Below are 57671 nucleotides of genomic sequence, written 5' to 3'. Positions count from 1 at the left end.
TTTCATAATTTTATTTATCTAACCCAATATTGAGTAGCGGACACCCAAAGTGATCTAGAGTGTGGTTTATAAAATTTGTTAATTGTATTATTCCATCCATTAACAATTCTTATATAATTACCAGCATTAGCATATTCTCTATATCCTACTCCTAAAACCCAATGCCAGTCAACTATACCATTTGCTAATAATATCCCTGTAACTCTGTCATTTGTTACAGCATTTTTTATGGTAGCAAAATTCCCCACATTACTATAACTTAAATTATACCCTCTATTTGGAAAATATGTTTTTGTATCTCCTGCAATAGTCATTACTGGACCATTTCCAACTATCGCATGTACTTTTTTAAACGTTTCACGTTTATCTCCATTAATTTTTAATTTACTATAACCTCTATTATTAAAGTATAAAGCTATATTAGTTACAGCTGTTGCGCCACCATGATTTTTAGCTAAATCACTTATTTCTCCAGTTGTAATCCAATCTGTGGAACTTCAAATTATTTTTCTCAAAATTATTATTTTGATTAAAATATTTATCAACAGAATCATTATTTAATACTTCTTCTATATCTTCATTTTTCCAATATCCAAATTCAATCTATCATCTTTCTAGCATTCAGATTATATATAAAAATTAAATCTATTTTTTTATACATCACTCATTCACAAATAACAATGCTGAAACATAATTTGAAGTCCCAATACTTAATTCATGTTCTTTAATTAACTTAAAATCAGGAATAGAAAATATTTTTATTGATTTATTATTTGCTGCTACAAACTTATCGTTAACAACACCTGTGACAGTTAATGGCGTTTTCAAATCGAAAATTTGTTCGTTTCCGTTTTCAGTCCACACAGATACTTCTGTTCCTTCATTTGTAACAGGATCATAATAAGCTAAAATAAATTTATCTTCAAATTTAAATATCCTATATGGGATATCTTTTTTTGTTATAAATTCACTTATTTCAAAAGTTGATTTATTTATTTTAAGGATTTTTCCTACAGGCTTAATATTAGCATTTCTATTTACAGTTACATATAAATTATCTTCATCTTCAAGATACATACTCGTCGGATTACCATATTCAGTGAGGTCAATTTCTGCTTCCAAATCTAAACTTGGCGTATAAACATTTAACATGGTTTTCGCTTCTTCTGAATCACTATAATTTAATTTTCTAACAAAACAAAATAATTTATCTGAAGAAGCTATTACTGTTTCCAAATAAACTTTTTTCAAAATTACAGAATTTCTCTTCTTAGACACTACATCATATGACTCCAGACAGCTGTCACCATTTAATGTGTTAATTGCATAGACATTGTTTCCAATACTGGCCATATGGTTTAATGCAATGTTGGTAAAAGGGTATTCTTCAACATCCAGTGACTGCTTGTTAATGCTTATAACTTTTCTGGTATCTTTTTTATTTCCAAGTCCTTCAGGAATCATATAAATTTTATCAGCATCTGCGACCGGAGAGTAAAAGGGTGTACCAAGCATAGCATAAGGAAGTTTTTGTTTTTGAATAGAATCAAAATTTAAATCAAACCAAAGAATTTCTGATTTATAGGCTTGAGATGTTGTGATAACAAGACCAAAATCAATTTTCTTTCTATCAACAGAATTTTTAAGTTTGCTACACCCATTTATAAAAAATAAACTTACTATAAGCAAAAAACATAATAAAATTTTTGCTTTATTTTTGATATCAGTTTTTACCCTCCAAAATTTTTCAATCAAATTTAAATATTTACTTTTCATATATTAAATTTGTCTCATCAGTCCAAACTAATTCCATAGGATGAACAGGGTTGGAAAGCATAGCAGCATTGGCAAATGCCGGAGTGTTTAAATCTATATTATAATTATCTAAAAATGCCGCCCACACAAGTTGTGAACAATAAAATTTTGCTCTAGTTGACATATTATAGTAATTCAAATTATAAGGTTTTGAAATCTGTTTATAACACCAGTCTGCAGCATTACTATCTTGTGTTACCGTAGTATTTTTCACAGTTACACCATAACATGTGGTTTTTGTTGAATGCCAATCATTTCTCCCAGTAGTAACTCCTTGTGATAATGATTCAACGACAACATTTTGTCCATATATTATAGCGGCATGTCCTGTTGGAATTAGTCCTTTGTATTTATCCTTTGTAACTAAAATCACACCTTTTCTTGTAGGATATTGTCCAAAAGATGCTCTTAACATTCCATCAGAAGCAGTAAAATCTGTTTTATCAGGCATGAGTTTTTTTGTTTCAACTTGTTCAATAAGTTCTTCTACTTCTTCTTTTCTAAAAACTTCAGACGCACTCTGATACTTTTCGCCAGTTTGATCAAATTCTTCCGCTTTCCCTTGATATTCATTAGCTTTAACAAACGTAGGGTTTAAAAGAATGCAAAACATTAGTACACTAACAAGTATAGAAAATCTTTTTTTCATAACAAACCTCCTAATTATCTTAATTATATATTTGCATGTCTGCAAAAAAATCTTTCAATCATTATATCAGTTTTAAAACAACTAAATAATCTCCATTCTTATACCTTTGAGGGTTCTTATAATTGCTCACAACACCACCTCCATTTGTCTATGTGTATGCTCCTTTACTGGTTACCATCACAATTACAACTTGAACACCTATACATACCTGTATCATCTAAATCAAACACTTAAATATACAAACGCCAAGCACATTTGAAATCTCGTTAGCCGTTTTTGGACTTGGAATTGTTTTCCCTGTATCTATTTTATTCATGATTTGTTACATTATCCGTATTTTTCAACATCATTCAGTCTAGTTTTTTAAATGAAGCTTCAAGAATATACGCTTTCTATACTTATCAGTCTTTGCTTACTCATCCACATCTTCATCACTCATCAATAGGAGGATACTTACACTTACCATCCCAAGGATATTCTAATGTAAGAGAATTTTTTTCATCGATAATAGTTAATGTCATTCTATTAAATTTCAATGATTCGCCTTTTTTATGCGTCCACACATCATAATGATAATAATATTTATTGTTTATATCATCATTAAAAGTTACAACTACCAAGTATCCTCCTTGTTTCCAGTCTTTAAAAAATCTTTTACTACTGATTTTTTCAGAAACTATTCCTTGTTTAGTTATATAATTTTCGAAGCTTCTTTGTGCTAATTTTTTTTGCAATGGATATTGGTATATAGCTGTACCAAGTATGATTACACCTACTGCTAGTAATATCATCTTTTTTTCTTTATCATAATACTAAGTCCTAGTAAGTGTGCTTGTAGCTTAAACTGTGTATTGTATCTGGTAAATCATATGGTAATCTGTATCCTATTGTTGGACCGTTAGCTTGATGGGATGATGGACCATAATAATATGCTTGCCATACCAATTTAGAACAATAAGTGACGTCTGTACTAGCTAAATTACCAGTTATCTTATATTCTGCATTAGAACCCGAATAAGTATTAACTGCCCAATTTGCAGCCGCATTAGCTACCGTACTGCTATTATGTCTATATACTTTCATTCATAGTTCTGGTTACTTTGTTTATTTCTGGGATATATTGTCAGGACTTGTTGCAGTTGCTGTCTATACCTTTATATTCAATAGAATTTATTCATTATTTCCGCTGCTAGGTAGTATTCTAAATTTTATCATCTCTTATTTAGGAGTAATGACTGTATATTGTCTTTTGATTGTTGCTATACGAGGTGGAGATAAATATTTTATTCCACTCTTGAATAATGAAACACTTAATAGCATTGTTAATTATCTTTTGATTGGTGTTCCTGCAATATTCCCCTGGAGAAAAAGAGAAGAGTATTTAGAATAGTTATCTCGCAATAATCACCAATTTACCAAGTATGATTCGAAGTGTTTCATCAATCTTGCTTTTATTTTTTATCATTATATATTATACAGTAAGTTTCTTATATGCAGAAGTATCTTTTATATCTTCATATAGCCCTTGATTCACTATTCTTCCTTTTTCCATAAAGACATACCATGGATCATATTTTTTTATGTTTTCAACCCTGTGAGTAACTAATATCAATATTTTATCTTTAGCTATATCATTAATCAAAGAAAAAATTTCTTTTTCAATTATTGGATCAAGTGCTGAGGTTGGTTCATCTAATATTACAATGTCCGCATCTCTGAATAATACTCTTGCTAGTGCTATTCTTTGCCATTGGCCCTTTGACAATTCTCTACCTCCAAACCAGCATCCCATTTGTGTGTCTAGTCTATGTTCAAAACTATCCACTACATCACTCAACCCTACTTTGTTTATAGCTCTACTGATTTTTTTACTATTATTTATATGACTTATCTTTGAAAAAGCAATATTTTCCCTTAGAGAAAGCTCGTATTGGTTGAAATCTTGAAATATTACAGTAATTTTTTCTCTATAATTGTTTTTATTAATTTTTCTTAACGACATACCATTAACAAAAATCTCTCCTTCAAAATCATCATATAAACCAGCTAATATTTTGATTAATGTGCTTTTGCCAGAACCATTTGTTCCTAAAATTACAATTGGTCTGTCCTTTTTTATATTTAAATCTATATTTGATAAATCTTTTTTTAACCCATTATATCCAAATGATAAGTTTTTAATTTCTATGCTAGCTATTTTTTTGTAAACTAGATTCTTTCCTTTGCAAACATTGCCAACATTTGTGTCTAGAAATTCATAATAATTGTCCACATATAATTTGCTCTTATATATTTCTGTGATGCTAGAAAGTAGATTGTTGAGTTTGTTCTCAATTAAATCTAATGAATAAATATATCCCATTATGTTACCAATTTTTCCATTATTATTGATAGATTTGATAATAACTGTAACTATCAAAAATACTTTGATTGTAATTTCTAAAATCGAAACTAATATATTTTTTGTAATGTGCAATTTTAATATAGATTTATTGGTGTTCTTTACAATGTCTTTGTGCCTTTTAAACTTTTCTATTAAATAGTTAGCAATATTAAAGCTGATGATTTCTTTGATAGCAATATTATTTGTCAATAAATAGCTAAAATAATCACTCTTCCTTTGATGCTTAATATTTTCTTTTTCTTTATCATAAGCATATTTTCCAATCTTAATACTTGAAATAGTAGAAAATATTGGAATTATAATGATAACCCCTAAAAGATAACTATCTATAGACCTAACAGCAAAAATAACTGAAATCATTGAGATTATACTTTCAACCAGCTGCAAAAAATTAAAATAGATATCTTGAACTTTTAATTTTCCTAAGCTATAGGCCTTTGTTATGGTAGTATATACATCTTCATTTTCAAAATCTTTAAGGTCTAAAGTTGAACATTTTATTAAGTATTCATTATCCAAGTTATAATCGAGATTAATAGCAATCATTTGATTAGTGTAAGATCTAATATTTTGCACAATAATAATTATCAGATTAACGCTGATAAACAACATTATGTTTTTACTTATACTCGTCCCTTTAATTATCGCATCTTGTATTCCATTTACTAATTGTTGGATTGAATAGACATTAATTCCAGAAATTATTCCAGAAATAATTATAATAATAAAGTTTAAAATAAATAAAAGTTTAGAGTTGCTAAATACTGTTGCTAGTGACCTACAAAATGTCTTTATCATATCATTTACACATCATTATCTATTTAATTTGACCGTTAAATAGTCATATATAATTAATTGTACTAATCCAAATATTAACATGACATAAGGCAACCACATTACCAACCCTAAATGGATATAGTTAGGAAATGGTAGTTGGAAAAACACTTGGCTTATACCACAGGGACTTAGGTTCATAATATATTGAATTAATTTTGATTCTGGCCTTATGAAAATAGCTAGTAATCCATAAATTGCAAAACTTGATATCATAATCGTTAAAGCTATTTTTGATTTCTTTGATTTTGAAGAGACCAGCATGGCTAAAGATCCCAAGGCTAAACTACCAATAAATCCCCCAATTATTTGAATTAGAATAACCTTTTTATAAGTTAAATTTCCTGGAGAAAAAGCCATGTCAATTTGGAAGCTTGTCTTTAATCCATCTCCACCTAATGCTAGATATACTATAGCTAAATATGAAAGCATCATTAAAAGATAGATTAGTGCATTGAAAATAGTGCCTGCTATTAGTTTAGAAGAGTGAAACTTCTTTTGTCCTAAAGCTGTCCTTGCCACAATCTCATACAATCCATTTTCCTTCGCCTCTGTAAAAATTGTGGCAAAAACAAAGATAATAAGAATGAGACAGATAATGATCAGCATGGAAAGCCATTCAATGCTGTCTCCCCAAACATTGTGATTAATCCCCATAACAAAGGGTTTGTCTACTTTCTCCTCCATCTTCCAAATTTTCTCAACTATTTTTTGATCCTTTATATCATCCGTATATTTCTTAAGCATATCTTGACGAAGGCTATAGTAGTCTCTGGCATATTCAATGGGTATGTCTACATCATCCCATTTTACGATGGTCATTTTATCTTTAATGGGAAAGCGTAAAGAGTCCATAGGACCTATTAAACTTTCTATTTCTAGAAGTTCTTTTGTTATGTTTCTTTTTTCTTTCTCTGAGTCCCAAGTGCTGTTAAAGATATCCCTAGCCATCATAAGCTTATCTTCTGTTATCTCTCCTGCAATCTCTTTATCATATTCATTAATAAGTTCAATGGCTTCTTTGCCTTTTACAATTTGTATGCTTCCATCTTCTAAAACTTTATCTGCACTGACTCCCTTTAAAAAGAAGAAAGCCGTTACTATGCCTATTCCTAGTACAAATACTAAAAAGAGCAGATTGATCTTTTTACAAAATATGTTTTTTAATTCCAATTTTAAAGTTTTCATTATCTGCCCCCTTCTATTGTCCATAGATAAAAATCATTCAGTTCAGGCTCTTTATAAACGGAATTGTTCGTTAATTTTTCTTTTCCAACATATCGAATGTGATTTCGACTATTATCTTCTCTATCAAGATTTGTAGTAACACCACCCATGGATTGAATTAATTTTTCTCCATGTGTTATCTGTTCATTATTTAAATAATCTTCCCATACACATCCATCTAAAGACTTAATAGCTTCCTTATAGCTAATATCTTGTAAAATTCTTCCTGCTTTAATAATTAAAAGATGATCTACAATGTACTCAATATCCGATATTATATGAGTTGAAATAATAATGGATTTATCTCTAGATTTTCTCGAAATAAACTCTTTAAGATTTCTTCTCTCGCTTATATCTAAGCCACTTGATGGTTCATCTAGGATAATAAAACTTGGGTTTCCCAAGAAAGCTTGAGCTATACCCACTCTTTGCAAAGTTCCCCCTGAAAGGTCTCCAATCCTATTTTGAATGTATTCGCTTAGGTTTAAATCTTGACAAAGCTCTTGAATGTTTGCTTTTATCTTTTCATCCTTAATCCCTTTATATACAGCTATATATCGTAAATAATCAAATACTTTCATTTCTTTTGGTGCTCTGAAATTTTGAGGAAGATAGCCTAAAGTAGAGAAAAAGCTCTCCTGGCTATTATTTTCATTTTCATAAATAATTTTTCCTGAACTTTCTTTTACCTCCCCAATCATAATTTTCATTAAGGTGCTTTTACCTGCCCCATTAGCTCCTAACAAACCATAGATTCCATGTCCTATTTCCGTATTTATCTCTTTTAAGACTGTCTTTTTACCGTATTGTTTTGATATTTTTTTTAAATTCATATTTTCACCTAAAAATATCAGCAAGCAATAGCAAAAAATTTTGATAATGGCTTGCTGATATCTGTTTTTTTCCTATTAAGTTACAACTACTCTATATCTCCAGATCCTCTTATAGTCCAAAATGATTTTTTTGAATTATTAGCACTATATTTAGTAGAAGAACAAGAACATCCGCACTTGAAACACTTGTCTGTACCTCTTGCTGTAGCGTACGCTTTTTCTCCTGAACACATACAAGCCATTGGAGTTGCACCGCCATTGTCAAAAACTTCGCTAGGTTTTCTTCCTAATGGATTTACTAGTTTCATTGTCTCACCTCCTCATATTTTAGTTTTTCCAATTACAATTTATGATTATTGACTTAACTAAAGTCATAATCATCCAATATTGATAAAGCTTCTGAATTTAATTCTAAGATTTTATGATATAATTCAAGATTTTTTTCTATATATATCCTATTCATTATGCACTTACTGTGCCTTAATTTTAGATTTATACCTTCATGATCATAACAATTCATATAGCACATCCCACATAAATGCACCGCCCAACAATCATTGCAATATGGAATAGTTTGCTCACAATAATCTGTTACATAATGTTTTTTTATTTTGCCTAAATCTAAACCTTCATAAACATTTCCTATGTCTGGTGCTTCTCCAAGTTTCTCGCATATTAAATATTCTCCTTTTGTTGTAACATACACCCTTCTTGCTCCTGGTACACAACATCCGCACATATAATAAGACTCCATAGGACTATCAAATAACAACCTTCGATGTATCATTGCTAGCTCTTTAATAACATTATCCTTGGCTATTATTTTTGATGTAATATTCTCATTTTCACTAGGACTTGCCCAGTCAAATAACGGATCAAAGTATCCTTTGATTTTTTTACTGTTGCAAATTATTTCTTCTTCAATAGGACTATCGATACCTAAATAATCCATTTCTTTATCCTTGGTTGCAACAAAAGAAGATGTGAAGACTACATCACTTGGTAACCATTCTTGACTTTCAAAATAATGCTCTATACTGTTCAAGTCATGTTCATGATATTCTGGTAAAACTGAATTTATTCCTAAAGATAATTTACTTCCATTTTTGCTAAATTCATTTATAATCAGTTTTGCTCCCCTTACAGCATCATCAAATGTTCCCTTGCCATCACCATAAACTCTGTATTTATCATTCATATATTTAGGACCATCCAAACTTATGGTAATATGTATTCTTTCTCCTAACCTTGAAAAATAGTTAGCCATATCTCTATCCACTAGTGTTCCGTTAGTGGTCAAAGCGTAAGATATATTTTTCCCCTTAATTGTTTCACAATAATCTATACATTGTTTCAATAAATCAAACTTTAAAAGTGGCTCGCCGCCATAAAAGCTTACAAAAATCACCTTTTCATCTTGACTGTGTTCGATTAAATCATCTATTGCTAATTTTGCGACTTCAAAAGTCATATCATGATTTCCAAATTCTCTATATCCACCCTGCCCTTCCTGATAAATGCAATACTTACATCTCATATTACACTTTTCAGTTAATTCAAGAGTGATTTGAGCCCTGTTTCTAAGTAGTTGATTTTCCAAATCGCTAATCTGAACTCCTATATAAGAATTTAATTCTGGAGCTAGTAATATATTTTCGTTAATAATAGATTCGTAAACGTCTGATTTCGACTGACTACTGATTTTTACAGCTTCATCCCATTTATTATCAAGAATTAAATTTAATAAATCAAATACTTCAGGCTCGACTAGAAATATTTTCCCAGTACCTAAGTCATAAAAATATTTTTTATTATTGCTTTCAAAGCAGCGGCCTAATCGTTTATAGTTCCTACATTGAATTTTACTTTTAATTTTATTCAATATGTCTTCCTTTATCATTGCTGCCTCCTAATATAAAAAATCTCCATGCTTGTTATAAATTATTATATAACTTTGCATGAAGACGTTTGTTCATAAATCCGCAAGAAAAAATGAATATTTTATGAAGTTTTAGTAGTCGCAAGATATTAAATTTGGTAGGAAAATTTTTATTATAAAGTTTCCACCTTGATATTCTGCTTTAATTGTACCACCCATATTTTCAATTATAGCTTTACTAATAGCTAAACCAAGACCACTTCCGCCCATATTGGGATTTCTAGATTGGTCTACTCTATAAAATCTATTAAACACTCTACTTAAATCTTTTTCAGAAATATATTCAGATTTATTTGATATCTCTATATTCAGTAATCCATCAGTAATTTTTGCTTTAATTTTAATAGTCGAAAATTCTTTTGTATACTTCACTGCATTAGTAATAATATTTACTAATGCTTTCGCCAGTTCTTCTAGATTTGCTATTATTCTAATACTATCATCCACATTTATATCAATAATTAGACCTTTGTTTGAGTACTCTGGATATAATTCGTCTGAAATTTGATCTAAGAATAATTTTAAATTCTCTTCTTTTTTAGATTTGTTTTTATGTTCAAAATTATATTTTGAGATATAAAATAAATCTTCTAGTTGTGATTGTACTTCGTAAGATTTTTCTAACAAAGTGTTTATATATTTATCACGTGATTTTTCAGACATATCATTATCATTTTTTATAAGAGTCAAGAATCCTATGATTGATGATAAGGGTGTTCTAATATCGTGTGCAAAATCAGCAATCATTTCATCTTTAATTAAGTAATTGTTACTATATCTATTTACTATTAAGTATTTTGTGCTCAATTCAGTAAGAGCTTCATAGAACTCCTCTCTTTTATCTTCTTCTGACAAATCTATATGATTAATATAACATTTCATAATCCTTATACAATTTTTTTCAATATTTAATTTTGTGTTCTTTTCTATAAAATAGCCTGTTATTATATATGTTAAAACTAATATAATAAGAATTAGGCAAATAAAAATTAAAATATCAGATTTTAGCTTACCCCATAAAAGAATTCCACTAATTCCTTCAATATTATCACTAACATAAGAATCCTTCATATATATGCTTATAAATTTATTTCCTAATTCAAATGATGCTGTATAATTAATCGCTTTCAAAATAATAATTATTATTGACATTACAAAGAAAATTATTGCTAATTTTTTTAACCATTTTTTCTTATTCAATTTTATACCCTACTCCCCATATAGTTTTTAAAAAACTACAATCCTCTCCTAATTGTTTTATTTTTGTTCTTATGTTTCTAATATGCACACTCACAGTATTTGAGTCTTTTTCAAGATACTCTTCCCCCCATACACTTTCAAAAATATTTTCAGAGGAAATAACTTGGTTTGTTTTCTCCATCAATGTCTTCATGATTTTAAACTCTACAGGAGTAAGACAAAGACAATGATTATTGATTGAAAATTCATGAGTGGATTCATTTATGTTTAAATTTCTATAAGTGATTGATTGTAGCACATTTTCGTGAACTTCTTTATTCATCAAATGAATTTTTAACCTTTGTACCAATTCGGCTATGTCAAAAGGTTTTTTTACATAATCACTTGCTCCAGAATATAATCCTGTCAAAACGTCATTTTGTTCTGTTTTAGCTGTAAGTAAGATAATAGGATAGTCATATTTTTCTTTTAAAATTTTTAGAATAGATAGTCCATCTACTTGTGGCATCATGATGTCCAAAATAAGGCCATCTACAGGATTTCTTAATAGATATTCCAATCCTTTTTTCGAATCTACAAAAGATACAACTTCATAATCTTCACGTACTAAACAGGCTGTTAGAAGTTCAACGATTGAAATATCATCATCTATAATCGCTATTTTACTCATTGTTAATCACCGTCAAAATTTTTTCTTGCTTATTCTTAGTTACAATTATACTATTTTTCAATTTGTTTTTAAACATGATTTGTTAACTGGTAATATAAAAGAAAAGATATTATAATCTAATATAGCTGAGGATTGAAAAAAACAGTCACATTTAAAAGCAGAGCAGCCAAATCTATGGTTGCTCTGCTTTCTTTTACTATAGAAATTTAAGAATTAAAAAAACAACTAATTTATAAGGAGATGATTATATGACAAATCGAGAAAGACCTAATGGTATTTATATCATGCTATCAGATGAAGAAAAAGAAATTTTGAATGAAAAATATAAGTTGTCAGAATGTAAATCCCTAAGACAATTTATTTTAAAATGTATCCTAGAAAAAGAGATATTTGTTTTGGATATGAATCCTTTTAGAGAAATGTCTTCCTCTATAGGCAGGACTACAGGATCAATTAATCAAATTGCTAAGCGCACAAATCAAACGAGCATGATTTATAAAGAAGACATAGATGACTTAAAGAAATTACTTAAAGAGCAAAATAAAATGATTGTAGAGATGAGGAAGAAACTTTTTAATATCTCTTTTCCTTCTACGAAAACTATGGAGAAAAAATAATGGCTGTAACAAAAATTCATCCTATTAAATCCACTCTCAATTTAGCCTTGGGTTACATAATGGATAGAGATAAAACAGATGAACAAATTCTAATATCTTCATTCTTATGTAATCCTAATACTGCTCATTTAGAATTTGAACAGACAGGAGCCGAATGCAATTCAAAAACTAATGTCTTAGCAAGACATTTAATACAAGCTTTTCTTCCAGGTGAAGTTACGCCAGACCTTGCTCATGAAATCGGAATACAACTTTGTGAAGAAATTCTAAAAGGAGAATATGAATATATCCTAACCACTCATATAGATAAGGAGCATATTCATAATCATATTCTTTTTAACAATATCAATTTTAAAACAGGCAAAGCTTACCAAAGTAATAAGAAGTCTTATCATCAAATTAGAAATATAAGTGATGAGCTATGTAAAAAATATCATCTCAGTGTGATTGATGAAGAGTATAGACAGTTTAAGAAACTTTACTCTACCAAAGGCAAATCCTACAAGGAATATATGGAGTTTAAGAAAGGCACTTCCTGGAAATATAAATTGCAAGTAGCTATAGATAAGGCTATTTTAAAGTCGAACTCTTATGAGGATTTTTTAAAGATCATGGAGTCATATAACTACGAAATTAAGTTTGGCAAGTATCTCTCTTTTAAGCATAAATGCCAAACTAGATTTACTAGAGCAAAAACTATTGGCATTAATTATTCAGAAGAAAAAATTAGAGAGCGTATTAAGAGTCCTGATAAATATATAATTCATAACTCAACTTACAATCTTGAAAAGAAATCTTTAAAACATAGAAGCCTAGTAAGCATAAATAAAAATCCCAAAGTTAAAAAGTCTGTAGGCTATGAAGTATGGGCTAATAGATTTAATATGAAACTTACTGCGGAAACATTAAATGAGCTTAGAAAATATAATATTAAGGACTATTCAGAATTAGAGAGTCTTATCCAAAATCAAGCGACTGAGAGACAGAATATTCTAACTGAAATAAAAAATGTTGAAATTGAAATGGATGAAATTAAAGAAGTGGTAGAAGACCTCCATATCTTAAAAATATACAAAAAAACTTATGATGCCTACCATTCTGACCCCAACGATAAAGATTTTTATGAAACCTATAAATATCAGATTACCTTATATGAAAAAGCTTATAAAAATTTATTAGAAAATGATCTAATTAATTATAATATATATTCTCTTTCAGAAAAGTTTAAAAAATTATCTTTGGACAAGTATAAAAAGATGGAGGATTATGAAAGGCTAACCGATAAGATAAACAAATGTTATTCTTTAAAGAAGACTATTGAGCAATATCAGGAAATAAATAAGGAAAGGTTCTAAAACACCTTAGACTTGTCTTTCATTTGTAACAAACACAATAAGTGCATATGTTCTTGCGTAAAAAATAAACTTGGCGATAGTAATTGCCAAGTTTTACTAATATTGAAGATTCTACCAAATCCTATTTATGAATTTTCCACAAATATTTACTATTAAATCTTTATTCCCATAATCTCATAATACAGTTATCTAATAATTTTGAACTTAATAAGTGTATATTTCATACATTAGTTCGTACAGTTCAATTTATACAAAGATTCCCAATCCTTATATGAAAAATTTTCAAATTCATCAGAATCAAGACTGTATAAATCATGAACTCCAGTTAAAATATAGTTAATCTGCTTTGCTATAAGTTGTGGCCTATTTAAATTTTTATTTATCCAAGTATTTGTTTTTTTAATAGTGCATAAAAGTTCGCAGAACTCTTCATTTCTCAAGTTTATCTGATTTTCTATTAAGGTACGAAAATCTAAACAATTAATAGAATTATCTTGTGCTCTAATTATAATCTTATTGAAATAAGGGCTAATTGATAAATATTGATATGATATATCCCTTAAATTTTTTTCTAATAATTTTTCGCTGATTAAATGAGCTAACAATAAATTGAAAATAGCATGATTTTTATTTTTGCCATCGACATTATCTATTGTCAAAATATTCCAATTATTGCTCTTCATATTCATTAATTTTCTTTTAGACTCATTTATAAAGGATTCATTATATAAGTTATCTGTACTAAAAATTAGAGTTAATAATTTTGATTCATCTACTAAAAACCCTTTAGATATTTCAATTCCATAGAAAAACTTATTTATATCTTCTATGTTGATACGTCTAATACTATCAAAAGTACCTATTGGAGAATTCACTTCAAATACATCTTCTATAAAACTGGTTATTTTAATATTTTTGATCTCAACTAATATTTCTTTTTTTGAACAATCTAAATATTTTATACAATCAGAAAGCTTTAATTCTAGCAATAAGTCTTTGAATAGTTTTATACTATTAATAGCTTCTATTAAATTATTTTTATACCAGTAAAACGCCATATAATAATAGCTTGTATAACCATGAACTTTGGGAAAATTCTTATGTGATTCTCCCTCTAAATAGTTAATAAAAACATGCTCAAATAAGTGGGCTGTTCCACTTAACTGTTCTTCATCACTGTTACTACCTCTATTTAATATTACTTGACACATATATACTTCTGAGTCAGGGTCATAAATTGTATATTCTATCATGAGATAATACCTATAACTTTTAAACTGTAATTGAGTTATTTAAAACGCTTAATTTTTCTGGATTTTTTTCTAAAACAGAATAATAAAGAGAAAATTGATTTCTTATATTGTTTCGCATAGACTCGCAATTATCATGAGCTTTTTCAGAAATTCCTTCCTCATTCATTCTATCAGCATAACATACAGGACACATTTTTGCCGCCCAACAATTTGCACAATGTTCAATTGACTTATCACTATAATCCTTATAATATTTCTCAGTGATAATATCAATATTTATTCCTGTATCTATATTTCCAATTGCTGGAGATTTATTGATTCTTTCGCAAACGTAATATTCTCCATCTGTATTTACATACAATCTTCTAGCCCCAGGTGTACAGCAACCATTCATTGGCAACACAGGGGATGCAATTTGAGTAATGACTCTTTCATGTACAGGCATTATATAGTCAATAATTCCTTTGCATTTGAAATTATCTAAATTTTCTTCACTCATTACTTTTTTCTCGATCCACTGTATAAGACTTCTATCTGATAATTCATACTGTTTTGCAATATCTTCAGGAATTGTTTCTTCTGTAGGATAGGTTATTGAATAATTACTCCCATCAAAATCTTTAAGTAGATTTTCAAAGTATAAGTCAATTTTTTCAAGTTTTTCTATCGAATATGGAGGCATGTATACACAATTAAAATTAACTGAAAACTTTTTGTTTTCTTTTTGAGCTTTCTTCAATAGCTCTAAATTTTTAATTATTTTGTCATGTGTGCCATCTCCGTGCATATCTACCCTATATAGATCATGGATATCTTTAGGACCATCTAAGCTACACAGTAAGCTCATATTTTTTAATTTTGAAAGATATTCCACTATTTCTTTAGTTAGAAGAGTCAAGTTTGTAGTAAAAGAAAAATAAATTTCTTTTTCAGGCATTAATTCTAAAGATTTTTCTATAGCGAATTTGATCTTATCAAAAGCTAAAAGTGGCTCTCCCCCATAAAAAGTAATATAAACCGTATTTTCTCCATGGTCCTTCATATAATTTAAACTTTTTAAAATTGTAGTCTCACTCATGATTTTTGTGTTGAAATCTCTAATTCTCTTCTTTTTAGAACCAAATATGCAGTATTTACATCTAAGATTACAAGCTCCCGTTACCTCAAGTACAATTTGTTGGCAACCTTTACTTATTTCTTCTAAGTCTGTTTCAAGAGATGATTTACTGTATAGGGCTTCACCAGTTAAACCTTTTAATAAATCTTCTTCTATAATGTATTGTTCAAACTCTTTTAATTCTTCTTCTGATAACTTGCACTCTTCTAGAACTTTTTCTAAATTTTTTTCATTAATAAATCTATTAAGAAACTCTAAATACTTTTTTTCCCCTGTAAAAACTTTTCCAGTGCCGCTATCAAAGAAATACATTGTATCTGAAATTGTATTAAAAAACATACCTATAGATTCAGAACTTTTCTTTGGTTTTCTATCCACGTAGTTAACAACTCTGTCATGCAATAAACTTAAATTACTCTCCTTCATAAATATCCTCCTGATTTTAATATAATAAAAATCTTCCTTATCACTCAATTTGCCTTTTTTCGAGTTTTTAGCTTGCCTCTCGATTCTGTATTGAAGCCAAAAATAAAAATACCAAAAGCTATTAATTGAATGAGTTTAACAAGTAATATGGCATCTATTGATTTTAAAACAATGTCACCAAATAAATAAAGATCATAGTGAGTATAGTGATAAAAAAATCCCATAGCCTTATAAGACAAAAAGTTAAGAAGTTTGTAGTTGAAAATCACACTCCCTATTTTGTCTAATAGAATAAGCAGAGAATAATATAAAATAATACTTGTGAAAATTTGCATAAAGTTCTTTGTTTTTTTTGATATAATAATAGTCAAAAATACCATGGTTTCTATAGTAACTAGACCCAACAACCCATTTTTTATAAACATTGATAAGTATGTTTCCTTATAAAGCGAGAGAGTCATTATAGGACTATTTTGAATAGCATTGTACGCTCCCTCTACTCCATATAATCCTATATAAAAAATAAGAAGAGCCAATATAGATAAAAGACAGAAGATTAAACTCCAAAACGCAGCTAAAATGGCCTTGGCTTTAAAGAGATAATTTTTACCATAAAAAGTAGATTGGTAGACATCCCCTTCCATATTTTTAGTAGACATTATGTTGGCTGTAAAAATAATAGAAAGAAAAAGATTTATATATAGAAATTTAGAGAGATTTTTATTAAGATTTTTCCAACCTTCTCCATATGATAAATCTATTTTGACTTCATCTAATGTATCTGTAACCTTGTTTTTTATATCCTCGCTATATTTAATTTCATTTGTATCTAAATGTTGTTCTATTTTTTCTCTTAATAGCGTTGATAAATTTTCTTGTTCATCTCCTTTAAGATCTAATTGTTCGGCAAAACTTAAGATATCGTAATAATAGAATTCCGATTGAATTTGATCCAATTTCCCACCAAGAGCTTTTTCTATATCAATCTTTTTAGCATCTAAGTAATATAAATTCATTTCCTCATTAAAAGTATGTTCAGATAAATACTGTTTTGTAGAATTATTGACATTAAAAACAGCGGCTAAAAAAGCTAACACTAAGGTGAGTATAGTCAAGGGGTGTTTCCATATTCTTTTGTTCTCTGCGTAAATCAAATTTTTCATTTTAACCACCTATATCTCTTTCCTAAAAGTCTTACTAAAATAAAACAAATAGAAATATATAGTATTCCAAGCAATATTATTAGGACAAGATAGGGTACAATTCTTCCAAACAAAGAAATTAACGTCCCCATACTATCAGTCTTAAAGAATAAAGGATTTGTAAAACGTAGGATACTGTAACCCTTCAATTGGTTATTTAAAAAATAGACCAATCCAGCAGAAACAAGTAAGCTAGCTTTTGTCCTTTTTATAATAATTGAAACAAGTAACACAATCGATGTTACAGCTAGTGTCCCTATCAATCCTCCTAAACACTCTAGCAAAAACACTTTGCCTGCTGTCATGTTAAAAACATTGAAGTATGACTTAGACTGAATTGAAGCATTCCATCCACTAAAGCCATACACACTACCATGAATCAAGCTTAAGAAAATGAAGTAAATTAAATACATTATAGCTGCAGCGACTAATCCAGCGATGAATCTTCTGCAAATATATTTATTTTTCCCCTGCTTACTGGCCAAGGCAATATCAGAAACAGGATTTATGCCATCTCTAGAAAAAATAGAAGAAAACGAAATACACAAAACCAAGGTGAATATAAAATATTCTAAATATAAGTAATTTCTTGTACTACTCATCCACATTGTATTGTCTAGCCTCAATGGTAATTGAATATTGTTAACAATATCTTTAATTTGTTTGATTTCCTCGTCTGTATAAGGCCTAAATCCACTAGCTTCATGCGCTTGTACTTCTACTTCTACTAATGTCTCTTTATATACGGCATAGAAGGTGTCGACGTTTTCTAAATATGGGAAGTCTATTTCCATATACTCGTTACCATTGGTTGCATTGAATCTACTTTCCGGTATATTTAATAGATAATTGGTGTTGATATATTTCATCAAGCCTCCAGTACCTAAAAACCCCTTATCAATATCTAGATATTTCTTTTCGTAGCTAGATGCATAGGTTTTTTTTAGTTTTTGAAGATATTCATCATCCAAAACTCCTTTTAATTCCTTGGCCGCTTCTGAAAAAGCTCTGTGAGATGACAAACCTTCTACCAATGTACCGTCTGGTAATATGGTACGCCACTGTATACTTAGATAAATAATAGAGTGAAGAAATACAACTAAAAGAAATAGTAATAAAGCAAATATGGAAACCTTGTTAAAGCAGTGTTTGATTTCATAATATAGTGCTTTCATGTTTACTCCTTAAAATAGTCTCCAGTATGAACTACTTTCCATGGGCTTTGTTTGTTTTCTCTCCCCATAAAGATATAACTCCAAGTTCCATCTTCTTTTTGATATTCTAATACATAAATATTTTCTACTGTATAATCTTGCAAATAGCCGCGATCTTCAGCAGTATAAATTTCTAAAACAGTAGGATCAATGGCATCATATACACTCAGCTTTGTCTTAGGATTTATGTTTAAATTATCTCTTATATAAGTTGAAGCAGTATTATACATTTGCTTATACTGCTCAGAAGATTGCTCTATTATAGGTACATTTTGCAGATCATCAACCTCTTTTGGCATATAACCTGTAGTAACATCATTTTCCTCAACCGTTATACTTTCCTCTCTTTTATTTCGTACTTCTTTTAATTTCTTCTTAAGAATTTCCTCTTCAAGTGACTGTGTTTCTTCTATGCCTTGACTTTCTTCTTTTGAAATATCGATTTTTTGCTCTTCTTGACGATTAACATTTTGTTCAGCAGCTTTTTCTTCTCTACTACAGGCTGTAAATAGACTGACAAGCATTAGTAATGGCAATATAAATTTAATTTTTTTCATTTTTTAGACCTCCAATATAGACAAAATAATCCTCTAAATTTGCTTTTAAAATATTTCCAGATTTTGGACTTCCTTCTTTTTCAATAAAGCGAACCATGTATTTATCTCCTTGGTTTTTTATTCGAACGACAAATGTTTCTTCTGTAAAGTCTTGGAGTTCTTTATTAGTAACTTCTACCTGCTTCACTTTACCTTGAAGCTCTAGAACCATATCTTGAATTTTCCCTTTGTTCTTTACCATCCCTTCACTTAAAATTACTACTTGATCTGTTATTGCTTCAATATCTGATACTATGTGAGTGGAAAATAATATAATTTTATCTTCGCTCATATTAGTAATTATATTGGAAAATCGAATACGCTCATATGGATCAAGTCCTGCTGTAGGTTCATCTAGAATAAGAATCTTTGGATTATTAATAATAGCCTGGCCAATTCCTATTCTTCTTTTCATTCCCCCAGAAAATGTCTTAATTTTCTTTTTATCCACATCCTTCAAATTAACAAACTCTAGAATTTCATAAATTCTTTCTTTTAACCCCTTCTTCTTCATTCCTTTTAAAAGAGCTATGTATTCTAGATAGTCATAGGCTGTGAATCCATCATATATTTCTATATCTTGTGGCATATAGCCAATTTGAGAAAGATAGTCTTGATTATTCCAAATATCTTTCTCACAAAATAACACCTTTCCTGAACTAGGTTTGTCTAAAGTAGCTAGTATCTTCATCAAGGTTGATTTACCTGCTCCATTCTCACCAAGTAGCCCATAGATTCCATTGCTTATTTCTAAATCCACCGACTTAAGCGCTCTTTTCTTTCCAAAACTTCTATTTACAGCTTGTATTTCTAGCACATTTTCACCTCATTCCATCATTTCTTTTTGTGCAATGTATAAATCTCTATATACTGCTGAATTCTTCATTAAATATGCATGGTTACCTTTTGATTCTATTTCTCCGTCTTTCATAACTATTATTTCGTCATATTTTTTAATATTTTGAAATCTGTGTGTCACTACTATAGATATTGAAAACTTGTCATTAATAATATTTTTTAGTATTTCACTTTCTGATTTTGCATCTAAAGACGCTCCTGGTTCGTCCAAAATTCTCAATAATCCATCTTTAGCAAAAAATCTTGCAATTGCAACTTTTTGCCACTGACCTCCAGATAAATCAATGGAGTCTTTCCAACCTTTTGTTAATAATTGATCTTCTTTTTCTGGCAATTCCTGTATTAAGTCATTTAATTTAACAAGCTCACAGGCCTTATCAAACAAGATATCCTCGTCTTTATCTCTGTCTTTAAATCTTATATTTTCATAAAAAGATAAAGGATATTTCATAAATTCCTGAAATAAAACACTAGACTTATCGTAAAGTGAATATCTATTGTAATCACACATAGAAATTCCATCTATCGTTATCTCTCCATTTAAAGGGCTATACATTCCTAAAATTAATTTAACTAATGTCGATTTTCCGCTTCCATTTTTACCTACAATTGCATATGATTTACCTTTTTCAAAATTCAAGGATATATTTTTTAACGAATAAGATTTAGAGTTTTGATATCTAAAAAATACGTTTTTAAATGAAATTTTATTAACTTCATTAATTATTTGTTTTCTACTTTCATTTGAAGAATTGTTTTTAGCATATTCTTCTAAATCGTTTATTGCTTTTAAATACAAGCCATCATCATATAGTGAATTTGAAATCATAGAAATATTCAGAATTGAATTGTTAATTTTGTCAAACGCACTAATAGACATAACAATACTGCCAAGATTATTATTATTACTAATCCCTAAGATTATTAGCATTAATTTCACTACATAGGTCAACATTATACTAATATTCTCAACTAGTGCCTCTCGGATGAAAACTCTCTTTTTTAATTTCTTTTCTGATTTTATAATTTCATTAATTAACTCTTCACTTTTTGTTTCAACATAATTAATCACCTTATATATCATGTTTTCCATTACAAATCCATTCTGATGAACTGTATCTCTTAGAGCTTTTACATATCTTAATTTTTCAAGTCTTTCAGAATAAACAATAAAAATATCTTTGTATGTCCTTTTATATGCAATAGAAATTGGAATTATAGATAATAAAACCACTAGAATTATTTTAAAATCGATAACTGCTAGGACACTACTTGTAAATATAAGTAAAGAAATACTTTGAAACAATTCAACCATTTTCATTAGTATCCCTAACGTTCTCTCTCCTGCATCTCTTTCAATCATTTCCAGCTTATCTCTAATTTCTGCCACTTCTATATCTTGTGGCAATAATCCATTAACCACATTAAAATACTTCTTATTTATCTCTTTATCCACCATAATTTTTAGAATGTTTGAATTGTAAGTATTTAGTTTGTTTAATAAAGAAGCTATAATTTTCAAACATAAATGAAGGAATATATAAAAACATATTTGTTCTATCATTGGCTCATCCAATACTAGAATACTAAGATCATTTAACATAGCTTGTATTAATGCAACCCAATGCTTCAATTCTACAGAAAATCTAAATACTTTTTATCTGCAACTCTAGCTGACCAACAAACCACAGGGGCTCTTCTATCTTAGTTTTTAATTCTTGATTATTTAAAGCTTTTAATGTTCCTATATAATATAAAAAACTTTGGCTGTGTAAAAGGGGTGGACTGAAAACTCTTGAGAAACGTATCAAATTTCATCTCTATAATTAATCTTCAATAGACATTATTTTTTATTCTAAACAATTCACCTTTTGTATGTTTCATAACATTCATTATTATACATAATGTATTAAACTTGTTGAGCCCTTTAGAATACGGTAAACAAATACAACCGATTTAGATAAAATAAAAAAAGAGACAAGTGATTATTACTCATCTCTCTGGTATAACTTTTTGGAAACGCGATATTTTCTAAACTTATTGCGATGAGTTGAAAAAAACATGAATTTAAATAATTTAGAAGCAACATATTATCATGGTAACACTACACCCACGAGTCAATGTAATAGCTACCGGTGACGAAATATACTCTTCAAACCTCTCCTCATAATGGTTATACAATTTCTTGAAATTTTGTTCTTCGAATACTTTGACCTTTTGCTTTATCATTTCTTTGTCCATTTTATCCTCCTTGCTTTCACCATTTAAAACTTTAACTATGTTTAAAGAAAATAGGTTTTCTATTAAAAGAATACTACGAGACATAGAAAAAATCTGCTAACTTTTGTGCATAAAATTGAATGTCTTATAAAATCATTCACTTATACAAAGATAAAATTATTCTTATTTTGCAATCAAAAACTATCTATATATCCAAGTTCTCTAGCTTTATTTGTCATCTCTTGGTAGTTTTGTACCCCTAACTTTCTGTAAATTCTATTCAAGCTTACAGCCAAAGATCTCAAAGATATAAAAGATTTTTTAGCTACCTCTTGCCTAGTTAATCCACTAGCGTATAGTTGAATAATCTTTATTTCATTGATAGTCAATTCTTCAATAGCATTGCTTTGTTTTGGAAATATTTTTTCACCTTCGAAAGCTATTTTCTCAAAATTTTTTATTAAAGTTTTTGTGTCTACTTCTTTTGAAATAAAACCATAGCAGCCAATATTTTTTGCTAAATCTTGATAATATTTCAAATTATAGCCTGTTAAAATAACTATTTTTATGTCAGGATATTTTTTAATAAGCCTTTCGCTAATTTCTAGTCCCTGTTCTTCTTTTGTAAGTCCTTTTAAATTTATGTCCATAAGAATCAGGTCAAAATCTTCAGATTTTATTTTAAACTCTAACTCATGCAGCTCTTTTAATACAAGGACATTGATTTCATTTGTTTTTTCAAGACTATCTTTCAAGCTATCTGCTAAAATTTTATGATCTTCGATTAATAAAATGTTCATAAATCACCTCTCTTTTTATTGGGATCTCTATGTTTACAGCTACCCTGGACTCCTCCTCTTCTAATAAATTATTCGCATCCATTTTTATATTCATCTTACCACCTAATCTTTTAACTTCTAAATCTAAAATTTTTAATCCAACATTTTTAACTTTATTTTTGTTTTCTATATCCATATAATCTCCATGATTAACTGAGGTCAAAAATATCTTATCTTCCTTTTGATAAAGACTTATCTCAGAATAATGACCTTTAGAATGCTTGAAAATATTAATAATTATCTCATGGATGCATTTATATATAACCGAAATATAAGGTTCGACCAATTCCAATTTCTCATCACAGTTAAAATCAATTAATATTTCATCATTTTTAAACCTATCCTTTAAATCATTAATTAAAGTTATATACGCCTCATAAGTTTTTTCCTCTTTTCTAATCTTTGGTTTATATAAATTAATTTCTTCTCTAGTTATATTTATGGTTTCTTGTAATAAATTAATGATACTATCTCTATTTTCAAAAAAGTTATCATCTTTCACCTGTCTTAATGCGACAATTATATATTGTAAAATTTCATCGTGTAAAAAACTAATGGTTCTTTCATTATAAAGAGCTTCTTGTTTATAGAGATACTCGTTTATATAAGAACAAGACAAAGATCCATCTATAGAAGTATTATTTTTTTCAGTGAATCTTAATCTATCAAACATATGTGTTAATAATATAACTTCTGTTGAAAAAATAAGCATAAGGGAAACATCTTTAGTTAATATAAATGACAATATATTTAAAGATATAAACCTCAATAGTAAAGAAAATCCATTATCTTCCCATATGAGCATATAATTTTGTACTTTTAAATAGATACATTCTAAGCTTAGTTTAATTATTTCTAAGAAGATTGCTGTTGCATATATGTCAATATTAGTCCCACTAAAATCAATTATAGGCAGAAAAAATTGTACGACTAATATCACTGAAAAAATCAAAGTCATTAAAAACAGACTTTTATAGCTATAACGTGCAAACTTATTTAATTTATTCTTATACTTTGTAATTATATAAATGGGGAATATACCTATAACAAAATAGCCGCCTTGAAAGATGGTTATGAACAAATTATAAGAAAATAACTTTGAGACATATAGTAATAACCCATAAACCGCTATTAATTCATAATATTTGCCACCATATATTAATCCTTCTGCATACAGATTGGTGTAGTAAACGACCATAACCATCAGTAAAAAATGATAGAAAATATAAATATTCCAGCTCCTAAAGTATCTAAGGATAAATATGTTTGTTACAATATAAATGGTTGAGATTATACTTATAAAACTTCCCTGCCAAACGAGCTTTTTTCCTCTATTTGCCAAAAGTAAATAATAGTTCATTGCATTTCCTATAGACAAAATTATTAATACCATGATATATTTATTTAACTCAGGTTTATAACGAGCCAAATAAATAATTATTGTTATTAAAATTATTTGGAAAAGAATATGGATGCATTTTAGTATATTGTCATCAATTTTGCTCATAAATTTTTCCATAATTACATCTCCAATAAACTTACTAAAGGTAAGGATTTGTTAATTAATCGTAAATACTCATATCCAATACCTGATAAGCCTGACATAAAGTCTACAGATTCAAAATCTTTAGCTAATCCACTCTTATATTTTCCTGAATTTTCTAGCAGAACTTCATTTAATCTATAAATAATTATATCTTTTATATCCTCATCTTTAAATTGATTATAGTATTCGATCAGAAAACTTAAGTTTCCAATATTACCATGGCATATACTATCATTTTCTTTATACATACCCATTTTAATCACTGCTTTTAATGCTCTGTCTATATCAACCATGTTATTTAGCGTTCTATTAGTTTTTAATCTTGCCAAACCAATTCCTACAGCACCGTGACACCACTGAATGACAGTATCTTCTCTTGATATCTTTCCATCTACTACTATATCTGTCCAATTTCCTTCTTCTCTATTAAAATTAAAGTTCTCATATCCAACTAGATTTTTGGCAAGATTTTTGTATTTAGTTAAACCAGTCAATTCATATAGTTTTATTAACGCATAAGAAACACCTGCTACACCATGAGCTAGGCCTGTAAGCATAGCCTCCCCTTTCCAGGTAGTTTTATCATTTTCAATGGATATATGATCCAATAATTTGTCGCTTACTTTATTAATAAGATTTAATAAATAACTATCTTTTTGTAATTCATAAGATTGAATTAAAATTATTAAGACTCCTGATATTCCATCAAGTAGGTCATAATCACTATTATCAAGTATTTGCCTTTCGTGCTGAGTTAATAATTCCACTCCCTTTTTATAGTAAGTTTCTCCAAACCCCTGTTTATATAGGAAGAAATATAAGTATGCTACAGCTAATGATCCATTAAATATTGAGGAACTTTTCTCTTCAAATTCTAGTCTTTTTTCGATGGTCTTTATAATTCTTAATAATACTTCCAGGTATTCTTTATCTCCAAAGGTTTTATAACAACCTGCAAATAGTATTGCATTTCCAGATAATCCACTATATAAAGAGCAGTCTTGAAATTTAATATTCCAATTTGGATAATTGTTCTCTATAGTAATCCAATTTATATAACCATTTTTTGATAAAAATGCTCTGTTCCTTATTTTATCTACAATCATTTTTACTTCCTTCTCTATAGTCGATGATTTAATAGGCTTGTTCTTCTTGAAAGTGTTTTTAATTGAAAACTCTTTATTTTTATATTTTTCTCTAAAGTTTAATAAACTTAATTCTATCAATTTTCTTTGAAACTCCATATCTCGTAAACTTAACTTTTCAATTTTATTTAATACTTGTGAAATGGGCTTTACATTATGTTCAGAGCAAACTTCTCCTGTACTCGTTTTTACATATTTAGACTCAACTTTACCAAAGTATATAGGAATATTACCAACTATTAAGTTTTTAAAAATATCTCCAATTAATACTTCTTTTTTATCTTCACATAAATCTTCAATAATTCTATATATCCTATTTAATCCCTGTCTAGTTAAGTTGCTGGGAATTGTTGAGAAGTCGATAATATCTTGATAAAGTTGTGTATCGTGAAAAACAACCCTAATATTGGCTTTTTTTAGATCTTCATTCTCCTCTATATATTGAGTAAACTCTTCTTTGTTATTTAAGAAAATGTCATATGTCTCTTTGAATCCTTTTTCTACAAATTTTTCATACTTTTTAGGATTTACAAATTCCCCATTTATTTTAGGAATGTTATTACTACTCTCAAGAATTCCATCTACTATGTTTAAGTTTATTTTATCTGAATAAGGAAATTCTAATTCTAGTTTACCACTTTCGACAATTTGACCTCCCCTGCCACATATTCCTGAAGTATCAATCTTTCGTTTATTCGTCCAAATACTTGCTGGAAATAATTCAGTTTTAATTAATGAGCCCGATAATAGTCTATCAAAGTAGGAGAGTTCCTCATTATAATTTTTGTTATCAACGATGACCTGACAAATAGTTTCTGTATCAACAACTATTGGTCCCTTATTTGAACAGATTATATTTTCCATATGCAAATCTGTCATGTCAAATAGATAAGCTAAAAAAGATATACATCCTATCTTATAGTAATATTCCTGCACTTTATCTTCCAAGTGTAATTCCGAATAACTAATATACTCATGCCAAGAATATGTTTGTTTATTTAAAGTTCTGACCCCAAATAGTAAATTATCACTAGATTTTTCATTAACCCAATTAATAATACCATTCCAAAAAAGATCGTTGTAAGAATCTCTGGTTTTATAAACTATTTTCTTTCCATTATATTCTAATATATGATTTTCTTTTCCATCATGCATATCTGATAATCCCACATATATCTTGCAGTCAGATATACTGTCCGCATCAAAACCTAATTCTCTTTTTATTTGTTTCTTGTCGTTTTCAAACCTTTCAACTAGATCTAAGTAACCTGTGATCTTTGATGTAATCATATAGCTTATTTTTTTAATCAATTCCGGATAGCAGTCATCTAATACATCAAAAAAATCATTACAGGTAGAATATCGATCAAATTCTTCATATCTTTTGTTTGACGTTTTTCCAGATATAACTCCATTGTCAATATAGACAGCCATTAATAGCATTAGTGGTTTTAACGAGAGTTTTGAAATTTCTTGTATGATATTATTTTCTATATTTTCTGGTAATTTTATGTTATTATGGTTCTTAATTAATATTCTTGTATATACACTGCAGGCAAAGCTATAAAATACTATCTTATCCATGCTATAGACCCTCTCCTTAGTTTTTTACTCTTTATATTCTATCTTGATTATACCTTTAAATATGTTTTTATATTTTAATTTTAAATACATATTAAAATTATTTTTTCTTTCCTTATAATCAATCTTTTATCTCTAGATACATCTAAAATTAATATAACCTCAGCAGAAAAAATATAATATATACTACACTATTTATAAGTTTTATTTATCTGTAGGTGTATTAGTTACTCGTCAACCTGATCTCAAATACTCTATTGAAGAAACTACCAATATACTCTTAAATAATAGATTAACTAAATAAAAATATGTAGCAAAAAAAATGGATGATTATTTCAAAACTCTAGAAACTATAAGTTTTTCTTTCTCTACACTTTCGAAAGACCATGAACTAATTCCTTATCTCAGAACAGTCCTAATAGAAGCACAAAATATGAAGCTTCTACAGGCTTAATTTTAACTGTTTTAGGTGAATATTATATGGGTGCTTTTGATTTCAATAATGAAAAAAGAAGCCTTAGCATTTATTCGTCATTCTCTAAGACTTCTTTAAAATTACTTTACACAAATTATAGAATTCATAAAACCAAATTCAGGCTTTTCTCAATTCGTTGATTTAAAAGCTTCATTCTTTCACAGTTAATGGGGACCCATGAAAAAATCACACTTCTCGATTTTCACGCATGATTTCTAGTCTTTTAATGATATCCTCCATCATATCCTATAATTGGTAAATGATATCTCCAACCCAGATTATAGGATATGATGGATATTTTTATAGATTTCAAAATATATCAAAATATAAAATTACTTATTTATTTTAAAATCCAAGACATTGGTTTATAAAATGTAGCATACTCATTTCCATTTGGATTCCAGTTATATTCACTATATGGTTTTCTCTTTGTACTATGATGTGAGTATTTTATTTTTGCGCCATCTCCATAGGTAACGAGTCCAACATGAGAAGTATTTGTTCTATATAATATGCTACCAGCAAATACATTTCTCCAGTTAGTTTCATTATAAAAATATGACTTGTTTGTCATGTAAGGAACTACTCCACCATTTTTATTATATCCTGTTCTAAACCAATAATCTCCAGGCCAGCCGCCCCAAGTAGAAGCAGGATACCATTTTCCAGATTGGTCTATCGGAATTCCACCATGATTTAAACACTTTGATACAAAGTTTGCACAATCTGAACCGTTTGGTATTTGTTTGCTAGGATATTCAGGTTGGTCTGTTCCATGAGCTTTTGCATAGTCTCTTGCAGCTAACCTGTTATAAAAACCAGAAGAACGACTGAATGAATTCTCAAAATCTAATAGACTATCTTTTTTTAGATCGTATTCACTTAAATTCACTTTATTTTCAAGTATATTTCTTGCATCATTAACTCCTTGAATAAATAATGCTTCGTCCAGATTTTTATCATAAGATAAAGGACTAATTCTGTCACCCTCTTCAAAGTAATCACGTCTAAATAACTCTTTATCTACACCGCTATTACTTTTAATCATAACTTCTTTTTTAGGAATTCTAAAAGTGTATGAATATGCTGTTTTAGCTGGTACATTAATATACTGTTCAATCTCTGTAGAAAATTCTTTCATGTATTCTAGTAGATTTTCATTTTGTGTTTCATCATAGATTTTCTCTATTCCTTTGAAATATGCGCTTTCTTCCGGTGATTGAAGCAATGTTTCTTCTACCTCTATATCCACATCTTGGTAAATATAGTTGTCATCATAACGTATTCCAACTATTGTATAATCATAAGAACCTACAGAATATCTTTGACCATTAATATTTTTAATGTCTTCAAGCATTAAATTAACTTGAGCATTATTAATATTTCGAGAAATTTCTTTTATATTAATTTCAGCTGCACTTACGTCTAGTGGCCCTATTGCTATAATTACAGCTAAAAGTCCTCCAAGCAAAGCTTTTCTAAATTTACTAAACATATATTTTACCTCCTTATTATCAAGTCGTGAATATAAGCAATTTCTATTCTCCTAGAATTGTTAATTTATCTCCCGTTGTGAAAAAATTTCTTTCAAAAACTTTTATAGTTTTCATATCATTTTTTGATAATCCTATAGCTAACTGATATGCAGTAACCTCTTTGCCATCCTTATTTATCATTTCTACATCCACGTCTTTATATACATAGTCCTTATCCTCATGTGTTTTAAGAATTATATAGTCATTCATCTCGCTTTTCATCTCTTGTGGATAAGCTTTCTTAAGGGCTGCTATTAGTTCTTTTATCTCATTAGCATTTAATCTTTCTCCTACAAAAACAGAGTTCGATTCATTCTCCCATTCTATTTTTTCTCCTAAAGCTTCTACACAGAATCTTATTGGAATATAAGTGCGATCCTTTATCAGGATCGGTTTAACATCCATTTTTATATCCATTTCTCCAGATTGGACAGTGTCGCTATTCACATTGAGTAAAACAACTTTTTTATTTTCATTTGAACTTATTTTTATATCTTTTGTTTTTTCATTATAATCAACTTTATATCCTAGTTCTTCACTCAAACCTCTAAGCTGTATAAATGTTCTATCTTGTTTTATAAAGTATTTCTTTTCAGAATCATTTTTAACTAAATGTCCATTTACATATAAGCCTAACTCTTTTCTAGGTTGTGCGCTACCTACAATATCGTTACTAATAGCATAAGAAGCTATAGGTGTTATTAAAAATGCAATTAATAACAAAGAAAATAAAAGCTTATTTATTTGCTTCATAATTATCACCCTTTCTGCTATGCTTTACTCAAGCAAACTTTTTTATTACTCATATCTAAAAACCAGCTATTAAGCTTTTAATCAACAATCATATCACCTCCATAGATAGGTTTCTTATTTTTATAATTTTATAACCTAGGAGCATAACAAAACGTACTCTAAGTTGAATCTTAATTCTCGTAGTGCCACATAGACTTTTTGAAATATTCTTATACTAATTTGGAAAACTTTCAAAGATAAAAAATCTGTATTTTCTAATAAACTAACATATTGCTATATAATGTCTTAATATAAAGCAAATCTTTCCCAATAAATTCTCATGTACGCTTATTTATTATTCATCAGATTAGTAACTCCTCATTGCTTTATATATCTTTATCTTTATATAGATTTGTTTAAATACATCTTATTTTTGTAACTATCAATTTCTCATTAGTTATTTCGGAAATTAAAAAAACTGTACATTGATACTCCATTTGATGAAGTGTATATTTTGAAAAATTCAAAAATAAAGTCATTTATATTTTTAATTTGAATCAAGGTTCTTCTATTCCTTATATTTATTTTAATAGATATATTCCCTAATAGAGAACTACTACTTTCCAAATTCAATTTACTTGATAGATTATGTTTTTTAATTCCTTAGATATATTTTGAAATCTCTTTTATTAATTAACTATATCTGATAATTCGTTTAAAATCTGCTAACTTTTGTGCATATTTTCTCTTATTTACATTTCCTCAAAAAAATAAGAGGTAGACCGCAGTCTACCCTTACCCTTACTCTATATTTCCATACTCTTTTTATTACTTTCCTTACTTCGCCCTTGCTTATTTACCCTTTGTTTGAATCCCTTTAACTCGCTAACAATTGAATCTTTAGCTCGTTTTTTTGTTTTTAATAGCTTAGCAGAATAAATATTTAGGCTTGTATACTCTTTTCCACCTTTTCCTATATTGACTTTATCCTTGCCAAATAGGTGTACAAAATCGCCCTTTTTCATATTTTCCACTTGACTAATTTTATCATCATAGGCATAGCAGTTAGTAAATTTTACATTTCCATCTTTGTCATTACTGGCTATAGAAAAGGAGGCCACTTTAAAGTCCCTCCCATCTTTACTAGTATGTTCTGAAATTTTGGGATCAGCTGTCAAATTCCCTGTAATACTTAGGTTTTCTTTTTCTTTTTTACCCTCTGGCATATTCTCTTTCTCCTTTGAAACTTTATTATCCTCTTTGTTTATAGGACTACTAACCCTTTCTTCTTTTTCTATCTCTTGACTTTGCTCGCTTTCCAATGAATAATCGTCAAGATATTTTGCAAAATTATCGTCAATTAATCCCATAATGTCATCGTTCATATAGTTGTCATAAGCGTTTTGTAGGGCTTCTTTGTTTTCAATCCCGCTTTCAATTGAAACCATGGCCTTTACAAAGTTCTCATAGTTATTGTCCATTAAATCAGAAAGCAAGTCTTTCATTTTTCTAAAGTCGTCAATCTTAGCTAAGGGTACTTTATCTATTGAATCGGCATATCTTCCTCCCTGCCATTCAAAGATACCTTTCTTTTCATTAAAGTCTATACCTCCTACCACTACAAACTGATTGCCTGTAAATAGTGTGGCTCGATTGTCTTCAATATCTAAAACAATAGTGTTATCAGATAAACTGGTCCTTATCGTATCGCCTTTCTGTAAGTTCATTATTTCCTCCTCTTTTGATTTCTTTACTGGTTGATTTCATTAATCCTTATTTCTATATCCTTGCAAATTTCATGAATAAGGTTTTTATTTTCTAATTCAATCCAAATATCCTGTATTATTTTAAAACTCTCTTCATTTAGGACCTTAGCTATTACTAGCTTAAGGTCCATATCTTTAAAAACCTTCTCATTGCCCCTATCTAATTTTTTAATTTCTTGTTTGAATTTTAGAAATTCTTTTTCTCCTTTATTAATGCCTACATTTACTTTACAAGGCTCCACGAACGCCCTCCTCTCTGAGTTGGGATTCTAAATTTTGTGATTTTTCTTTCTTATTGTCTCCGTGCTCAATTCGTTCTTTATACTCATTAATTTTTTCTATTATTGAGTTCTTATTCCTATCTTTTTCATTCAAGTCTCCAATTTCTAGAACTGTGTTATCTCGAAAGTCCGCATCGTTTCTATCTACAACACCGTCTAAGTCCATATCCTTAGAAAGAGGATCATAAAAGTTACCTTCATCATCTATTTCAAGACCTAATGCACTTTTTAGATTTTCTTCATCGACATAAACAAGTTCTTGAAAGTCCCATAGGCTAATATAGGCAGCTATTTGGGCTAATTCCTTATTGCTGCTTGCATCTTCTGGGTCAAAAGTAAAGGCTTGGCTGTAAATTAATGTGTTGTCTACATATTGATTTAGTTTGTAGTTTTTAAGGTCAAGGGTTGTTTGTATTTCATGATTTTCATCTGGTGTAGTCGTATAGGCTAGGCCAATATTTTCTATGTCAGGAAAGAGCCTATCAAAATCTTCTACTGTGTTTTCCTCTTGATATTCTCTGTTAAGAAAGTTTATTATTTCTCCCTTTATTTCATCAAGCAAAGGATCTGCCTGTACCTCTGCCTCCCTTTGACCTAGGTCTAATAATTTATTAACTTCCAAGAGTCTAAGGTTTTTCTCCATGAGCAAATCTTTTTGTGGAAAGTCTTTCTGGATTTCAAGTTTCGCCGTTTCAAGTTGCTTTTCAACAGTATCTAGCTTGGTCTTTGTGTCCTCCAGTCTTTCAGGAAGCTTATCCAAGATATTGTCTAGTCTGGTTATATTTCCCAGGGTATCCGTACCAAATTCTCCATAATACTTTCCTTGTCCTTTAACAATCGCTGTATAGGAATTAAAGAAGGAATTATACCTACCATAGATCTCAAAGTTTCGATAATCCGCTAACTTTTCTTCCTTGTCTTCTCCCACTTTTAGAGATTTTATTTTCTGTAAAAGTAACTCCCCAGCTCGTTTCTTGTCACTTTCTTTGACCCCATCTACCATAATAGAAGTAAACTTATTTTCATCTTCATTTAATTTCTCTGTGTTTGAGATGTCCTTGTTAATATGTTCTATTTGAATTTTTAGTTTTTCTATCTCCTTGGGATAGTCTTTATAGACCTTATCTTCAAGCTTGTATCTATTGGTTTTAAAATTGGATTCCAAAATCTTTAACTTAGATACTTCATTATCTAAATCCATCTTTTCCCTAATTAGAGGATTGCCTGTAGCAAGAGCTTTGATTTCAGCGTAATTTAGGGTTGCCTCATCTACATCTTCTGCCACTCTAACAGGGGTTTTACTGGTCATGATTTGAGAAATATATTTTTGTTTATTTTCTAGAGTTTGGAATAGATAGGCATCAAAAGTATTTTCTGTAACATAACGAAAGATATGCACTTCTTTATTTTCATTGCCCTGCCTTACTATTCTTCCCGCTCTTTGCTGTAAATCAGCGGGTCTCCATGGTATATCAAGGTCATGAATGGCGATAAGCTTGTTTTGGGCATTGGTTCCTGAACCCATTTTTTGAGTTGAGCCAAGAAGGACTCTTATTTCTCCCTTTCTTACCTTGTCAAAAATAGTGTCCTTTTCTTTGTTGTTTTTTGCAGAGTGTATATATTCTATCTCTCTTTCAGGTACACCCATATCCATTAGCTTTTTCTTAATATCATCATAAACATTAAACTCATCAGACCTTGGTGTGGACATATCGCAAAAGATAAGCTGAGTTGATCTTTGATCCTTATATTTATCCCAGATGCTAAATGTGTTTTTCACACAGGTATTTACTTTTGAATGTTCATCGTCTGGTAGTAATGGATTCATAAGCCTTTGGTCTAAGGCTAGTTTTTTCCCATCTCCCGTTATTTTTAACATATTGTCAACAGTTGAATCCACCTGCTTGTTTCTTACCTTGTCAGCCCTTTCAGAAAGGCTTTCCAATATAAGCTTTTGTTCTTGGCTTGGCTCCGTCTTAATGGTTTCATAGTGGGCTTTTGGTACTGGTAAATTTAAAACATCTGAAGTCTTAATATCTGCAAATTCCTTTACCGTATTCATAAGTTCTGGAAGGTTGTAGAACTTGGCGAAACGAGTTTTTGCTCGGTAGCCGTTGCCCTCAGGAGCAAGTTCTATGGCGGTTATAGTTTCTCCAAAGGTGGATGCCCAAGAGTCGAAATGATTTAAGCCCATTTCTTTGAGCCTGTCATATTGCAAATATCTTTGCATGGTATAGAGTTCGGCCATACTATTACTAACTGGCGTTCCTGTAGCAAAGACAATCCCCTTATTGTCGGTGATTTCATCCATATAGCGACATTTCATCAACATATCTGAAGACTTCTTAGCATCGGTATTGGATATGCCCGCTACATTTTGCATTTTTGAAAATAAATAGAGATTTTTATAAGCATGGGCTTCATCTACAAAGAGCTTATCAACACCTAATTCTTCAAAGGTAACTACACTATCTTTTTTGTAGTCATCATTTAATTTCTTAAGTCGGGTTTCTAATTTTTTCTTGGTCTTTTCTAATTGCTTAACGGTAAATCTTTGGTCTCGATCCCTTTTATATTCTTCTATATAGTCCAATATTTCATCAATTTGACTTTGGATTTCATATTCCTGTCTTTCCTTAGACATGGGAATTTTCTCAAATTGGGAATGGCCAATGATGATGGCGTCATAACCGCCAGTCGCTATACGAGCACAAAATCTCTTTCTCTTAGCTGGTTGAAAATCTTCCTGAGTAGCTACAAGGATATTTGCCGTTGGGTAAAGTTGCATAAACTCCCTGCCAAACTGCTCTGTAATATGGTTGGGAACTACGAATAGAGACTTATTATGAATCCCTAGTCTTTTTCCTTCCATGGCAATACCTATCATTTCAAAGGTCTTTCCTGCTCCCACTTCGTGGGCTAGTAGTGTATTACCTCCGTAAAGACTTCTGGCAATAGCATTCTTCTGATGAACTCTTAACTCAATTTCAGGATTCATTCCCTCCATGATTAAGTTGCTTCCATCGTATTCCCTAAGTCTTGTGGAATTAAAAAGTTCATTGTATTTATTAACCAATCGATTACGCCTATTAGGTTCTTCAAAAATCCAGTTCTTAAATTCTTCCTTTATAATTTCCTGCTTCTGTCCGGCAAGCATGGTTTCTTCCTTGTTTAGAACAGATACCTTTTTCCCATCTTCTTCAAAGCGGTCATAGATCTTTGTCTCTTTTAGATTTAATGTATCTTCTATCAGTCGATAGGCATTAGCCCTACTTGTTCCGTAGGTTAGATTGGCAAGATCGTTGGATTTATCCGAACTTTTACCCTCAACTCTCCATTCTCCCGTTACTTCTGTATATCTCAAGTGGATATTATATCTTTCGTAACCTGGTGTCTTTAAAAGATGAAACATAAACTCTTCATAGACTTCCGGCTCTATCCAAGTAGCCCCTAAACGAACAGAAATTTCCCCCGCTTCCAAGGCCTTAGGCATGACTTCTTGTAGCTTATCTTTTTGATAGTTGAGTTGATTTAGTTCCTCTCTTAAACTTTCTTTTTCCTCTGGGCTGTAAATGGTGTAGTCCGAACTTATGGCAACCTTATTTCTTTCTTCTTGAGTGAGTTCTTTTTCGATATTTTCTATATAGAAATTTAAGATGTCTATCTTTTTTCTAATATTGCCACTCAAATATTCATCTGCCGTTACATAGGCTCTAGCAAAGTCATCTTCTTCTAAGGCGGTTTTAAAGGGATCTAGGTCTTTTGGATTGTAGCTGTCAAGGTTTAAAAAGATTTCTCCTCTTAAATCATTTATAAGGGTCTTTCGATCTTTACCTGTCAAATCTTGCATATAAGGGAAGTTGATATTTCCTATATTGCTTACAGATAGGATTAGAGCATCTTGACTATTATCCACATGGTCAATAACTTGTTGCTTTTTTATCGTCCTTTTAGTAAAAATATCGGATTTGCCGATAAAATTACCTTCTTTGTCTAGGTTTTCAATGGAAGATATGAGAGAGTAGTTGCTATCTTCTCTAAAGAGTCTGGCATTTTCTTTGTTATTTAACCTACCATATTTATTGTTAAAGTCATCATATATGAAGTTTAACTTGTCCTGAGAATCTCTTATTTCTTCCTTGGTAAAATTATATTTTTGACGATCAATGACTTCCCTTAAGGCATCATTTACAGCAAGATAGGCCTTGACTTTGCCCTTATCTTTTTCACTTAAGGTCTTTTCAAACATCAAGGATTGTTCTCTAAAATATACCTTGTCATCAATTAGGGTATAGGAAAAATTCTTGACCCTATCATCTGCCGGTAGGGTTTGTGCCTCTTGGAATACTTCTTCCCTTTCCATTTCCTCATAGGTCCCTTCAATGTTTAAAATGGCTTCTTTTAGCTTTTCTTTTAAGTTGTCTTCTGTATCAATACAGGTTAGTGTCTTGCCAAAAGGTCCCGATACTTCCTCCATTTTTCCCATAATCATTTCAGGGTGTTCTACAAAATACTTGTTATAGGTAAGGCCTTGGTTATCTGTTTCTAAACTCTGCCAGTCTTCGTCTATCTTTAAGAACCTATCCCTTTTCTTCAAAAAGATAATGTCTGAAGTAACCTCTGTTCCTGCTTCTCCTTTAAAGGTGGTGTTGGGAAGTCTTATAGCCCCTAGAAATTCCGCCCTTTCTGAGATATATCTTCTTACATCTTCATTCTTTTTATCCATGGTGCCTGAAGAAGTAATAAAAGCTATGATGCCTCCATCTCTTACCTTATCTAAAGTTTTGGCAAAAAAATAATCGTGGATGAGAAAGTTATTTTTCTCGTAATCACGATCATTTATCTTATATTCACCAAAGGGAACATTACCTACTGCTATATCAAATAGGTTGTTGGAATAATTAGTTTCTTCAAATCCCTTAATTTTTATATTAGCTTTTGGATATAGAATCTTGGCAATATTTCCTGAGATGGGGTCTAACTCTGTGCCATAGATTTTTGATTTTTCCATACTTTCTGGAAGATTACCTATAAATCTACCTGTGCCCAGGGAGGGCTCTAATATATTTCCTTCTTTAAAGCCCATCTTGGATAGGGTGGAATAAATACTTTCTATAACAAAATTTGGTGTATAAAAAGCGGTAAGGGTGGAAGCTCTGGCATCTTCGTATTCTTTTTCTGTGAGATTTTCCTTTAAGAAATTCCTTGCCTCTAGCCATTGTCCTTCTTTTTCTTCGTCAAAGACATCTGCCAAGCCACCCCAACCTATATAGCTTGCTAAGATATCTTTTTCTTCATCACTGGGTATTCGATCTTCTTTTTCCAGCGTCTTTAATAAGCCTATGGCTTTGATGTTGTTTTCTAACCTTTTTGACGGTGATAAAGAGATTTCATCTTTACTGGTAAGGATTTTGTAGTTTTCTTTATCGGTTACTTCTTCAATGCTTTTAGAATCTCGATTTTTATCTAGCTTTTCTTCCCTAGTTTCCTCTTTCTCCACGCTTTTTATTCGTTCCGCAGAATCAAAGCTTTTTGCTTGAACTTCTTGCCCACCAGGTCCGATTAAGTCCTTAAAATCTAACTGACTTATTTCCTTTTCTGGCTCTTTTAAGATTTTAAGCTTTAAATCTTTTTCTCTGCCATATGGCAAAATAACATTATTTTTAATAAAACCACCAAGATATTCTTCATTATCTTTTAAGGTCATCGTATTGTAGTCTTCATATTTTTTAATATCTGTAATGGTGTATTCTTTGCCGTCATAGCTAACTTCCATGCCTAACTTATAAATAGGCTCTAGATCTTCTTCCATTTCTTTAGCCTTTTCTACTTGTTCATTTAAGTAGCCTTGAAGAAGGACTTGCCTGTGATCATCATCTAATAAATAAGGCAGATTATCAAGGATCTCCTTGTAGGAGTCATAAGAAATAGCTGTGTTTTCAGAAATAATATAGTCCTTCCATTTAAGGACCTGCTTTAACTTCAATTCTTTCATATCTAGGGCAAGATCTTCTGTATAAGCTCCCTTTTGTTCTTCTTGGGGAAGACTTTTCGGTGGATTGAGTAAGTTTTCTTCCACATCCACATGGTCTAAAGTAAAGATTTCTCCTTGTGGGTCAAAGGAATAGACCTGATGATCGTCTATCTCTTTTTGAATAAGCCTTGAGATAATTTCTTTTTTATCCCTTATGCCTTCAATAGCTTCTTTAATATCCCCTGTAAGCTCGAATCTATAGTTTACTTCATTGTCCTTATTAATATAGGCAAGAGACTGATAGGCTCCGTTTATTTCAAGGTTTTTATTGGAAACATAAATATCATTGGAATAGTCTGGAAACTGCTGGCCAAATGATGAGATATAAAAATCTATCCCATCTATTTCTTTTGTTACTGTATCCGTCTCTATTTCCCTTAGACCTTGGTTTTCAATATAAAAAAGATCATTTAAGTCCATAAGATTTGTATCTTTCATTTCTACGGCAAGACAATCAAATAGGGCATCAATCTTTTGGCTATCTTCAAAAGTCTCTCCCTTATATAGTGGGTAAACTTGGCCTTTAAGATTGTCCTCTGGATAGACCCTTCTGCCATCAGCGGTAAGCCCAATATCTTTAAGCTCTTCCCTATCTACAAGTCCGTAATATTGACCTACCTTTACGGCTATAGTGTCTATATGGGTTTCTTCCCCTTGCTCGAGGCCTTTATCTTCAAGAAATTCTCTAAATTCATCAAAACCATTTATAATATCATCATCTATAATTTCCCTTGCCTTATTGACAATAAGATTAGGAACATCCTCGTATTCCCTTTGACTTTCTAGAAGATAGTATTCGATACCATTTATCGTTTCTCTATCTTTGATATAGAAGGTATCATTTATTCCTTCTAAGACGATGCCGTCCTCTATATAATCTAAAGGATAGGCCTGTTGAATCTCGTGAGCGATTCTTATTAACTCTTCCTTAAACTCGTTGTCTATTTGATCATCATAGAAAACCAGTCGTCCGTTTTCTTCAATATAGGCTAGGGATATTCCATTTACATAGTAGGTCTTACTTCCATCAAAGCCCTGTTCAATATATAAACGGTCGTCTGTAGCAGGTAGATCTTCTTCACTTTTAACCTTTGTCTCTACTTCTCGTTCTTGGTTTTGACTTTCTATACCAATTTCTTTTTTCGCTTCTAGATATTGGTCTTTTTCTATTAAATTAGTAATCCTTTTTGCAACTTCGTTCCAATTAAGATTGATAGGGGGAGCTAATTCTTTTTCTAATTTAATGCCTTTTCCATCATGCCATTGGCTACTATTTCTATCTCCTGAAATCCCGGGAGAACTGCCTCCTATCCCATATTCAGACTTTAGAAAGTCGGTCTTTTCCTTTAGACTGTGGTCTTCTATAAAATAGTTATATATTCTTTCCCTGCCTTGGACGAAACCACTTCCTCCCCTTAAAACATCATCAATTTCATCTTGAGTGATAAAGACATTAGGATTTTGAATATCTCTTAATTGACTTACATACTCTTTTCTTGTAATATCAAGGTCCTTAAGTTTTTCTAATAAGTCTTCCGTCTTATGATAGTGAAATTTTAGGATTTGTGGGTTTTGCTTATAAGCACTTAAAAAGTCTTCATATTCTCGGACAAGTGTATTCCTAAAATCCTTATCCTCTAATTCTTTACTTAGAGCTTCCATACTATCTGGAAAACTTCTAGTAACCAAAGCTGAAAGAGAAGTGAAGTATTGGCCCTCATAATCTTCAGCTATATCCCTATACATATACAGAACGGCTTCTGATAGACGGTTTCTTTCATAAGATTGGCTTTCGTCTATTTCTACGTTAGTCGCAAAATGTCCCCTGTCTAAGAGTTCATTTATCCTTGTCGCCATCTCTTGCCAAGAAAGAATTTTATCGGGAGGGTCTCCAACTTCTTCTCCTTCCGAAAGGTCCGTTCCTCTATCTGTAAAGTAGGCTGCAAGCTCTCTGCCATCTATGATAAGACCATTTCCTCCTTGATAATTCTCCTTTAGAAATTCTATTTGACTTTGAATATCCTTTCCCTTGGAAAACTCAGCGATTACAGGAAGTCTGCCTCCTTCAATGTTTCCTCCATAGATAAGAAATTGGTCAATCTCTTCTTGACTTATGGGACTGGTAAATCGAATTTGACTTGCTGAATTTTTCTCACTAAAAAAGGAAGCCTGAGCTTCCCTTTTTTGTCGTTCATCTTCTATACTAGGACGATTTCCTTCATCGCTATCTCCTGTAGTTCCATATCCATGTTCTTTTTCAGTTTCAGATATTTCTCCAGATCCTGACTCTTCATTTCTAAGGTCAGTCCCCAGCTTTCCATAATTTTTCCTTCTTCCTGTCTCAGAAATTCTTCCACTTGATTCTCTATATCCATCAGATGGTCCATGAGTCTTTCTTCCATCATCATAATCTGATAGCTGTTCTCCTTGTGTTCCTTGAGAAATTTCAGTCTTGCCCTGCCAAAGCTGTTCAACTTCCCTAGGTCTAGCTTTATCGGCATTTGGATATTGGGAATCATCATCTCGTGTTGGTCTACCATCTCCAGTCGGTAGGTCCCTTCCTCTTTCTCGAATGGGGTCTCTTTCAATATCGGAATGTATTCCTCTCCTTGTTTCTGATATTCCTTGCCTAATATTGTTATCATCTCTGACATCTTCACTACCTCCTATATTTTTAACCTTATTTGAGTTCGTTTCATTTTGAGTAATAGTATTATAACGCTCCTTAGCCCCTTTTGTCTGCTCTCTATTTTCATTTTGTAAGTTTCTTTTAATAAATTCTTCTCTTGTAATGGCTCTGCCTATATCTATAAGCAGACTTTTGTTGGTTTGGGAAATGCTTCCTAAAAGGATGTCCATATCTTCCTTATTGGATAAGCTGCCTATTAGTTCTAGATTCTCCATATTAGGGATATAGCCTATGCCCATCCTGGCACTCGTTGCCACTCTTACAGACTCTGTTAAAAAATTTATTAGATTTACTTTTGAGTAATAGGTCAAGCTTTCTTCTGATAGACTATCTAAAATCTGATAATAGCTTCCTTTAACATAAGTTTCCGCTAGAGCAGAAACTTTTTCCTCTTCCGATAAATAGTTTAGGCTATTAAGTCCAACCGTATTGTCTATTAGATAATCTAAGGCTTTTAGGTGGTCTTTCCTTTTATATTCCCATACCTTAACTTCGGCAATATGGTTTTGATAGTTTACCGTCTGTAGTACATCGAAAAGGTATTTTACCTTGCCTGTTTCAAAGTCTAGAATTGGGATGCCCTTTTCTCCTCTTTTTACACTTCTTCCAATGCTTTTCCAATAGTCGTACTCTGCACAAGCAGTAGCATTGGGACTTATAGAGTAAATACTTAGTTGATGGGCGTAAGTATATTTATAGTTATTGCCCAAGGTTTTTAGAAAATCCGTGTAATAACTTGGATTAGCTATCTCTTTTCTTGTGGCGTTTAATATCTCTGCTACTTCCTTGAAATTGTATCTTGCCATTTTTTCTCCTTTCCTGTGTGTCTTTTATGCTAGCTTATTTCTCATTTACGCACTTATAGAGATCTATCTGCTTAGCAATAAATGCTTCAATCTCTTGTAAGAAATCTTCCTCCCTGCTTTTGCCTTTCGAAATATAGTAAAGGCTGGTTTCCCAATCAGAGGTTAGTTTTGCATTTTTTAGTTCCTTAGCCACTATACTGATAACAGCCAAGCCTAAATGGGTGGGAATAAGGTTTTTACCTTCTCTTTTGATGTATTTCTTATAGATTAAGTTCTCTATAATCCCTGCTCTAGTGGCTGGTGTTCCAAGTCCCACTCTTTCCACTTCAATACCTTTGTCTATCTCCCCTTTTCCTGCTATTTCCATGGCTTTTAAAAGGCTTTCTTCTGTATAGGGCTTAGGAGGCTGGGTGTATTTTTCTTTTATGGTTTTTTCTTTTATGCTAAACTCATCTCCTGGATTGACTATAGGGAGGGGATTGTCTTTCTTATCTTTAGGCTTGTAATCTTCTAGATATTTTGTAAATCCTCCATCTATAACTGTCTTTCCTTTAGTTATAAATTCAAAGCCATCAAATTCAGCTATTATTTTCGTGAGTTTTTCTTTAAGTGGATAGGAAAAGCTGGCATGTAATTTATTTTTAATGAGTTTAAAGACTCTTTTTTCGCTTTCCGGTAAGCTCTCAATCTCTTCAATGCTTGCACTTGCAGTGGGGATAATGGCATGGTGGTCTGTTACTTTCTTGGTATTAAAAATGACCTTGATTCTATCCGTATCAAAGTCATTTTTCCCTAATATATTATTTACAAGGCTTGTAATCATATCCTCCGTTAAATACCTGCTATCCGTCCTTGGATAAGTAATCAATTTTTTCTCATAGAGACTTTGGGCATAGTCAAGGCTTTGTTTGGCAGAGTAGCCAAAATATCTGTTACATTCTCTTTGTAGTGTAGTTAGATCAAATGGCAGATCTGGTTTTGTGATTTTTTCTTTTTCTTCCACATAATCTATTTTTATAGTCTCTGGGACTAAGTTTTTTAACTGTTCAGCGATATCTGGATTATCTATTCTTTCTGTTGTTAGAGAAAAGTCATCTAGATCAAGCTCTACTGTATAGTATTTTTCTTTTTTAAAGCTTTGAATGTCTCCCTCTCTTTTTACCATTAGGGCAAGGGTTGGTGTTTGGACTCTACCTACCGAGTAATTTTGTTTATATAAAAGGGAGTAAAGTCTACTTAAGTTCATGCCTACCAGCCAATCCGCCTTTGCCCTGGCCGTAGCAGAAGCAAATAAATTATCGTAGTCATGACCCTCTTTTAGGTTTTCGAAGCCTTCTTTAATTGCTCTGTCTTCCATGGACGAAATCCATAATCTCTTTATATCTTTTTTGCACTTTGCTTGCTTATATACAAGTCGAAAAATGAGTTCCCCTTCTCTTCCAGCATCGCAAGCATTTATGACTTCATTAATGTCTTTTCTGTTCATTAGTATTTTTAAGATGGAGAATTGTTTTTTTACCTTGGGAAGTACATAGTGTTTGAATTCTTTAGGAAATATGGGCAAATCTTCTATATTCCATCTCTTGTATTTTTCATCGTAAATTTCTGGAGAAACTAATCCTACTAAATGGCCTACACACCAACTTATGATGTAGCCATTGCCCTCCATATATCCGTTTTGTTTATTCTTTACACCGAGAACCTTGGCTATGCTCATTGCCACACTCGGTTTCTCTGCTATTACTAGTTGCATATTGCCTCCTTTGCATTAAAAAAGGCGATAGATGAAATTTTTTTCTCTATCGCCTAAGTTATGATATTTTTTAATTGTAAACTATATAGTGCCCTACCACGGATGGTAAGGGCTTGATCCTTTATTAATATAGCACAACCACCCTTATATTTCTATACTATTTTTTAACTACCCAATAGCCATCTTTTGCACTGCCGATATATTCTATTGCTTTTTTATCTGTTAAGCTTTTTAAATCTCTCTCTATGGTACGTTCTGAAACAGAGAAAATTTCTGATAAATTTAGAGCCGTGATTTGTGACTTATCTTTGATAATCTTAATAATTTGTTTACGCCTATCGTCAGGCTTTAATTTTTGACCGACATTTTGACCGACATTTTATCCCTCATTTTGACCTTCACATTAACCCTCACTTTTGCCCTCATAATTTAAGTTTTTCAAAACGGTAAAAACGAATTTTCTATTTCTTATACCTTAAATGGATAAATTTAAGTTCCATTTTCGTCCTTTTTATTCGTATTATTGTTCTTTGATACGAGCTTTAAAGACTTAGTTTGGTAAGAACTTCATTTATTGTGGCTATTATGTCATTCCAATCTATCTCTTTAGAATACTGATTTTTTCTACTATAATTATCCCATATATTCTTAAGCTCTTTACTTGCCTTAATCTCCTTCAGGTATTTTTGTGAATTTTGTATATATTCCAAACTATTCCTTTCATCAGCCTTAATTGTAAGAGCTTTCCTTAACCCCTCATAGTCTAACTGAGGATTTAGTTTTGTTAAAATATATATGTCATAGTAATCTCTCGCTCTAGTGTTTAAAACATTTCTTGATAAAATAGTTTCTATCTTTTCAGCCAAAATTGTGGTCAAGGGGTAAGCTTTAATGTCGATACTTTTATCTGTAAAAAGAAGTTGATAATTATAATCCACCTCTTTAGGAATGATACGATCTCCCGTTGTAATATCAATTTTTATGGGTGTTTGCATATTAAAAAATGTTGCAATAAGAGTTATTCGAAAATCGTCATATTCTCCAGCCTCATGAATGGAGCGTATTTTTTCAATTTCCCAGATAATATTATCTTCTAAATCTATTTTTATAACTCCTTCAATTATCTTCCTAATTGACTCTTCATTTACAGGAATTCCCTTTATCGTCGTGTCTATATCCATGGTAGATCTCATGTCTATCCCAATAAGGGAAGAGATTAGAAATCCCCCTTTAATAATAAAGTTATCACAATATTCGCTATTAGAGAGTCTGCAAAGAAAGCGTTCCATCATATAATAATTTAAAAGTGTATTTGCCGGAAGATTATATTTCTGTTCTACATTTTTAATTTTATCTTTTAATTGTCTGGGACTTGTAAATATCATATAATAACCTCCAAATAGTTTCTCATTTGTTCTTCACACTTAAAGTATTTAGAATATCTTAATAATTCAAGTTTATCTAGTTCTGTGTTCTTTAACCCTCTTTTTAATGCTGTAAGAACAAGATCTTTATCTATGCTGTTAATCTTACTGATCATTTGCACTAAGGTCATTTCTTTTGTATATACGTAAACCAAATTTCCAAAGGGACTTTTAATTTTTTCTTGCCCTTTTTCCCATAAATCTTCTTTCAAGTAGTAAAGACGATATTTATCTCTTTCCTTAATCATAGATGTATTATATCCTGATGGAATCGTTGCTATAATCTTATGGGGATTTTCATCACTTAATTTGTGAAGATAAAGGGCGGTTTCATGAGAAAAAATAGCTTTAGGTGCTCGATGTTGAAAAATATAATAGGAATCTTCTAAAAATTCCGGATGTAGATAAAGACCTCTGGTAACCCTCTCTAGGCTACCTTGCTTTACCATCCTCTGTAATTTTTTTGGACTAATATTCTTTTCCTCTGCTTCTTTTATGGTAATGGTTCCACCATTGCTTTTTATAGTTTCTAAAATACTCTCACTTAAAGCTGACATTTTTTCACCGCCTTATAAACAATAGTCTTAATTTATCGTATATATTATATCCTATACGAGATTAAAAGACAACTGCGCTGTGTTTTATTCAAAGTCATCTTCATCTGGAACTAATATTTCGGTATCTTGCTCGTCTTCATCTAAAAGATCTTCTTCGATGAGATCCTCATCTTTTTCTGTCCCATCGTATTCATATTCATCTTCCCATTCATCATAGACGGTGTCATCTTCTTCATCTTCCTCTTTCTTATAAACCTTAAAGTAGTAGCCAGCTCCAAGAACTCCTGCTACAATCAAACCTACAAATAGATATAGCCCTGCTCCTGATTTTTTCTCCTCCTTGACTTCTTCTTTAACTTCTTCTACTTTTTCAGGTTCAACTTTTTTTACCTCTTCCTTTTTAGGCTTAAAATCCGACTCTCCTTCTATCATATTTAAAAGATCCTGTTCTCCCACCTCTGTCAATAGCTGAACATTTTCCTCGTGTTCTCCATGGTCTACAATTAAGTGAAAGGTCTTTCCGCTTTTTGTTTGAAAGGTTAAAAACTGTCTCATATCTAAAGACTTCTGATTTGAACTTTCATTTGTCTGCTCAGGATTGACGGATGTTGCTTCCTTTTCTTCTACAATTTCTTCTTTTTTAGGGGTAATATCTTTATCTTGTCTATCCACATTTTCAATAACTGTCCCCCTTGCCTTATTTTCTTTTGTGGCAAGGGGATTAATGGCTTTTTCATTGCCTCCATTTACTGGTTTTACTTTTTCTTCCTTCCTTTCCGGAACTTTAGGTACATCTTGATAGGGTATTTCTTCATTTGAAGGACTGTAAAGATCTTCTTTTTGTAAAAGCTGGTCTAAGCCTTCCTTTTGATTTTCAGGTTCATAGATTTCTTGCCCTTTTTCTTTAACTACTCCCTCTGTTCCAGCAAAAACATTCATTGGTAGTATTAATAGGGTAAGGAGCAAGACTAGACTTGCTCCCTTTTTTATTCTTCTCATAAATATCTCCTTACTTTACGTGTTTAAAGACATAGACAGCTTGTTTGTCTTTGTCCCATTCTATTGTTTGGTTTTTACCATCTTTAATATCTCCATGACTTGCTCCAAAGGCTTTAGCAATATTTGAAATTGAAGCATGAATTCTTCCATTTATAATCACTGGCTTAACATCTGAATTGTAGACCTTTCCATCTGAATCTTTCATAACGCCAGTATCAATATTTAGTCTTAATGTCTTTTTAGCTAAGATATTATTCTCTTTATTTGAGAAAATAGCTTCACGAGTAGAGTTGTCATACTCAACATTAAAACCTAGAGTATAAGCAATATATCTAACTGGAATCATAGTTCTTCCTTGGTCTACATAAGTTTTTACATCCATATAGACTGTTGTCTTACCATCTTTGTTGATAATGTTATAAAAGTTTTTGTCTACTTGGAAAACTGCAAATTCTTTTTCATCTTTAGCTTGTTTTTTACCTTGTTGTTCCTCTTGCTTTTTCATCTTGTTAAGATCAAATTGATTTAGAATATTCTTGTCATCAGCTTTCAAAAGTTCGTCCCACTTCTTATCTTGAGATTTCTTATCTTCTTTCTTCTCTTTGTTTTCTTTTTGGAGTTTTAGAAGTTCATCTAATTTCTTAGATAAGTCTTGGTTTAGATTTTTTTCTTTTTCATCTTTACCTTGTTTTTCAAGTTCTTCTTTTGCTTTTTTATTTGCTTCCTCGATTAACTTCTTTGCTTCTTCGATTTTCTTATCTAATTCTTCTTTTAGCTTTTTAATTTCTTCTTCAGAAGCTTTTTGTTTTTCTTCTAGTCCTTTAATCTTATCTTCTAATTCTTTTTTTGCATTTTCAGATGATTCTTTTAAACTATCAATAGTCTTTTGAAGCTCTTCAATTTTCTTACAGCATTCTGACTTAGCACTTTCTGTTTCTTTCTTTTTAGACTCGAGGTCTTTTATCTTAATATCTTTTTCTTCAAGAACTTTTTCTAAGTCCTTAATTCTATTATCTTTATCCTCAATTTCTTTAGTCTTCTTTGCAAGTTCCCCTTCTAAAGACTCAAGATTTTCTTGCATTTCTTTGATTTTATTTTCGTTTATATCGGTCTTTTCTTTCTCAGCTTCTAACTCCCATTTTGTAGATGAATAATTTTCTTTAAGTTTTGCATTTTCATCTTGTAATCTTTTTAATTCATCTTTAAGCTGAGTAATTTCTGCTATTAGTTCATCATTGTTAGAATTTTTAAGATCCTCAATTTCTTTATTCAATTGAACAATCTTATTATCCTTATCTCTAATTTCTTCTTCTAGCTTAGCTTTTTCTTGTTTTAGTTTCTCTCCATTATCTTTGCAAGATTCTAACTTTTCCTTTAATTCATCTATCTTTGATTGGTCTTCTTGTTTCTTATCATTTAAATCTTTGATTTGATTTTCTAAATCCTTAATGTTTTTAGTTAAATCATCAATCTTATTGTCCTTTTCATCAATATCTTGCTCTGTTAAATCTGTTTGAGTATCAATGGAATATTTATTTGGATTGTAAATAGTCATCTTTCCTTGATACATATCATTGTTATAATCAAATTCAACTTCTACACTATCTACATTCTTATCAAAGACAAGCTCTCCATTTTCATACCTTAATCCATTAGGAATAGATTTGAATCCTTGATTTCCGTTGAAACCAAAATGATTTTCGTAAAATGGATTTTGTTTTGGTCTATACTCAACTTCTTGATTATGGAATACTCCCTTACTGTTAATATTTAGATTGCCTAAAACTTTTATAGTGTGCAATTTATTTCTTGAAAAAGCATACTGTTCAATTGTCTTCACAGACTTCGGTATAGTTATTTCTTGGAGGTTATTTCTTTCAAAAGCATTATGTTCAATATTTACCAAAGTATCAGGTAAATCCACTTCACTAAGTTCACAGGAGAAAAAAGCAAGACCGCCGATAGTTTTTAGGTTTTGAGATAGTTTAACCTTTCCTATTTTCCCAGTATAGAAGCTAGCGTAGCCAAGAGAAGTAACGGAGTCTGGAAAAACAACCAGATCATAAACCTTTCCTCGTCCAAATTCTCGATTAAATCTATCCTTGTCTCCCATGTGGTCTAAGGAATAATTTCCTCTTACTGATTTTGTTCCTTCAGGAAACACTAAGGTCTTGGTTTTCTTTTGCTTGGCCATCCCTTGATCACTATAGGCAATGATGTTCCCTGGTGAACTATATAAAAAATCTTCCTCTGTCCAGGCTTCCTCTTGTGCATAAACAATATTTGTCCCTACAAAGCTAAAGACGCTTCCAAATAATATGAGAAGCGCCAATGACATACTTATTAACTTTTTCATTCTATAATCTCTCCTTCGCTATTTTCTATATTTTCTACTAAAGTCCTTCCTTCTTTTAAGTTCTTTATCTCTTCTTTTTCTCTTTTTTCTTCCTCCTTGTTTTTTCTCACAATATCTAAAAATTCATCTAAGGAGATTTCCCTAGACCTAAATTCTTTGATGACCTCCATGTTTTCCATTTCTATTTGTTCTTCTTCAAGAACTTGCAATTCTATTTCTATCTCTTCTTTTTTAGCTCTAAGTTTCTTTTGTTTTTCTATATTTCTTACTAATTTTCTATTCAAATTCTTATCCCTCCTTAACGTGGTCTACCAAAAGCATAAAAATGGTTTTTCCAATACTTGCTGTTTATACTTGTGTATTGAATCGGGTCTCCTGCGTGAATCATCATGCCGTTTCCCGCATAAATGCCGACATGGGATATAGGGGTCCCGCTTTTATAAGTTCCTTGGAAGAAAATAATATCTCCTGCCTTTGCTTCAGATGGACTTATGGGATTGCAATAATTTTTATAGATTAACCAGGCTGTGGTTCTCGGCATATTTCTTACACCAGATTTAGTAAAGGACCAGCAAACAAACCCCGAGCAATCAAAGTTCTTTGGTCCACTTGCTCCAAAAACATATTTTTTCCCTATATGTTTCTCTGCTTCATTAAATAAGGTTTTTACACTTGCATTATCGAAGGCAATGCCTGGATTTCCAAAGTTTGGATTGTCCAGTATTTCTGATAAGTCCCCGTTTCCAGACCCAAATATTGAAGCCATATTTCCTTGAGCAGATAACAAGGCTTCGTAATGGGCAAGATTGGTTTCGTAATCCTTAAAAGCTTCCCTTGCCACTTCATCAATGGTCTTTTTAGAAAGGGTTAAGGTAAAGATCCTATAACTATAGGGTTCTCCCTCACTATCATATTTAGTAATAGTCTTTACGGAATAATCTTTTTTATACATCTGATTAAAGAGCCTTTTAAGTTCTCCCTTAATCTTATCTACAGACTTTATCTCTCCAAATCTGGCTGTTAAATAGGAAAATAACTCGTGGACATCATGACCTACGGTATCTCCTTTTACCCTATATTCGTCATAGCCTGGGTGATAAGAAGATAGACTATCTATTTCATCTTGGAGGGCATTTTCATAGCTTAAAAATTCATTATTCACATCGCTTAGAACACCCTCATCAGACAAGTAAGTCGTCGTGGTGATATTGCTAGCAAAACCTGCTGTCATTGTGGCCATGTTGCTTCCCATTTGAAAGAGGACAAAGAATAGGCCTATTATCCCTAGAGCCAGAAAGACTTTTTTATACCCTCCATTTTTTATAAAATCCGTTACTTTTTTTGCTCCACTAGAGAAAGACTTCTTTATTCTCTTGGACAAACTTTCCTTTGTTTTGTTCCTAAAGCTTCTTTGAAATCTTTTCTTCATAAAAAAGCGGTTTAAAGAATTGGTCTTTTGATAGGCGCTTGTCTTTTTTAAATCTTCAAAGTTTTTTTGAAAAAGAAGTTTCTCTTCTCTTTTGTGGATTTTTTTATCCAGCTTTCCAAGTTTTTTCCTTGTTTTGAAAGGCTTCTTGCGCCTATCCCTTCTCATTTTTCTAAGACTTAATTCACTTCCTCGGGTTAGTTTATAGGCAGCATCTATACCTGCATTATCTTCTTTTCCACTATAAAGATAATTTGCTGTTAAACTTGTGGCTAAAATAGCTGGGCTATCCAGTTTAGAACCTGCCTTTTTCTCGTCTTTTAACAGCTTCTTTTCTGTTTTTCCTTTTTTCTTATATAGTTTGGATATTTTCTTTTCTTTATTGTGAAATTTAGACTCTCTCACTTCTTTTTCAAGTTGGAACTTTTTAGACTTTTTATTTTTTGTTAAATCCTTATTTAAATCCTTTTGACCTTTTTCTTCTGCTTTAGATTTTTTGCTCTCCTTTGAAGTTTCTATTTCTTCCACATTTGTCTTTTTCTTACGGGTGAGTTTTTCCTCTCCTATAAAGTTTGATCTTGTTTTCTCTAGGTCCTCTTTTTTCTCTTCGCCTACAGGCAGTTTCCTATTGAAATCAGTTTTATTTTTTATTTTTTCTTGATCTTCTGTCCTATAAAAGTTTTGGCTTTCCCCTTTTAAAAGAGCTTCTTTTCCTTTAGCTTTTCTAAGCTGTGGGCTTTGCTTTTCCACTAAGGTCTTTTTTAATCTTTTGCTCTTTATTGCCTTATTAGTTAAGGTTTTTTCTTTTCCAAGGGGTGTATTTCTATAATTCCTATTTTCTTTTATGGCTTGAAAATCATTCCTTTGATTTTCTTTAGCAAAAATTCTTTCTTTATGGCTATAAGAGACATCACTATCTCTAAAATCCACATCATAGCGGTCTATAACACCATCATTGTCCATATCCTTTCCTAGAGGATCATATATCTCGCTAGGACTTTGGCTGTTGCCTTTCTGTGGACTTGTTGCTTCCTCTTGAAACTTTGTTGCTCTTTTCTTTTTTATCGAGTCCGTCTTTAGAGTGTTCTCCTTTACCCTATCTACTCTTAGCCTTGAAGATTTCTCTCTAAAGTTTCCATGGCTATTTTCTGTTGAGCCATCTTCTAAAACCTCTTTATTCTCTTTACTTTCATTTGGCTGTTTAAAACTTTTTCCTTGAAGGATTTTCGCCCCATCAAAGTTGTTTACCGGTTTGATGGGATAATTTTTTTCTTGAATGGCTTCTTTGTTTTCTTCTTCATAGCTCCTAAAAGTTCTTTCTGCTTGCTTTTTCTGCCTTTGGCTCTTACTCATCTTTTCAATAGGAAGAAAATCCTTTTTATCCCTTATGCTAGGCTCCTGAGTTTGTTGATTTGTATCCCTTTTAAAAGTATTTTTGCCTTCTATCCTTTGATCTTCTTTTTTCTTTTTACTCGGTCTTATGCCCAGCCCTAATTTTGACAATGAAAAAACAGTAAGGCTGTCTTCCTGCTGAACTTGGGGTATATAGGCTTGAGTGGAACTTTCGATATATTCTTCAACCAAATCTTCCTTATTGGAAAGAGGGTTTTCTTCTTCCACATAAGTCTTTTCTTCATTGCTTTCAATATTTTGATTTTCATTAATTCGGTTCTCTTCAAAGATCCTCTCCGCCATCTTCTTCTGTCTTTTTTCTTTTGGAGTCTTCTCTTTAATATTAAAAGGGTCTGATGTCTTGTTTTCTTCCTTAGCCTTTCCATGGTTTTCCTTTTTTAAGGGATCTTTAAAAGAATCTTTTTGTAGATTATCTTCTTTTACTCCTTGATTATCTAAGGCTTGGCTATTATCCTTAAACCTTGTTGATTTTGGTAATTCTTCAATAACTTTAATTCTATTCTCATTCTTTAATTTGCTATTTTTGCCCATTACCTTTTCAGGCATATCCCTTGGGTTTATAGGGTTTCTTTTTTTCATAAATTCTTACCTTCCTTCCTCAATTCTTTTTTTAGCAAGTTGGCAATAATCTCTATTGATTTCAATCCCTATATATTGCCTGCTCATTTTCTTAGCCACCATGCCTACCGTTCCGCTTCCCATAAAGGGATCAAGAATAAGACCATGTTCAGGACAACCGGCTAATATACAGGTTTTTACTAGCTTCGGTGGAAAGCAGGCATAGTGTTTTCCTCGAAAGGCAGAGGTGTTTATAGTCCAAATATCTCTGGCATTTCTCTTTTTAGGAATAGTATATTCTGTATAGTCATTTCTATTCCTCGGTTCATTCAAACTCTGCCTTTTCATACCGCTTTTTTGATTCATATACTTATTATCTTTTCCTACCGCTGACAAATATCTTCGCTTACTGGACTCCGCTAAGGGTTTAGCTAGGGCATCATAATTATAATAATATGTCTTTGCCTTGGTCAGAAGAAAGATATGCTCATAAGACCTAGTCGGTCTATCTCTACAGGATTCAGGCATGGCATTTTCCTTATGCCATATAATATCGCTTCGTAAATACCAACCATCTTCCCTAAGTTTCAAGGCTAATTGCCAGGGTAGTCCCATTAAATCTTTAGGCTTATAGGCTGGCCTTTCTTCTTTACTTTTTGTGCTTGCATATAAATCGCCGATGACAAGCCATAGACTCCCGTCTTCTTTCAAAACTCGTCTAACCTGTCTAAAAACCTCCACCAAATTGTTTAGATAGGCTTCAGGACTGTCTTCTCTTCCTATTTGGCTTTCATGGTGATAATCTCTTAAGCCATAATAGGGAGGTGAAGTTATGCAGCTATCAAAGAGGTTTTCAGGAAACTCTTTAAGTGCCGATAGGGCGTCTAGGTTAATAATATAATTGGTTTTTATTGATTGATTCATAGTTTTTTATATAATTTTCCTCCCTTCCTAATCTGCTTTTAGCTCTTCTGGCTTTGTGGTCATGAGGCGGTAAAGTTTTGTATCCTTTGGAAATCTGTCTACAAAGGGAACAATGGTATTGCCATAGAAAAGTAGGCCTTCCCCTTCATTAGAGTTGGTTACATAGGATAATTGATGAAGGGAGATATTTAACTTGTCTGCCAGTATTTCCCTATCTCCTCCTGCCTGATTTAGCATTAAAATAAAGTCTGTATTATCAAATATATTTTCAATTTCCGCACTAGCCAGAAGATCCTTGACATTTTGAGTTAAGCCTGTGGGCATACCACCCCATTTACGGAATCGCTTCCAAATTTCAACAGAGTAGCTGGCTGTTTGTTCTTCACGTAAAAGCAAATGGAATTCATCGCAGTAGTACCTAGTTTCCTTCTTATTTCTATTGATAGTCACCCTGTTCCAAACTTGGTCCTGAACTATCAGCATCCCTATTTTTCTAAGTTGCTTTCCTAATTCCTTAATGTCATAACAAAGGATACGGTTTGAGGTGTCTACATTGGTTCTATGGTTAAAAACATTTAAACTTCCTTTTACATAGATTTCCATTTCTACCGCTAACTTTGCCCCTACCTTTTCTTTTTGCTCTTTTAATAGATTGTAAAGGTCTTCTAAAATTGGCATGTTTTCGGGAACAGGGTCTTCAAAGTATTTCTCATAGAGAATGGGTAGACACCTATCTATAACCGATGTTTCTTCCGCACTTAAGCCCTCTTTTCCAACAACCAACTCAAAAAGAGATAGTATAAAGTCCGACTTTAGGGATAAGGGATTATCTTCATCGGCATAGTCTGCGTTAATATCTAGGGGATTAATAAAGTCTTTACTGGTAGGAGATATTTTTATTACTTCTCCTCCTAATGCCTTAGTTAAATTTCCATACTCCGACTCAGGATCACATATAATAATGTCGTCTCCTGTAATAAGAAATGCATTGGTTATTTCTCGCTTGGCAGAAAAAGACTTACCTGAACCCGGCGTTCCCAGGATAAGGCCATTGGGATTTTTTAACAGCTTCCTGTCCGCCATAATAATATTTCTACTTAAGGCATTTAAGCCATAATATAGGCTTTCCCCACCTAAACAGAGTTCTTCTGTGGTAAATGGGATAAAAACAGCTGTAGAGCTAGTTGTCAGTCCTCTATTTATCTCAATCAAATTATGCCCCAAGGGCAAACTACTCATTAGTCCCTGTTCTTGCCTATAATTTAGGTTCTTAAGGACGCAATTGTGTCTTCCTGCTATGGAATTCAGTTGAAAAAGAATATTTTTTAATTTCTTTTTACTTTTTTCCATATTCAAAAATAATATACTGACCACAAACATCCTTTCATTATGGTTTTGTAGTTCCACTAGGAGCTTTTTTGCATCGTTTCCGTAAGTTACAAGGTCTGATGGTAATATGTCCATATCATATCCTGAACGGATCGCCTTCTTGTTTTCTTCTATTTTCATTTTGTCTAAGTCTGTAATTTTTCTTTTAATCATCTTAATGGCTTCCGTTTGGTCAATGGAGTTAATGTGAAAACTAACAACCATGTTTTCTTCAACGCTTAAAAACTCCGCCAGCATTCGGTCGGATAATTCAGGGGCTAAGATTTGAAGAAAATTAACTTCTCCCGTATAAGGGCCAATGTTAAATTCGTTGATCTTAGAAAAATTGAAAGATGGAGGTGCTATATAGTCCTTGGTAGAAAGACCGGAATGTTTCAAGTCATCAAAGCTAAAAATAAATTTTTCCTCACTATTTAAAAGGTCGTGTATAAGCTTTAATCTTTCATAACCGTTTAAGACATAGGCCTTGACCCCAAATTTTTTGAAATTATTTAGAAGGTCTATTTCCATTCTTTCAAGTCTTAATTTTCCCTCTCTTAAATCTCCAGCTTCTAGCGTAAAGGTAAGGTACATATTCTTACTAAGTCCACGATTGCCCTTCTGACTTTGTTGTCTAAGCATTTGGCTATATTCCTGTCTGATTTCATTAAAGCCGTCTTTTCTTTGAGGAATAAAGATATTCTTTTCCACCTCTTCATTTTTCCCAATATGATTAATATAAGAAAACTGAATGTCTACATTGGGATCAAAATAGTTTAAAAAGTCTGAGAATTGGTTAAAGATAGCTTCCTTATCTTCTTCCGTTGAAAGCTGATAGTTAATATCATAGAAACGAATGGTCTTATTAAATTTGTTGACATCAATTTGACAAATACCATCTTTTAACATTCTCAGATAGGGTAAGGATTCCTGTACTGTCTTTTTTCTTTTTTTCTTGGACGAAAAAATGGAGAACTTCTTTTTTTTGTCTCCCTTTTCCCTTGCTCCATGTTTTAACTTAGCTTTTGATTTTTCTCTATTTATTTTGTTTTGTGTCTTGCGTATATTTCTTAAATCTTCTTTTTGTTTTTTTAAAGACTCTTTATTTTGTAAGAGTTTTTGCCTTTGCTTTTTTTCGTTTTTGTTCAATTTTTCCTCCTTTCGCTCTAAGGTCATAGATGCAGTCTGTCTGATAGATGCGGATACTGGCATGTCTTTTTTTCTCTAAATAATATTTAATGTACTTTTCTAAATAGAGTCCATCTTTTTCATAAAGAGTGGAAAAGATGATGGGAAAGGCTGCTGTAATCATGAGTAGCATGGACAAATCATTAGGAAGGAATTTTCTCGACAGTAAATACACAGGAAACCCTATAGCTCCCGCTAAGGCAAAGCCGATAAGCTGTCTTTTTGTCAGGTTTAGGGCAATCTTGGTTTTTACCTTTGTTAGATCTTTAGGAACGGATACATAAGCCATTAGATCTCTCCTTCTTCCTCTTCCAAATTAAGACATACAGCAAAAGCCAGCTCTTCAGCTGTAGAGTCTTCCAAATCTTCAAATAAGGGTTTTAAGTAGGAGACTTCCTTTTCTTTGCTATCTGCTAGTCTTTTCAATTCCTTGTGTTTCTTTCTTTCAGTATAAAGATAGCCTGCGTAGGCTAAGGGTAAGCTAAGACAAGCAATAACTTTTGAAATATTGTTTTGTTTACATGGGTACTTCTTTCTTTTGTTTTTTAACTTAATCATAAATTTTCCTTTCTTATTTGTTGGTACGCTTTTTAATGGGCGTTTAAAATACTCTTAGCCATAGAGCCTGACTTCATCATAGTGATACCTAAAATGAGGGTATAGCCTAAGAGTTCAAAAATACTTTTGTGAATATCTGTTATATTAAGAGTTTTTACTAAAACCGCATATATGCCTACACATATTAAAAGAAATAGGCCTTGGAGTCCTAAGGCAAAAAGTCCCTTTATATAATTAGTCCCAATACTTCCCCATTCCTTGTTTCCCATAGTTGCAAAGGGAATAGCGCATACGGAGGAGTAGATATAGATTTCTATCATTCTGCCGTAAAGTATAACGGTAATCAAAATAGAAATGGCTTGGATGACTAATTTAACAATAGCAGTCTCAATGGCAATCACTAGCAATTGTCCTATATTCTGACTTTCCTTTAAAACTTCCACCATTTTATCTATGTCTCCAGGTGATACTTTAGCTGTTATATTAACTACTCCTGCCGCTTTTCCTATTAAGCTCTGGGCCACATCAAAAACAGCCATAGAAAAATCAAAAGCATGAGACACTAACCAAACTGCAATCCACATCTTAATTACATACTTAAAAAAATCAAAGGTATCTACTTCATGTAAGTTGTTCTTGTTCATTACCGTTTGAATCAGTTCAATGCACAAAACTGCCGTTATAATAAGGGCGGCTATGGGAAGTATGACATTTTCTGAAATGGACTTTATAAAGGTAAAAACTTCCGAGTTCCAAGCACTCGGAGTTTTACCTACTTCAGCTCCAATGGTTGCCACTTTATCATTGATGTCTAAAAGCATTCCACTTAAATTTTCTTTTATCACATCAATGAGCATATCGGAGAAAAACTCTTTGATTTTATCAAAGATATTAAACATTTTATTTCAAGACGTTAGCTAACAGTGGAATGAGTTTAAGACCAATTAGCACAATTCCTCCGCCTGCCATAAGTTGCTTAATACCTTGAGATTTCGCACCCGATAGTGATAGGTAATCCTTTGATGTTATCTCCGGATTTTCCCCCACTTCACACCGTGCATGCGACTTTCACCGCACACGGCGTTCCATCACAAGAAAGATTTTCACGTTTTAACTAAGACTTACACACTTCGTAACAAATTATTTTTTTCTCTAAATTAGTGGCAGTTCTGCCATTTTTCTAAGCTTATTACATTTCTCAATCTGCTTGACTGTTAACCCAAGCTCTTTTATATATTTTTGGATTGTATCTACTTTTGTTGCATGGATGAGTATATGAACTGCTTCTG

45 protein-coding genes are annotated in these 57671 nt (G+C 31.4%); 3 read left to right on the top strand and 42 right to left on the bottom strand.

The features are described from left to right. Window positions 1–14 precede the first annotated feature (14 nt). From F594_RS0107695 to F594_RS09295, 5 genes are all read right to left on the bottom strand, one after another. The gene (locus tag F594_RS0107695) at window positions 15–314 is read right to left on the bottom strand and encodes a hypothetical protein (RefSeq protein WP_019035158.1); all 300 of its coding nucleotides are present in this window, start codon (window positions 312–314) and stop codon (window positions 15–17) included. Window positions 315–660: 346 nt separating this feature from the next. Next, window positions 661–1776, bottom strand: coding sequence for a hypothetical protein (locus F594_RS0107690; RefSeq protein ID WP_019035157.1), 1116 nt, complete (start codon window positions 1774–1776; stop codon window positions 661–663). Next, window positions 1766–2464: a YiiX/YebB-like N1pC/P60 family cysteine hydrolase gene (locus tag F594_RS0107685; RefSeq protein WP_019035156.1), complete on the bottom strand. Its 699-nt coding sequence runs from the start codon at window positions 2462–2464 to the stop codon at window positions 1766–1768. Before F594_RS0107685 ends, F594_RS0107690 begins: the two co-directional genes overlap by 11 nt. Window positions 2465–2895: 431 nt before the next feature. After that, window positions 2896–3255, bottom strand: a complete 360-nt coding sequence (locus F594_RS0107680) for a DUF3139 domain-containing protein (RefSeq protein WP_019035155.1) — start codon at window positions 3253–3255, stop codon at window positions 2896–2898. A 28-nt stretch (window positions 3256–3283) separates the two neighbouring features. After that, window positions 3284–3547, bottom strand: coding sequence for a hypothetical protein (locus F594_RS09295; protein WP_036746335.1), 264 nt, complete (start codon window positions 3545–3547; stop codon window positions 3284–3286). Between the two features lie 148 nt (window positions 3548–3695). On the opposite strand from F594_RS09295, the gene F594_RS09835 reads away from it, so the two are divergent. Then, window positions 3696–3854, top strand: a complete 159-nt coding sequence (locus F594_RS09835) for a hypothetical protein (protein ID WP_019035154.1) — start codon at window positions 3696–3698, stop codon at window positions 3852–3854. An 81-nt stretch (window positions 3855–3935) separates the two neighbouring features. Here F594_RS09835 and F594_RS0107670 read toward each other — a convergent pair whose 3' ends face one another. The 7 genes from F594_RS0107670 to F594_RS0107640 form a co-directional block, all read right to left on the bottom strand. After that, the gene (locus F594_RS0107670) at window positions 3936–5666 is read right to left on the bottom strand and encodes an ATP-binding cassette domain-containing protein (protein WP_019035153.1); all 1731 of its coding nucleotides are present in this window, start codon (window positions 5664–5666) and stop codon (window positions 3936–3938) included. A gap of 15 nt (window positions 5667–5681) precedes the next feature. Next, window positions 5682–6890, bottom strand: coding sequence for an ABC transporter permease (locus tag F594_RS0107665; protein ID WP_019035152.1), 1209 nt, complete (start codon window positions 6888–6890; stop codon window positions 5682–5684). Then, entirely contained in the window at window positions 6890–7762 is an 873-nt protein-coding gene (locus tag F594_RS0107660) for an ATP-binding cassette domain-containing protein (RefSeq protein ID WP_019035151.1), read from the bottom strand. Before F594_RS0107660 ends, F594_RS0107665 begins: the two co-directional genes overlap by 1 nt. A gap of 86 nt (window positions 7763–7848) precedes the next feature. Further along, window positions 7849–8070: an Apre_1838 family putative sactipeptide bacteriocin gene (locus F594_RS0107655; RefSeq protein WP_019035150.1), complete on the bottom strand. Its 222-nt coding sequence runs from the start codon at window positions 8068–8070 to the stop codon at window positions 7849–7851. A gap of 53 nt (window positions 8071–8123) precedes the next feature. Next, complete coding sequence (locus tag F594_RS0107650; protein ID WP_019035149.1) at window positions 8124–9662, bottom strand: radical SAM protein; 1539 nt, start codon at window positions 9660–9662, stop codon at window positions 8124–8126. Window positions 9663–9773: 111 nt separating this feature from the next. Then, window positions 9774–10901, bottom strand: coding sequence for a sensor histidine kinase (locus tag F594_RS0107645; RefSeq protein ID WP_019035148.1), 1128 nt, complete (start codon window positions 10899–10901; stop codon window positions 9774–9776). After that, complete coding sequence (locus F594_RS0107640; RefSeq protein WP_019035147.1) at window positions 10894–11571, bottom strand: response regulator transcription factor; 678 nt, start codon at window positions 11569–11571, stop codon at window positions 10894–10896. Before F594_RS0107640 ends, F594_RS0107645 begins: the two co-directional genes overlap by 8 nt. Before the next feature lie 248 nt (window positions 11572–11819). On the opposite strand from F594_RS0107640, the gene F594_RS0107635 reads away from it, so the two are divergent. Together F594_RS0107635 and F594_RS0107630 are read left to right on the top strand one after the other, a co-directional pair. Next, entirely contained in the window at window positions 11820–12188 is a 369-nt protein-coding gene (locus F594_RS0107635; protein WP_019035146.1) for a plasmid mobilization protein, read from the top strand. Continuing rightward, a complete protein-coding gene (locus tag F594_RS0107630) occupies window positions 12188–13543 on the top strand; it encodes a relaxase/mobilization nuclease domain-containing protein (protein ID WP_019035145.1) in 1356 nt (451 codons plus the stop codon). Before F594_RS0107635 ends, F594_RS0107630 begins: the two co-directional genes overlap by 1 nt. A 227-nt stretch (window positions 13544–13770) precedes the next feature. On the opposite strand, the gene F594_RS0107625 is transcribed toward F594_RS0107630, so the two are convergent. The 30 genes from F594_RS0107625 to F594_RS09555 all read right to left on the bottom strand — a co-directional run bounded on the left by F594_RS0107625 (window position 13771) and on the right by F594_RS09555 (window position 57429). Continuing rightward, entirely contained in the window at window positions 13771–14796 is a 1026-nt protein-coding gene (locus F594_RS0107625) for a peptidase M16 family protein (protein ID WP_019035144.1), read from the bottom strand. Window positions 14797–14815: 19 nt separating this feature from the next. After that, a complete protein-coding gene (locus tag F594_RS0107620) occupies window positions 14816–16339 on the bottom strand; it encodes a radical SAM/SPASM domain-containing protein (protein ID WP_019035143.1) in 1524 nt (507 codons plus the stop codon). A 44-nt stretch (window positions 16340–16383) separates the two neighbouring features. Continuing rightward, entirely contained in the window at window positions 16384–17502 is a 1119-nt protein-coding gene (locus F594_RS0107615) for a hypothetical protein (protein ID WP_019035142.1), read from the bottom strand. Further along, complete coding sequence (locus tag F594_RS0107610; protein WP_019035141.1) at window positions 17499–18716, bottom strand: ABC transporter permease; 1218 nt, start codon at window positions 18714–18716, stop codon at window positions 17499–17501. Before F594_RS0107610 ends, F594_RS0107615 begins: the two co-directional genes overlap by 4 nt. A 2-nt stretch (window positions 18717–18718) precedes the next feature. After that, window positions 18719–19312 carry a hypothetical protein gene (locus F594_RS0107605; protein WP_019035140.1) on the bottom strand — a complete coding sequence of 198 codons (594 nt, stop codon included), beginning with the start codon at window positions 19310–19312 and terminating at the stop codon, window positions 18719–18721. After that, window positions 19299–20168: an ATP-binding cassette domain-containing protein gene (locus F594_RS0107600; protein WP_019035139.1), complete on the bottom strand. Its 870-nt coding sequence runs from the start codon at window positions 20166–20168 to the stop codon at window positions 19299–19301. The genes F594_RS0107605 and F594_RS0107600 overlap by 14 nt, the downstream gene beginning before the upstream one ends. A 9-nt stretch (window positions 20169–20177) precedes the next feature. Beyond that, on the bottom strand, window positions 20178–21731 hold the full coding sequence (locus F594_RS0107595) for an ATP-binding cassette domain-containing protein (RefSeq protein ID WP_169501867.1): 1554 nt from the start codon (window positions 21729–21731) through the stop codon (window positions 20178–20180). Between the two features lie 892 nt (window positions 21732–22623). Further along, window positions 22624–23229 carry a response regulator transcription factor gene (locus F594_RS0107585; protein ID WP_019035136.1) on the bottom strand — a complete coding sequence of 202 codons (606 nt, stop codon included), beginning with the start codon at window positions 23227–23229 and terminating at the stop codon, window positions 22624–22626. After that, the gene (locus F594_RS09830; protein ID WP_211208585.1) at window positions 23201–24226 is read right to left on the bottom strand and encodes an ATP-binding protein; all 1026 of its coding nucleotides are present in this window, start codon (window positions 24224–24226) and stop codon (window positions 23201–23203) included. Before F594_RS09830 ends, F594_RS0107585 begins: the two co-directional genes overlap by 29 nt. Window positions 24227–24789: 563 nt before the next feature. Further along, complete coding sequence (gene lanM, locus F594_RS0107575) at window positions 24790–27543, bottom strand: type 2 lanthipeptide synthetase LanM (protein ID WP_019035134.1); 2754 nt, start codon at window positions 27541–27543, stop codon at window positions 24790–24792. Window positions 27544–28355: 812 nt separating this feature from the next. Beyond that, entirely contained in the window at window positions 28356–29510 is a 1155-nt protein-coding gene (locus F594_RS0107570) for an amidase domain-containing protein (RefSeq protein ID WP_019035133.1), read from the bottom strand. A gap of 43 nt (window positions 29511–29553) precedes the next feature. Further along, entirely contained in the window at window positions 29554–30303 is a 750-nt protein-coding gene (locus F594_RS0107565; RefSeq protein ID WP_019035132.1) for a copper amine oxidase N-terminal domain-containing protein, read from the bottom strand. Window positions 30304–31088: 785 nt separating this feature from the next. Next, entirely contained in the window at window positions 31089–32009 is a 921-nt protein-coding gene (locus tag F594_RS0107560) for a hypothetical protein (protein WP_019035131.1), read from the bottom strand. Window positions 32010–32032: 23 nt separating this feature from the next. Next, on the bottom strand, window positions 32033–32290 hold the full coding sequence (locus F594_RS0107555) for a hypothetical protein (RefSeq protein ID WP_019035130.1): 258 nt from the start codon (window positions 32288–32290) through the stop codon (window positions 32033–32035). Further along, on the bottom strand, window positions 32277–40025 hold the full coding sequence (locus F594_RS09285) for a helicase-related protein (RefSeq protein WP_407675530.1): 7749 nt from the start codon (window positions 40023–40025) through the stop codon (window positions 32277–32279). The genes F594_RS0107555 and F594_RS09285 overlap by 14 nt, the downstream gene beginning before the upstream one ends. A gap of 536 nt (window positions 40026–40561) precedes the next feature. After that, a complete protein-coding gene (locus F594_RS10055; protein ID WP_374043063.1) occupies window positions 40562–40864 on the bottom strand; it encodes a TnpV protein in 303 nt (100 codons plus the stop codon). A 1028-nt stretch (window positions 40865–41892) separates the two neighbouring features. Then, window positions 41893–43611, bottom strand: coding sequence for a DNA topoisomerase 3 (locus F594_RS0107545; protein ID WP_019035128.1), 1719 nt, complete (start codon window positions 43609–43611; stop codon window positions 41893–41895). A 157-nt stretch (window positions 43612–43768) separates the two neighbouring features. After that, entirely contained in the window at window positions 43769–43936 is a 168-nt protein-coding gene (locus F594_RS09905; RefSeq protein WP_258182355.1) for an HTH domain-containing protein, read from the bottom strand. A 217-nt stretch (window positions 43937–44153) separates the two neighbouring features. Continuing rightward, complete coding sequence (locus F594_RS0107540) at window positions 44154–44996, bottom strand: nucleotidyl transferase AbiEii/AbiGii toxin family protein (RefSeq protein ID WP_019035127.1); 843 nt, start codon at window positions 44994–44996, stop codon at window positions 44154–44156. After that, window positions 44993–45592 carry a type IV toxin-antitoxin system AbiEi family antitoxin domain-containing protein gene (locus tag F594_RS0107535; protein WP_019035126.1) on the bottom strand — a complete coding sequence of 200 codons (600 nt, stop codon included), beginning with the start codon at window positions 45590–45592 and terminating at the stop codon, window positions 44993–44995. Before F594_RS0107535 ends, F594_RS0107540 begins: the two co-directional genes overlap by 4 nt. 84 nt (window positions 45593–45676) lie before the next feature. Then, window positions 45677–46591, bottom strand: a complete 915-nt coding sequence (locus tag F594_RS0107530; RefSeq protein WP_019035125.1) for a CD1107 family mobile element protein — start codon at window positions 46589–46591, stop codon at window positions 45677–45679. A gap of 10 nt (window positions 46592–46601) precedes the next feature. Continuing rightward, window positions 46602–48947: a leucine-rich repeat protein gene (locus F594_RS0107525; RefSeq protein ID WP_019035124.1), complete on the bottom strand. Its 2346-nt coding sequence runs from the start codon at window positions 48945–48947 to the stop codon at window positions 46602–46604. Continuing rightward, on the bottom strand, window positions 48944–49231 hold the full coding sequence (locus tag F594_RS0107520; protein WP_019035123.1) for a hypothetical protein: 288 nt from the start codon (window positions 49229–49231) through the stop codon (window positions 48944–48946). Before F594_RS0107520 ends, F594_RS0107525 begins: the two co-directional genes overlap by 4 nt. Window positions 49232–49245: 14 nt before the next feature. Then, window positions 49246–52365, bottom strand: coding sequence for a CD1108 family mobile element protein (locus F594_RS09655; RefSeq protein WP_019035122.1), 3120 nt, complete (start codon window positions 52363–52365; stop codon window positions 49246–49248). Window positions 52366–52371: 6 nt separating this feature from the next. Beyond that, a complete protein-coding gene (locus tag F594_RS0107510; RefSeq protein ID WP_019035121.1) occupies window positions 52372–53268 on the bottom strand; it encodes a DNA-methyltransferase in 897 nt (298 codons plus the stop codon). A 27-nt stretch (window positions 53269–53295) separates the two neighbouring features. Beyond that, a complete protein-coding gene (locus F594_RS0107505) occupies window positions 53296–55785 on the bottom strand; it encodes a VirB4-like conjugal transfer ATPase, CD1110 family (protein ID WP_019035120.1) in 2490 nt (829 codons plus the stop codon). Continuing rightward, on the bottom strand, window positions 55739–56113 hold the full coding sequence (locus F594_RS0107500) for a PrgI family protein (RefSeq protein WP_019035119.1): 375 nt from the start codon (window positions 56111–56113) through the stop codon (window positions 55739–55741). Before F594_RS0107500 ends, F594_RS0107505 begins: the two co-directional genes overlap by 47 nt. Beyond that, the gene (locus tag F594_RS0107495; protein WP_019035118.1) at window positions 56113–56382 is read right to left on the bottom strand and encodes a hypothetical protein; all 270 of its coding nucleotides are present in this window, start codon (window positions 56380–56382) and stop codon (window positions 56113–56115) included. The genes F594_RS0107500 and F594_RS0107495 overlap by 1 nt, the downstream gene beginning before the upstream one ends. Window positions 56383–56414: 32 nt before the next feature. After that, the gene (locus tag F594_RS0107490; protein WP_026302320.1) at window positions 56415–57281 is read right to left on the bottom strand and encodes a VirB6/TrbL-like conjugal transfer protein, CD1112 family; all 867 of its coding nucleotides are present in this window, start codon (window positions 57279–57281) and stop codon (window positions 56415–56417) included. A gap of 1 nt (window position 57282) precedes the next feature. Continuing rightward, entirely contained in the window at window positions 57283–57429 is a 147-nt protein-coding gene (locus F594_RS09555; protein WP_000504426.1) for a Maff2 family mobile element protein, read from the bottom strand. Window positions 57430–57671: the final 242 nt, after the last annotated feature.

Origin of the sequence: Peptoniphilus lacrimalis DSM 7455 (assembly GCF_000378725.1) — a bacterium.
Taxonomy (GTDB): Bacteria; Bacillota; Clostridia; order Tissierellales; family Peptoniphilaceae; genus Peptoniphilus_A; species Peptoniphilus_A lacrimalis.
The sequence above is the reverse complement of the archived record's forward strand: the minus strand, read 5'-3'. Positions and strand labels throughout refer to the sequence as shown.

Excerpts from the sequence above, each read along its gene's own strand:
- F594_RS0107570 (WP_019035133.1), bottom strand. The coding sequence starts at position 29,510 with ATGTTTAGTAAATTTAGAAAAGCTTTGCTTGGAGGACTTTTAGCTGTA.
- F594_RS0107650 (WP_019035149.1), bottom strand. The coding sequence starts at position 9,662 with ATGATAAAGGAAGACATATTGAATAAAATTAAAAGTAAAATTCAATGT.
- F594_RS10055 (WP_374043063.1), bottom strand. The coding sequence starts at position 40,864 with ATGCCGATAAAGCTAGACCTAGGGAAGTTGAACAGCTTTGGCAGGGCA.
- F594_RS09830 (WP_211208585.1), bottom strand. The coding sequence starts at position 24,226 with ATGACTTTGATTTTTTCAGTGATATTAGTCGTACAATTTTTTCTGCCT.
- lanM (WP_019035134.1), bottom strand. The coding sequence starts at position 27,543 with ATGGATAAGATAGTATTTTATAGCTTTGCCTGCAGTGTATATACAAGA.
- F594_RS0107540 (WP_019035127.1), bottom strand. The coding sequence starts at position 44,996 with ATGATATTTACAAGTCCCAGACAATTAAAAGATAAAATTAAAAATGTA.
- F594_RS0107500 (WP_019035119.1), bottom strand. The coding sequence starts at position 56,113 with ATGGCTTATGTATCCGTTCCTAAAGATCTAACAAAGGTAAAAACCAAG.
- F594_RS0107635 (WP_019035146.1), top strand. The coding sequence starts at position 11,820 with ATGACAAATCGAGAAAGACCTAATGGTATTTATATCATGCTATCAGAT.
- F594_RS0107605 (WP_019035140.1), bottom strand. The coding sequence starts at position 19,312 with ATGAAAAAAATTAAATTTATATTGCCATTACTAATGCTTGTCAGTCTA.
- F594_RS0107665 (WP_019035152.1), bottom strand. The coding sequence starts at position 6,890 with ATGAAAACTTTAAAATTGGAATTAAAAAACATATTTTGTAAAAAGATC.
- F594_RS0107490 (WP_026302320.1), bottom strand. The coding sequence starts at position 57,281 with ATGTTTAATATCTTTGATAAAATCAAAGAGTTTTTCTCCGATATGCTC.
- F594_RS0107670 (WP_019035153.1), bottom strand. The coding sequence starts at position 5,666 with ATGATAAAGACATTTTGTAGGTCACTAGCAACAGTATTTAGCAACTCT.
- F594_RS0107625 (WP_019035144.1), bottom strand. The coding sequence starts at position 14,796 with ATGATAGAATATACAATTTATGACCCTGACTCAGAAGTATATATGTGT.
- F594_RS0107660 (WP_019035151.1), bottom strand. The coding sequence starts at position 7,762 with ATGAATTTAAAAAAAATATCAAAACAATACGGTAAAAAGACAGTCTTA.
- F594_RS0107690 (WP_019035157.1), bottom strand. The coding sequence starts at position 1,776 with ATGAAAAGTAAATATTTAAATTTGATTGAAAAATTTTGGAGGGTAAAA.
- F594_RS0107510 (WP_019035121.1), bottom strand. The coding sequence starts at position 53,268 with ATGAATCAATCAATAAAAACCAATTATATTATTAACCTAGACGCCCTA.
- F594_RS09295 (WP_036746335.1), bottom strand. The coding sequence starts at position 3,547 with ATGAAAGTATATAGACATAATAGCAGTACGGTAGCTAATGCGGCTGCA.
- F594_RS0107560 (WP_019035131.1), bottom strand. The coding sequence starts at position 32,009 with ATGAACTTACAGAAAGGCGATACGATAAGGACCAGTTTATCTGATAAC.
- F594_RS0107640 (WP_019035147.1), bottom strand. The coding sequence starts at position 11,571 with ATGAGTAAAATAGCGATTATAGATGATGATATTTCAATCGTTGAACTT.
- F594_RS09835 (WP_019035154.1), top strand. The coding sequence starts at position 3,696 with ATGACTGTATATTGTCTTTTGATTGTTGCTATACGAGGTGGAGATAAA.
- F594_RS0107615 (WP_019035142.1), bottom strand. The coding sequence starts at position 17,502 with ATGAAAAATTTGATTTACGCAGAGAACAAAAGAATATGGAAACACCCC.
- F594_RS0107630 (WP_019035145.1), top strand. The coding sequence starts at position 12,188 with ATGGCTGTAACAAAAATTCATCCTATTAAATCCACTCTCAATTTAGCC.
- F594_RS0107535 (WP_019035126.1), bottom strand. The coding sequence starts at position 45,592 with ATGTCAGCTTTAAGTGAGAGTATTTTAGAAACTATAAAAAGCAATGGT.
- F594_RS0107525 (WP_019035124.1), bottom strand. The coding sequence starts at position 48,947 with ATGAAAAAGTTAATAAGTATGTCATTGGCGCTTCTCATATTATTTGGA.
- F594_RS0107610 (WP_019035141.1), bottom strand. The coding sequence starts at position 18,716 with ATGAAAGCACTATATTATGAAATCAAACACTGCTTTAACAAGGTTTCC.
- F594_RS0107585 (WP_019035136.1), bottom strand. The coding sequence starts at position 23,229 with ATGAACATTTTATTAATCGAAGATCATAAAATTTTAGCAGATAGCTTG.
- F594_RS0107545 (WP_019035128.1), bottom strand. The coding sequence starts at position 43,611 with ATGCAACTAGTAATAGCAGAGAAACCGAGTGTGGCAATGAGCATAGCC.
- F594_RS0107495 (WP_019035118.1), bottom strand. The coding sequence starts at position 56,382 with ATGATTAAGTTAAAAAACAAAAGAAAGAAGTACCCATGTAAACAAAAC.
- F594_RS09655 (WP_019035122.1), bottom strand. The coding sequence starts at position 52,365 with ATGAAAAAAAGAAACCCTATAAACCCAAGGGATATGCCTGAAAAGGTA.
- F594_RS0107695 (WP_019035158.1), bottom strand. The coding sequence starts at position 314 with ATGACTATTGCAGGAGATACAAAAACATATTTTCCAAATAGAGGGTAT.
- F594_RS0107530 (WP_019035125.1), bottom strand. The coding sequence starts at position 46,591 with ATGAGAAGAATAAAAAAGGGAGCAAGTCTAGTCTTGCTCCTTACCCTA.
- F594_RS0107565 (WP_019035132.1), bottom strand. The coding sequence starts at position 30,303 with ATGAAGCAAATAAATAAGCTTTTATTTTCTTTGTTATTAATTGCATTT.
- F594_RS0107680 (WP_019035155.1), bottom strand. The coding sequence starts at position 3,255 with ATGATATTACTAGCAGTAGGTGTAATCATACTTGGTACAGCTATATAC.
- F594_RS0107620 (WP_019035143.1), bottom strand. The coding sequence starts at position 16,339 with ATGAAGGAGAGTAATTTAAGTTTATTGCATGACAGAGTTGTTAACTAC.
- F594_RS0107685 (WP_019035156.1), bottom strand. The coding sequence starts at position 2,464 with ATGAAAAAAAGATTTTCTATACTTGTTAGTGTACTAATGTTTTGCATT.
- F594_RS0107655 (WP_019035150.1), bottom strand. The coding sequence starts at position 8,070 with ATGAAACTAGTAAATCCATTAGGAAGAAAACCTAGCGAAGTTTTTGAC.
- F594_RS09285 (WP_407675530.1), bottom strand. The coding sequence starts at position 40,025 with ATGGAAGCTCTAAGTAAAGAATTAGAGGATAAGGATTTTAGGAATACA.